The organism is Rothia sp. HMSC078H08 (assembly GCF_001808955.1).
GTDB lineage: Bacteria > Actinomycetota > Actinomycetes > Actinomycetales > Micrococcaceae > Rothia.
Genome location: NZ_KV795243.1, coordinates 1 through 57,671 on the forward strand (window position 1 = coordinate 1; position 57,671 = coordinate 57,671).

The 57,671-nt window shown below is 59.5% G+C and carries 40 protein-coding genes (1 of these 40 running past the window's edge); 24 read left to right on the plus strand and 16 right to left on the minus strand.

Annotated elements, in window-relative coordinates; genetic code table 11:
• The first annotated feature begins 134 nt into the window (after positions 1-134).
• Together HMPREF2528_RS01140 and HMPREF2528_RS01145 are read left to right on the plus strand one after the other, a co-directional pair.
• Positions 135-1,136, plus strand: coding sequence for an aldo/keto reductase (locus tag HMPREF2528_RS01140; protein WP_049338317.1), 1,002 nt, complete (start codon positions 135-137; stop codon positions 1,134-1,136).
• Positions 1,137-1,291: 155 nt separating this feature from the next.
• Positions 1,292-2,803 (plus strand): sugar porter family MFS transporter, encoded by a 1,512-nt coding sequence (locus HMPREF2528_RS01145; protein WP_256387653.1) that lies wholly within the window; start codon positions 1,292-1,294, stop codon positions 2,801-2,803.
• A gap of 84 nt (positions 2,804-2,887) precedes the next feature.
• Here the strand turns inward: HMPREF2528_RS01145 and HMPREF2528_RS01150 are convergent, their stop codons facing one another.
• Positions 2,888-3,181 (minus strand): type II toxin-antitoxin system prevent-host-death family antitoxin, encoded by a 294-nt coding sequence (locus HMPREF2528_RS01150; protein WP_049346494.1) that lies wholly within the window; start codon positions 3,179-3,181, stop codon positions 2,888-2,890.
• 48 nt (positions 3,182-3,229) lie between these two features.
• On the opposite strand from HMPREF2528_RS01150, the gene HMPREF2528_RS09215 reads away from it, so the two are divergent.
• Both HMPREF2528_RS09215 and HMPREF2528_RS01155 read left to right on the plus strand, forming a co-directional pair.
• Positions 3,230-3,379, plus strand: coding sequence for a type II toxin-antitoxin system RelE family toxin (locus HMPREF2528_RS09215; protein ID WP_239664826.1), 150 nt, complete (start codon positions 3,230-3,232; stop codon positions 3,377-3,379).
• Between the two features lie 219 nt (positions 3,380-3,598).
• Positions 3,599-4,810, plus strand: coding sequence for a cytochrome P450 (locus tag HMPREF2528_RS01155; protein WP_049327433.1), 1,212 nt, complete (start codon positions 3,599-3,601; stop codon positions 4,808-4,810).
• Positions 4,811-4,998: 188 nt separating this feature from the next.
• On the opposite strand, the gene HMPREF2528_RS09300 is transcribed toward HMPREF2528_RS01155, so the two are convergent.
• Positions 4,999-5,895, minus strand: coding sequence for a lytic transglycosylase domain-containing protein (locus HMPREF2528_RS09300; protein ID WP_070505730.1), 897 nt, complete (start codon positions 5,893-5,895; stop codon positions 4,999-5,001).
• 328 nt (positions 5,896-6,223) lie between these two features.
• A complete protein-coding gene (locus HMPREF2528_RS01165) occupies positions 6,224-9,124 on the minus strand; it encodes a multicopper oxidase domain-containing protein (RefSeq protein ID WP_070505732.1) in 2,901 nt (966 codons plus the stop codon).
• Positions 9,125-9,440: 316 nt separating this feature from the next.
• Here HMPREF2528_RS01165 and HMPREF2528_RS01170 point away from each other — a divergent pair, with 316 nt between their 5' ends.
• A complete protein-coding gene (locus HMPREF2528_RS01170) occupies positions 9,441-10,829 on the plus strand; it encodes a glycosyltransferase 87 family protein (protein WP_070505734.1) in 1,389 nt (462 codons plus the stop codon).
• Complete coding sequence (locus HMPREF2528_RS01175) at positions 10,826-12,418, plus strand: glycosyltransferase 87 family protein (protein WP_246823839.1); 1,593 nt, start codon at positions 10,826-10,828, stop codon at positions 12,416-12,418. The genes HMPREF2528_RS01170 and HMPREF2528_RS01175 overlap by 4 nt, the downstream gene beginning before the upstream one ends.
• Before the next feature lie 206 nt (positions 12,419-12,624).
• Here the strand turns inward: HMPREF2528_RS01175 and HMPREF2528_RS01180 are convergent, their stop codons facing one another.
• Positions 12,625-14,793, minus strand: coding sequence for a hypothetical protein (locus HMPREF2528_RS01180; RefSeq protein WP_070541680.1), 2,169 nt, complete (start codon positions 14,791-14,793; stop codon positions 12,625-12,627).
• A gap of 242 nt (positions 14,794-15,035) precedes the next feature.
• On the opposite strand from HMPREF2528_RS01180, the gene HMPREF2528_RS01185 reads away from it, so the two are divergent.
• The 4 genes from HMPREF2528_RS01185 to HMPREF2528_RS01195 all read left to right on the plus strand — a co-directional run bounded on the left by HMPREF2528_RS01185 (position 15,036) and on the right by HMPREF2528_RS01195 (position 19,664).
• Entirely contained in the window at positions 15,036-16,016 is a 981-nt protein-coding gene (locus HMPREF2528_RS01185; protein ID WP_070541683.1) for a CPBP family intramembrane glutamic endopeptidase, read from the plus strand.
• Positions 16,017-16,160: 144 nt separating this feature from the next.
• Complete coding sequence (locus tag HMPREF2528_RS01190) at positions 16,161-17,468, plus strand: M18 family aminopeptidase (RefSeq protein ID WP_049341167.1); 1,308 nt, start codon at positions 16,161-16,163, stop codon at positions 17,466-17,468.
• A gap of 218 nt (positions 17,469-17,686) precedes the next feature.
• Positions 17,687-18,973, plus strand: coding sequence for an AlbA family DNA-binding domain-containing protein (locus HMPREF2528_RS08990; protein ID WP_083297858.1), 1,287 nt, complete (start codon positions 17,687-17,689; stop codon positions 18,971-18,973).
• A gap of 343 nt (positions 18,974-19,316) precedes the next feature.
• Positions 19,317-19,664 (plus strand): hypothetical protein, encoded by a 348-nt coding sequence (locus HMPREF2528_RS01195; RefSeq protein ID WP_070541686.1) that lies wholly within the window; start codon positions 19,317-19,319, stop codon positions 19,662-19,664.
• An 88-nt stretch (positions 19,665-19,752) separates the two neighbouring features.
• Here HMPREF2528_RS01195 and HMPREF2528_RS01200 read toward each other — a convergent pair whose 3' ends face one another.
• Positions 19,753-20,499 carry a hypothetical protein gene (locus HMPREF2528_RS01200; protein ID WP_070541689.1) on the minus strand — a complete coding sequence of 249 codons (747 nt, stop codon included), beginning with the start codon at positions 20,497-20,499 and terminating at the stop codon, positions 19,753-19,755.
• A 1,207-nt stretch (positions 20,500-21,706) separates the two neighbouring features.
• On the opposite strand from HMPREF2528_RS01200, the gene HMPREF2528_RS01210 reads away from it, so the two are divergent.
• A complete protein-coding gene (locus HMPREF2528_RS01210) occupies positions 21,707-22,372 on the plus strand; it encodes a hypothetical protein (protein WP_070541695.1) in 666 nt (221 codons plus the stop codon).
• Positions 22,373-22,482: 110 nt separating this feature from the next.
• On the opposite strand, the gene pdxT is transcribed toward HMPREF2528_RS01210, so the two are convergent.
• Positions 22,483-23,121: a pyridoxal 5'-phosphate synthase glutaminase subunit PdxT gene (pdxT, locus tag HMPREF2528_RS01215; RefSeq protein WP_049350439.1), complete on the minus strand. Its 639-nt coding sequence runs from the start codon at positions 23,119-23,121 to the stop codon at positions 22,483-22,485.
• A gap of 115 nt (positions 23,122-23,236) precedes the next feature.
• Positions 23,237-24,142, minus strand: a complete 906-nt coding sequence (gene pdxS, locus HMPREF2528_RS01220; protein ID WP_005507298.1) for a pyridoxal 5'-phosphate synthase lyase subunit PdxS — start codon at positions 24,140-24,142, stop codon at positions 23,237-23,239.
• A gap of 435 nt (positions 24,143-24,577) precedes the next feature.
• On the opposite strand from pdxS, the gene HMPREF2528_RS01225 reads away from it, so the two are divergent.
• The 3 genes from HMPREF2528_RS01225 to HMPREF2528_RS01235 all read left to right on the plus strand — a co-directional run bounded on the left by HMPREF2528_RS01225 (position 24,578) and on the right by HMPREF2528_RS01235 (position 29,801).
• A complete protein-coding gene (locus HMPREF2528_RS01225) occupies positions 24,578-26,218 on the plus strand; it encodes a Na+/H+ antiporter (protein WP_070541698.1) in 1,641 nt (546 codons plus the stop codon).
• Between the two features lie 367 nt (positions 26,219-26,585).
• Positions 26,586-28,073, plus strand: coding sequence for an AIPR family protein (locus HMPREF2528_RS01230; RefSeq protein ID WP_070505750.1), 1,488 nt, complete (start codon positions 26,586-26,588; stop codon positions 28,071-28,073).
• A gap of 228 nt (positions 28,074-28,301) precedes the next feature.
• On the plus strand, positions 28,302-29,801 hold the full coding sequence (locus HMPREF2528_RS01235; RefSeq protein ID WP_070505752.1) for an MATE family efflux transporter: 1,500 nt from the start codon (positions 28,302-28,304) through the stop codon (positions 29,799-29,801).
• Between the two features lie 114 nt (positions 29,802-29,915).
• On the opposite strand, the gene nadE is transcribed toward HMPREF2528_RS01235, so the two are convergent.
• From nadE to HMPREF2528_RS01260, 6 genes are all read right to left on the minus strand, one after another.
• Complete coding sequence (gene nadE / locus HMPREF2528_RS01240) at positions 29,916-30,749, minus strand: ammonia-dependent NAD(+) synthetase (protein ID WP_049361893.1); 834 nt, start codon at positions 30,747-30,749, stop codon at positions 29,916-29,918.
• 238 nt (positions 30,750-30,987) lie between these two features.
• On the minus strand, positions 30,988-31,293 hold the full coding sequence (locus HMPREF2528_RS01245) for a hypothetical protein (RefSeq protein ID WP_005507293.1): 306 nt from the start codon (positions 31,291-31,293) through the stop codon (positions 30,988-30,990).
• 364 nt (positions 31,294-31,657) lie between these two features.
• Complete coding sequence (locus HMPREF2528_RS09170) at positions 31,658-31,798, minus strand: hypothetical protein (RefSeq protein WP_161800493.1); 141 nt, start codon at positions 31,796-31,798, stop codon at positions 31,658-31,660.
• 95 nt (positions 31,799-31,893) lie between these two features.
• The gene (locus HMPREF2528_RS01250) at positions 31,894-35,931 is read right to left on the minus strand and encodes a S8 family serine peptidase (RefSeq protein ID WP_070541701.1); all 4,038 of its coding nucleotides are present in this window, start codon (positions 35,929-35,931) and stop codon (positions 31,894-31,896) included.
• Positions 35,932-36,263: 332 nt separating this feature from the next.
• Positions 36,264-40,250, minus strand: a complete 3,987-nt coding sequence (locus tag HMPREF2528_RS01255) for a S8 family serine peptidase (RefSeq protein ID WP_070541704.1) — start codon at positions 40,248-40,250, stop codon at positions 36,264-36,266.
• Between the two features lie 234 nt (positions 40,251-40,484).
• On the minus strand, positions 40,485-44,432 hold the full coding sequence (locus tag HMPREF2528_RS01260) for a S8 family serine peptidase (RefSeq protein WP_141744678.1): 3,948 nt from the start codon (positions 44,430-44,432) through the stop codon (positions 40,485-40,487).
• A gap of 363 nt (positions 44,433-44,795) precedes the next feature.
• On the opposite strand from HMPREF2528_RS01260, the gene HMPREF2528_RS01265 reads away from it, so the two are divergent.
• The 8 genes from HMPREF2528_RS01265 to HMPREF2528_RS01300 all read left to right on the plus strand — a co-directional run bounded on the left by HMPREF2528_RS01265 (position 44,796) and on the right by HMPREF2528_RS01300 (position 52,786).
• Positions 44,796-45,410 (plus strand): hypothetical protein, encoded by a 615-nt coding sequence (locus HMPREF2528_RS01265; RefSeq protein ID WP_070541710.1) that lies wholly within the window; start codon positions 44,796-44,798, stop codon positions 45,408-45,410.
• The gene (locus tag HMPREF2528_RS01270) at positions 45,407-46,240 is read left to right on the plus strand and encodes a type VI secretion protein (protein ID WP_070541714.1); all 834 of its coding nucleotides are present in this window, start codon (positions 45,407-45,409) and stop codon (positions 46,238-46,240) included. The genes HMPREF2528_RS01265 and HMPREF2528_RS01270 overlap by 4 nt, the downstream gene beginning before the upstream one ends.
• A 116-nt stretch (positions 46,241-46,356) precedes the next feature.
• On the plus strand, positions 46,357-47,301 hold the full coding sequence (locus HMPREF2528_RS01275; protein WP_070541717.1) for an SLC41A family transporter: 945 nt from the start codon (positions 46,357-46,359) through the stop codon (positions 47,299-47,301).
• Positions 47,298-47,960: a hypothetical protein gene (locus tag HMPREF2528_RS01280; RefSeq protein ID WP_070505767.1), complete on the plus strand. Its 663-nt coding sequence runs from the start codon at positions 47,298-47,300 to the stop codon at positions 47,958-47,960. The genes HMPREF2528_RS01275 and HMPREF2528_RS01280 overlap by 4 nt, the downstream gene beginning before the upstream one ends.
• A gap of 185 nt (positions 47,961-48,145) precedes the next feature.
• A complete protein-coding gene (locus tag HMPREF2528_RS01285; RefSeq protein WP_070541720.1) occupies positions 48,146-49,315 on the plus strand; it encodes a pyruvate ferredoxin oxidoreductase in 1,170 nt (389 codons plus the stop codon).
• Positions 49,316-49,591: 276 nt separating this feature from the next.
• Positions 49,592-50,062, plus strand: coding sequence for a DUF4870 domain-containing protein (locus HMPREF2528_RS01290; RefSeq protein ID WP_012904287.1), 471 nt, complete (start codon positions 49,592-49,594; stop codon positions 50,060-50,062).
• A 236-nt stretch (positions 50,063-50,298) separates the two neighbouring features.
• A complete protein-coding gene (locus tag HMPREF2528_RS01295) occupies positions 50,299-51,591 on the plus strand; it encodes an adenylosuccinate synthase (protein WP_012904286.1) in 1,293 nt (430 codons plus the stop codon).
• 169 nt (positions 51,592-51,760) lie between these two features.
• On the plus strand, positions 51,761-52,786 hold the full coding sequence (locus HMPREF2528_RS01300; protein WP_049357905.1) for a magnesium and cobalt transport protein CorA: 1,026 nt from the start codon (positions 51,761-51,763) through the stop codon (positions 52,784-52,786).
• Between the two features lie 66 nt (positions 52,787-52,852).
• Here HMPREF2528_RS01300 and HMPREF2528_RS01305 read toward each other — a convergent pair whose 3' ends face one another.
• The 3 genes from HMPREF2528_RS01305 to HMPREF2528_RS01315 form a co-directional block, all read right to left on the minus strand.
• Complete coding sequence (locus HMPREF2528_RS01305; protein ID WP_070541724.1) at positions 52,853-53,536, minus strand: integrase; 684 nt, start codon at positions 53,534-53,536, stop codon at positions 52,853-52,855.
• 286 nt (positions 53,537-53,822) lie between these two features.
• On the minus strand, positions 53,823-54,875 hold the full coding sequence (locus HMPREF2528_RS01310) for a FecCD family ABC transporter permease (protein WP_049357901.1): 1,053 nt from the start codon (positions 54,873-54,875) through the stop codon (positions 53,823-53,825).
• Between the two features lie 25 nt (positions 54,876-54,900).
• A complete protein-coding gene (locus HMPREF2528_RS01315) occupies positions 54,901-56,172 on the minus strand; it encodes a FecCD family ABC transporter permease (RefSeq protein ID WP_012904282.1) in 1,272 nt (423 codons plus the stop codon).
• A 123-nt stretch (positions 56,173-56,295) separates the two neighbouring features.
• Between HMPREF2528_RS01315 and HMPREF2528_RS01320 the strand changes: the two genes are divergently transcribed.
• On the plus strand, positions 56,296-57,315 hold the full coding sequence (locus HMPREF2528_RS01320; RefSeq protein WP_070541902.1) for an ABC transporter substrate-binding protein: 1,020 nt from the start codon (positions 56,296-56,298) through the stop codon (positions 57,313-57,315).
• Between the two features lie 266 nt (positions 57,316-57,581).
• On the plus strand, positions 57,582-57,671 hold the 5' end (the start) of the coding sequence (locus tag HMPREF2528_RS01325) for a YwqG family protein (protein WP_070541727.1). It continues 810 nt past the right edge of the window; 90 of the gene's 900 nt are visible here — the first part of the coding sequence; it begins with the start codon at positions 57,582-57,584; its stop codon lies beyond the right edge, outside the window.

Consider the following 57,671-nt stretch of genomic DNA (forward strand, 5'->3'; position numbering starts at 1 on the left):
GTGGGTGTGTGGTGGAGCAAGGAACCTACCGGGACCTAACGACCGACCCTACATCACGCTTCAGGAAGCTCTTCGCCTCCCAACTGGAGGGGAAATAACCCCGCAACATACCCACACAACGTAGAGTTAAAAGCATGGAACGTATTGAATCTCCCGTCTACCGCAGGCTCGGCAACTCCGGCCTCGTCGTACCCAGCGTCGGCATCGGCTGCAACAACCTCGGCCGCCCCGGCACCCCCACCCGCACCCAAGAAGGCACCAACGAAGTCATCGCCGCCGCAGTCGACGCCGGCATCAGCTTCTTCGACATCGCCGACCTCTACGGCGCCGAACCCGGCCTCTCAGAAACCATGTTCGGCACCGCCCTCACCCAGCTCGGCCTCGACCGCGACGAACTGACCATCGTCACCAAATTCGGTCTGCCCGTCGGCGACCTCAACGGCAACGACCGCAACGCTCGCGGATCCCGCCGCTACATCATGCGCGCCGTCGAAGGTTCCCTCCGCCGCCTCGGCACCGACTACATCGACCTGTACTTCTACCACAGCCCCGACCCCAACACCCCCATTGAAGAAACCCTCAGCGCCCTCGACCAGCTCGTACGCGACGGCAAAGTCCGCTACCTGGGCCACTCCAACTTCTCCGGCTGGCAGCTCGCCCACGCCGAACACTGCGCCCACGAACTCGGCACCGAACGGTTCATCGTCGCTGAAAACCACTACAACCTGCTCGACCGCCGCGCAGAACTCGAAATCCTGCCCGCCGCACGGCACTTCGGCATGGGTGTGCTGCCGTACTTCCCACTCGCTAACGGCCTGCTGACCGGCAAGTACCGCCGCGACAACATTCCCGCCGGTTCGCGCCTGTCCCACTCCAAGAAGAACGTGCTCGACGCCGCCAACTGGGACCAGCTCGAAGCCTTCCACAGCTTCTGCACCGAACGCGGCATCACCGAGGTGCAGGCGGCGTTCTCCTGGCTCGCGCAGCAGTCGCCGGTCACCTCCGTCATTGCCGGTGCAACCAGCGCCGAACAGGTGCGCGCCAACGCACAGGCGGCATGCCTGCGCTTCGACGCTGAGGACCTCGCCGCCCTGGACGCCATCTTCCCCGCACCCGAGAAGATCGCGCTGTTCTAAACGGTGCTCCTTCTTAAAGGGGCACTCATGCGGTCGCATATGTTGGCCGTAATATACGCTGAAAAATGTCCGTGGTGAGAAATAAATATCACCCGCCGAACGTTTTCGCTAGGATTAGGTGAGGTGCGTCTAACCTGACGCACCTCACCTTACCTATGTACCCACCCCTGCCGCCTGGAACCAACCCGGCGCAACCACCCGCCACCGGCACATCAAAGGACACCATGAGCGCACAGAGCACCGCCTCCACCCTGCCCCCTCTGGGCACCGGGAAGCACAGTCGATACCTCGGCATTATTGCACTCATCGCCACCTTCGGCGGTCTGCTCTTCGGCTACGACACCGGAGTGATCAACGGCGCGCTCGAACCCATGAGCCGCGAACTCGGCATGGACTCCACCGCCCAAGGCTGGGTCACCGGATCGCTCGCCTTCGCCGCCGCTATCGGCGCACTCGGATGCGGCCGCATCTCTGACCGGTTCGGCCGCCGAACCACCATCATTGGGCTCTCCACCATCTTCTTCATTGGTGCCCTGACCTGCGTGTTTGCACCCAATGTCGCCGTACTCATCACCGGACGCACCCTGCTCGGCCTGGCGGTCGGCGGCGCCTCCGCCGTAGTGCCCGTATTCCTCGCAGAGCTCGCACCCTACGAAATTCGAGGCTCCCTCTCCGGCCGCAACGAGCTCATGGTCGTGGGCGGTCAGCTTGCCGCGTTCATCGTGAACGCCCTCATCGGCAACGTATGGGGCGAACACGACGGCGTGTGGCGCTGGATGTTCGCCATCTGCACCCTGCCCGCCATCGGCCTGTTCATCGGTATGCTGCGAGTGCCCGAGTCGCCGCGCTGGCTGCTGCGCGTCGGCAAGCGTGAACAGGCTCTTGAGGTTATGAAGCGCATCCGCTCCGCCGAGCGTGCTGAGGCTGAGATTGCCGATATTGAGCGCACCCTTCAGGCGGAAACCAGCTCCCAGAACGATGCGGCAGCTAAGGAAAGCGTGGGCGTGCGCGGCTGGTTCGTGCGCATCCTGCTCGTCGGTATTCTGGTCGGCGCGGGCCAGCAGCTGACCGGCATCAACTCGATTATGTACTACGGCATTAAGGTGCTCAAGGAAGCTGGTTTCAGCGAATCTGCGGCGCTCATTGCGAATATTGCGCCGGGTACGATTGCGGTGCTCGGCTCCATCCTGTCGCTACGCCTGATGGAGCGTGTACCGCGCCGCGTCATGGTCATTACCGGCTATAGCTCGACCGCGTTTTTCCACGTGCTGATTGCGGGCGCATCCATGCTGCTACCCGCCGATAATGCGGCGCGCCCCTGGATTCTGCTGGTGCTCATCGTCTGCTTTGTGGGCGCGATGCAGACCTGCCTGAACGTGTCCACGTGGGTGATTATGAGTGAGCTGTTCCCTCTGCGTGTGCGTGCGGCGGGTATGGGCATTTCGGCGTTTAGCGGCTGGATGATGAACGGTGTGCTGTCGCTGGCGTTCCCCGTGATTCTGGGTGCGGTCGGTCTGACCGGCTCCTTCATCGGCTTTGCCGTGGTGAACGTGATCATTGCGCTGCTGATGTTCCGCAACCTGCCGGAGACTCGCGGCGTGAGCCTGGAGCAGGTGGAGCGCGGCGTGATGGACGGTAGCATCTACCCCTCCGCGCGCAAGCGCTAGACCCGGCGGGTTTTTAGGCAAGAATGAGGCGGGCGGCCCCCCCCCGGTGGAGGTGCCGCCCGCCTTGCAATATGCGTTGAATGACTAGTCTGCAGGGTTCTCTGCAGGGTTCTCTTCAAGGAACTCGTCGAGGCCGATGCGGTAGCCGTCATCTTCGGTGCGTGCCTTACGAAGAGCCTCAATGTCGAGGAGCTCTTCGTACTCTTCCAGCAGCTTCAAATCTTCGTAGGAGATGAGCGCGGCAACAGTCTTACCATTGCGGCTGATGAGGGGACGTTCGCCGGAGAACACGGCTTCGTTGACTTTGGTTCCGAGGTTGTCGCGGAGTTCTTTAAGAGTCGTGACATTGGAACGAGTCCGGTGAGTGGTAACAGTCATGACTGGTTCCTTTCTGGGGTTTGTCCGTTAGCTCCGAGGATAGTTCCTGTGCAGGTTCTATTCAAGGGGCCGCAGTGCGAAGAAGGGTACAGGGCACGAGTAGGGAATTACCGCATTCTGTACACCATTGATAACGGGGCGGTTGTTGTTGAAGTTTTCCGAGTCGGGCATCGGCGAGAAGTCTACCGCGGCCTATAGAGTGAGTCAGCGTGATGGGTTGTAGTGCTGCCCCGACCGCGCTGTTCGTTGAATGAGAAGCAAGGAACCCCTACCCTGCGCCACCACCCCTTAAGTGATACGGTCGAAGAACAAGTAATGGATTCACGTGCTGAAATGCACGCCCGACCCTGCCCCACGCGCATCGCCCGGACGCCCGCATCCAGCACGCCACAACTCTATAACGAACACGGGTGAACAATGACTGAGAACGTACACAACGACTGGGACCTCCGAAGCGAAGAGGTCCAGAAGGACCAGGTAGCTGCCTACGACGCAATGCGCCGCCGTTGCCCTGTCGCCCACGACGAATTCATGGGCTACTCCGTCTTCAAAAACGCCGACGTACAGCACGTACTCGACCACCCCGAAATCTACTCCAACGTCGTCTCCACCCGCCACATCGCCGTCCCCAACGGCATGGACGCACCCGAACACACCACCTTCCGCGCCGTCAACGACAAGTACTTCACCCCCGAACGCCTCGAAAAGTTCGCACCCGTCATCCGCGACGCCGTGAAGGCCCTCATCGCAGAACTGCCCCGCGGCGAAGAGGTAGACGTCATGCAGGGCTTCGGTCAGGCATACGCAATGCGTGTGCAGAACGCCTTCATGGGCTGGCCCGCATGCCTCGAACAGCCCCTCACCGAATGGATCGAAAAGAACCGCGTCGCCACCCTGCGCCGCGACCGCGAAGAAATCGCTAAGGTCGCCCTCGAATTCGACGGCTACATCCGCCAGCTCCTCGACGAACGCCGCGAGGACGCTGCCGCCGGCAACCCTAAGGACGTCACCGCCGAACTGCTCACCGACACCGTGCAGCTGCCCGGCGAAGAACCCCGTACCATGACCGACGAAGAAATCGTCAGCCTCATCCGCAACTGGACCGTGGGTGAGCTGTCCACCGTCTCCGCAACCGTGGGTGTATTCGTCAACTTCCTGGCACGCAACCGCGCCGAGCAGGACCGCCTGCGTGCATCCCTCGCCGACGGCAACGCACTCGATGACCGCAGCGAAATCGCCCTCGCCGTCGAAGAAATCATGCGACTCGAAGACACCCTCGTCACCAACCGCCGCATCACCACTCAGGACACCGAACTCGGCGGCCGCACCCTGCCCGCTGGCTCCCGCGTGACCATCAACTGGGCAAGCGCCAACCGCGACGAGGACGCCTTCGAAGACGCCCTCACCTACAACCCGCACCGCGACCAGTCCCGCAACCTCGTGTACGGCGACGGCATCCACGTCTGCCCCGGTGCGCCCCTGGCACGCCTGGAACTGCGCATCCTGCTCGAGGAGTTGCTGCGCGGCACCGAGTCCATTGAGATCGCGGACGAGAGCGAGAAGCCCGCAACCGTGAACGCTGTGTACCCGGTCTCCGGCTACTCGGTCGTGCGCGCCATCTTCAACTAGGCACGCTCCAGCTCTAAAAAGTGCGAGGCGCCGAACCCCGAGAATGGGGGTCGGCGCCTCGCGCTGTTAAGAGTAAATATAAGAGTGAATAGTAGGGGAGCGGTGGCCGGTATCAGCCGCTCACTATAGATAAAACGGAATATTCCCTGACGGCTATATAGCCTAGTGGACTATCCAAAAAGCTGAATTTAGCGGCCGGAACTCGTTGCCGAAGGCTTCACCGAAGAACCCGCAGAACCGCTCGCAGACGGACGAGCCGAAGCGCTTGCAGATGCCGAGGCGGAAACCTCCGCCGCCGCGCTCGCCGACTCCTCGGTGGACAGCGGCGTACCGTCCGCATGCACACCAGCCATCGCCGGAGTCACACCATTCACGAAGCTCAACTTCGCCTGCTTGAACTGGTACTCGGGAGAGCAGGTCAGCTTGTACTTGGTATCCGCCAGCTCGCGAATCGACTTCACATAATTCTGAGTCTCCTCATACGGGGGAACACCGCCGTACTTCTCCACAGAACCCGGACCCGCGTTATAACCGGCGAGAACCACATCCTGCAGCTCATCCTCATTGGAGGCGTACTTCACCAAACGAGTACGCAACTCACCCAGGTAGCGTGCCTGCGCCGCAATCGCATCGTGCGGGTTCAGAACATTACCGCCATTGCCGAAGCTGTAGTGCCCGCCGCTCCACGCATCATCAGTGAACTGTGCAATACCCTTAGCGCCCTGGTGGGACACAACGCCCACACGCCAGTGGCTCTCAGTCTCAATCTGCGCCGCCAGCACGCCGGGGCGGAAACCCGCCACCTTAGAGCCCTCCTCAAAATCGGATCGGAGAGCCGCCGGAGCATACGAAAGCTCCGTCATACCGCAATAGTCGTCATAGGTGGCCGCCAGGCCGGCAACACCGCCACCCAAAAGAACCGCAGAGGCAATAATCTGCCAATGCGCAAGTGCCCCGGCGAGAAAGCGAAGCGGGAAAGCTTTACGCTGCCGAGGGGAAGTCTGTGCGTCCGCCGAAGCGGAGGTGTGGTTGTTGGCGCCCGTAGCGCTGCGCTCGGAAGAGGCGCTCGAAGTGCTATCTGCCATTCCTATAGACTAGCGCACCATGCCCGCTCCTGGCTAAGAAAAGTTCGCCCATGAGGCTAAAAGCATAGTTCGCCGATGTGCGTGAAGGCTCCTGCTGGGGCGTGTGCAGGCGTGTGCAGGGGCTCTGGGCTGGCTCTGTATCGGCTCTGTAGGGGCTTGTGCGGGGCAGAAAGACGGCGCCGAAAGGCGGCACAGCAAGACAGCGCAGAAAGACCCCGCCCGGCGCATCCATTCGCAGGATGCACCGGGCGGGGTCGACCTCTCACGGGGCGCTAGAAGCGCCAGCGTGAGGGTTTAGCGGGCAGCCACTACTAGCGGTCAGTGACTATTAGCGGTCAGTGACCACGATCTTGCCGGCGGCACCGCGCTCCATCTCCGAGAAGGAGTGGTTCACGAACGTGTACGTGCCAGACTCTAGGAACTGCATCTCCACGAAGCCGCCCTGAGCGGGCGCCAAATCGAGTGCCTGGCTGTGGCCGTCACGGCTACCGAATGCGTCCGCGCCGCGGCGCATCAGGTAGCCGCCCTCCTTGTAGACCGTGTCGAATTGCGAACCGACCACGTGGAAGCTCGTGCCGTGGTTCGGGCCCGCAGCCATTACCCAAACACGGATACGCTCGCCCTTCTTCACCTGCAGCGGCTTCGCCTTGTACTGGGTTGCGTGGCCGTTGAACATGGTCAGCGTGGGGGTGCCCGCCGCAATCAGCTCCGGCGAGTTCTCCGCCAGCTTGTTACCGTCGGAGGCGGTCTTGCCGGTGTCGTGCAGGTACGCCTCGCCCTGAACCATCACGTACTCATGATCGACCGGGTCAAGGTCCGCCGGGTCAATGATGACCGCGCCGTACATGCCCTGGGTCATGTGCAGGCTCAGCGGGGCGGTGCCGCAGTGGTACAGCCAGATACCGGCACCCTTCGCCTCAAAACGGTAGACGAGACGCTCACCGGGGGCGATGGTCTTCATCGTGTTATCGGGGGACACCATGCCCGCGTGGAAGTCCAGCGAGTGGCCCATCGTGCCGTTATTGATGAGTGTAATTTCAAAAATGTCGCCGACCTTGCCGCGCAGAATCGGTGCCATGTTCTGCCCGTTGAACGTCCACATGTGAACGGTCACGCCGGGCGCCACCTCGCGGTCGACTTCCTCAACTTCCAGGGTGACCTTGCGGACGGTCTTGCCGTTCACCTGCGTGGCGGTGTTCGGTGCCGGGATGTTCGGGTCGCGGTACTTGTAGCCGCTGCCGGGCGCTGCGGACATGTCAATCCTGCTGTTCGCAACGGTCATGAGGGTCGGGGTGCTACCCGACGCCGCGTGGTTGTGGGTGCCCGCAGAACCGTGGTTGTGGCCGCCCTGCGCCACCTGGTTTGCGGAGGCGCCGGTCGCCTTCACCTTAAACACCATGCCCAGGGAGCGGTGGCCCGCTACGGAGCAGTAGGCTTCCTGGTCGGCGCTGATGATGCCGGCGTCGACGGTTTTCGTTTCGCCGGGGTTGATGGTGCCGGTGGTTGCGCCGTTGTCGAAGGTCAGGTCGTGGGTCATGCTCTGGTCGTCGTTGGTGACCTCGACGACCAGGCGGTTACCTGCGGGGACCTCCACCTCGGCGGGGGTGAAACGGTAGTTGCTGGTCGCCTTCACCTGCACGGTGGTGGTCTGACCGGTTGCAGCCACGGAACCTGCCGAGGAGAACGACGGCAGGTTCAGCGCGGACGGGTTCACGGCGAAGCCCAGCAGGAACGCCATGGCAACCGCCAACGCCGCCTGGAAGCTCTGCTTGGCATGCGGGACGGGCTCCGGGGTGAGCGCCTCCTGGTTGAAGACGGGCTTCTCGCCGCGGGCGCGTGCTGCCATCATTTCCTTGCGGGTATTCACGGACGCCTTCACGCCGCGCACCATCAGCGGAATGAACGCCATGAGCGCCAACGCACCCACGATAGCGACGGCAATCTTAATGGACTGGCCCACCATGGAGCTGGGCATCATGAAGATGAGCAGCGCCAGGTTCACGGCGGTCACGCGGGCAGCAGCAAAACGGCTGAACTCCTTGTTGGAGGCGCGAACCACCGCAGGGCCACCGCCCATACGCTGGGGGAGCAGGTAGCTCATCGCGCCGAGCAGCAGCTGCAGCAGGAAGCCGACCACAAAGATGGGGGTCACGGCGCGCATGTCCAGCTGCGCGAAGGGGACGGTCGCCACCAGGTAGGCGGTCGCTGCTACACCAACAATCAGCCAGAGGAAGCCCATACCGACGCTCATGGGCGGGTACTCGTTCGGGCGCTTGGTGCGCAGGGTACGCACCATCACCCAGGCGACAATCAGCAGGGCAACCAGGTAGACGACCAGGCCGGCAGCAGCAAGCGGACGCATCCCAAAAATCGCGCCGATCAGCGACAATACCAGGCCGCCGCACATCAGGTACAGGGCACGCAGACTGTGGGTGAGCGCCTTATCAACCATCTTCGTGCGCAGCATGGTCGGCCAGAACGTCACCAGCGTACCCACCGCGGTAATACCGACGAAGCCGAGCACGTTCACTGCCTCGTGCGCGAGCAGGAACTGCGAATGCAGGGTGCCGGACAGGTTCGGGTAGGCAATCATGCCGCCAAACGCCGCACCGAGAGGCAGCAGCAGCGCCGCAACAATGTAGAAGCGAATGGTCACACCGAACCGCGACGGCAGAGCCTGACGCACCTGCTTCAGCAGGTAGATGCCGTGCCAGGCGACCATCGAACCGACAATGAGGGCGCCCACCACCGTGGCGGCGTAGAGGCCAGGCACGCTCAGCTGACCGACCATGCCGATCATGAGCACGAGAATACCGGCGTTCAGAATGAAGATGCGGCGCACCTGGGTTCCGCGGTGCTCGTCAGGAATCTTGATTTTCATGAGCGCCTCAGTGAAATGCTGAGACCAAATCAGAATCGAGTTCGTAATCAGACCGAGGGTGACAATGTGCACCAGCAGCCAGCCGCTATTCGGGATGAACTTATGCAACAGAAGCACGGCGACAAGGGTAAACATCCAGTGAGAGACCGGCTTGGAGGCGCGACGGTGCCACGTACCGCGACCGGATGCGCGGCGTGCAATCTCTTCGGGGGTGAGGTTCGCGCCGGGCACATCAGCCGGGCGCGCGCCAATGCTCAGGCCGGAGGAGCCGCCTCCGGAGACGTTTGCGCCTGCGGGCTTGCCGCTCGTGTTCTCACCTTCGGGTGGGGTGCCGAGATGTTCACTCACGTGATCACTGCTTTCACTGCTGGTTGTTCGTGGACGTCGGTGTGCGGGTCGGCACCCGGTACCCCTGCGGTGGGGTGGGTGCCAATAAGCCCATTATATTGCCCGGATAGTACCAATTTTGAAGACATGACGTGCATATGAAGGCGGCTCATATCGTGATAGTTGTGCCTGCGCGCTCGAGCGGTTCTCCCCCTGTGAATCTTCTCTCCAATGCACCCTTCACAGGTGCGCGCGATAAACTATTAGGATTCCAAAATCAGATGCCCGCCCACCCTACGCGCGCATCCGCCGGCACCAAGGTAAGGACAAACACCTCGTGACAAGGACTGACTCCACCACCCCCATCTGGGGAAAAATCGCTATTGTGGCACTCATCCTCATTGTTGGCGGTGGATACGTCGTCAAAATGCTCACCAACCCCTTCAGCGGTATGGACTTCTCCATTTACCGTCTGGGTGCGATGACCATTTTCGATAACGAGGGCTTTACCCAGGACCTATACTCCCCGACCCTGAACGATCACGGCGTGATTAAGCCGCCGTTCACGTACCCGCCGTTCGCGGCGATGCTGTTCTTGCCGTTCGCTTTTATTCCGCTGGAAGTTGGCAAGGTCATTATGGTGGTCGGTTCGGCTGTGGTGGCGTGGTGGATTTCCACGATCATTTACAACTATGTGAATGCGCGCGGTCGCGAACTGCCCCTGCAGCAGTACTTTGGTCGTGCGGGCACGATTGCGGTGCTGACTATTCTGGTGGTTTCGGCGGGGCCGTGGCAGCGCACCCTGGACCTGATTCAGATTAACCCGTTCATTACGGCGCTGATTCTTGCCGATTTTGTGCGCCCGGCGACCCGCGTGCCGCGTGGCGTGCTCATTGGTATTGCGGGCGGCGTGAAGCTGACCCCGCTCGTGTTTGGCCTGATTCTGCTGGTCCGCCGCGACTGGAAGGGCATTGCGACCCTGGGTGCGACGTTCTTTGGCACCATCGCGTTGGGCTTCATTCTGATGCCTAAGGACGCGCCGGAGTTCTGGTTCTCTGCGCTGACGAACCCCTCCCGTGTGGGTGGACTGAACTTTGTGGATAACGTCTCGATTCAGGGTTGGCTGCTGCACTTTGGTCTCTCTGAGAGCGCCGCGAAGCCCGTCTACTACGCCCTGGCGCTGGTCACGATTGGGCTGACTGCCGCGCTGCTGTACCAGCTGGAACGCCGCGGTGCCGCGCTGGCGCAGGTGGCGGTGACCGCCTCCCTGATGGTGGCGCTGTCGCCGATTAGCTGGTCGCACCACAACGTGCTGCTGCCCCTGCTGGCTGCCGTGTTCATCATGGATGCGTTCCCCACCTATTTTGCGGTTCAGCCGGCGTGGCTGCGGGTGACAGCGACCGTGTTCGCGGTGGTTGCCGTGCTGGGCCTGTACCTGTCGCCGATTAGGATTGCGTCCTGGTTCCACGGTAGCGCTGATGGTTTGGAACAGCTGGCCCCGGGCGCGTTGGCGGTTTCGGCTATTCCCGCGTTCTGCCTATGGGTGACGATGACGCTCTGGTCTGTTGCCGCTCTGAGCGCGCCGGTGCGTGGTGCGAAGGTTGAGCCCGTGCAGTACGGTTCCGTGCGTAGCGATGCGCCTCTGGGCTGGTGGGGCGCTCGCGCCCTGGTGTCCGAGAGCGCCCAGTCTGTGCGTGCCGCTGCTTCTCGTGAGGCAACCGCGTGAGCCGCGACAAGGAGCTAGAAAAGACCCCTGTGAATACTGATAAGAACACCGCGAAGAGCGTAGTGAAGACCGCGGAGAATACCGAGGCGGTAGCACCTATAATCCCGTGGGCTTCGGCTTCTGTTGCTGAATCCGCGCCGGCTGTTGAGAGCGCTGAGCCCGTTGAGGAGCCCGCCGCAGAGGCAGCCGCAGCTCCGGCAACCACCGCGGAAAAAGCGGCAAAGGAAGAAGTCGCCGAAGAAACCGCGAAACAGCCCACAAAACCTGCGCGTCCAGGTTTCTTTGACCGCATCCCCGGCATGCGTAGCGGCGCTCTCTGGGCGCACCTGCTGTTCATCCTGGTTGCCCTCTACGCCTTCGACTACGTGACGCACGCGGCGGCTGACGATATTTACGTGTACCGCCTGGGTGCGGTCTCCCTCGCGGACGGCCCGGACGGCTACCAGCTGTACACCTTCCGCACGCGCGGCCTGCCGTTCACCTACCCACCGTTTGCGGCGTTGCTCTTCTACCCGCTCGCGTTCCTCACCGAGCCGCAGAGCATGCTGCTGATTACCGCCATTATTTGCGCGCTCTGCTACTGGTGCGCGTACCTGTTGTACTCCTACGCGCGTAGCCGCTCGTGGCGTCTGCCGTTGCAGAAGCACCTGGGTCATTGGGGTATGGTGTCGCTGATTGCGGCGCTGATTTGGATGTGCGGCCCGTGGCGTTTGACCACGCATTTTGGGCAGATTAACGCCATCATTCTGATGCTGATTCTCGCCGATTTTATGCGCCCGGCAACCCGCGTTCCGCGCGGTGTGCTGCTGGGTATTGCGGCGGGTATTAAGCTGACCCCGCTCGCGTTCGGTCTGCTGCTGCTCATGCGTAAGGACTGGAAGGGCATCGCGACCCTGGGTGCCAGCTTCGCTGCGACCGTGGGTATCGGCTTCCTGGTGATCCGTGAGGAGTCGCTGACGTTCTGGTTCCACGCGGTGCGTGACACTTCGCGTGTGGGCTGGTTCAGCTACTTCGATAACGTGTCGATTATGGGTACGCTGACCCATGCGGGCCTGCAGCATCACCTGACGGCTACCGCCCTGTCGGTGGTGCAGGTGGCGTTGACTCTGCTGATTGTGCTGGTCACGGCGGTTCTGCTGATTCCGCTGATTCGTGCCCGCGCGCTCATGGCGCAGCTGGCGCTGACCGCGTTCATGATGTTGCAGATTTCGCCGATTAGCTGGTCGCACCACAACACCTGGTACCCGCTGATGCTCGCCGCCGTGGTCATGGAAATCTTCCCGCTCATGTACCAGTGGGTCAGCTCCTTCGTCTTCACGCTGGCTGTTATCTTGGCGACTGCGGCGCTGGTGGGCATGTACATTTCGCCGTTCTGGATCGTGCTGGCGCTCTCCCCGCACTTCAACGCGGATCAGATTCTGATGGTGCCCGAAGGCTCCCTGGGTCTGATGGCTGGCACCATGCCGTACCAGCTGATGTACCTGTTTATTCTGGTGACGTTCTTTGTGTACCTGGCGAATCGTCAGCTGGTGGAGCGTGCGGCACGTGCCGCGGGCGCCGAGCTGGCGGAGGCGAAGTACTCCCGCTAAAGAAACCGCCCGCTCACGGCGGCTGCCCGCTCGAGGCGGTCGCTCGCCCGCGGCGGCGGGCGCATCCAGCAGGGCGTAAGCCCACCGGACAGAACCTCAGAGCATAGCCTCCCGGTATAAAAACCGGCATAAAAATATCCCCCGCACCTATCACGGGTGCGGGGGATACTTTTATACCCAGCCTGCTGACCTAGTCAGTCACGCTGTTAGTTAGTGCCGATGCTCCAAGTAATGTTGGAGTCGGTACGAACCTGCATGTAGCTCTTGTTGCTCTGAACCCACTGCATGCTGCTCTTCACGGTCGGAATGGTCGAGGAGAAGAACGGGTCGTTCTTGGTCGCGTTCAGAACGGTGAAGCCGCGGGTGGTCGGGCCGCTGGTCTGGAACTCCATGGTTGCCTCGGTGCCTTCGTAGGTGAAAGCGTAGTAGTTCATGGTGCTCTGGAACTTCTCACCCTTCTTGTAGTGGGGTGCGGAGTCTGCGTCGTAGACGCGGATGGTCCACTCGCCCTTACCGGTCAGCTCCAGCTTGCGGGTGGGGGTGGAGTGGCCGCTCGCGTCAATCCATGCGGTGCCCTTGAGCTCCTTGCCGTCGCGGGTGGAGTCGAGAACGCTCAGACCTGCGGTGATGTTGCCCTTGTCGTCACGGCTGGTGATGAAGGCGTTAACCACACCGTCTGCGGGCTTGAACTCGTAGTAGAGCAGGCCTGCGGACACATCGCCCTTGATCTTCTCAATGTCGATGGTGTCCTTATTATCGGCGACGGTCTTCTTGTATTCCTTGAACTCACCCTCGGGCATCTTCGCTTCAGCAGCAGCAACCGGCGCTGCCGAAGAAGCCGAAGCCGCGCTCTCAGATGCGGGCGCTGCGGAAGAAGCCTCAGAGGATGCCGCCGCGGAGGACGCCTCAGCGGAAGTAGCCGCCGCGCTCGCCGACTCGGAAGAAGCGGAGGCGGGGTTCGAGCCGCCACGCGGAATCAGCATGACAATCGCCAGGATGAGAACAATCAGCAGAGCCAGCGCACCACCGATAACACCCCAAATCTTAGTGCCGGAGAACAGACCCTTCTTCTCGGAGTCGTCCTCGCCCTGACCTGCAGGCTCGGTGACGTAGGGGTTGCTCAGTGCCACGGTTGCCTGGTCCTGATCGGACACCTGACCTGCGTAGGGCTGCTGAGCGTTGTACGGTTGACCCTGGTAGGGGTTGCCCTGGTACTGACCGCCCTGGACGTTCTGGCCGTCCTGGAAGCCCTGACCCTGGAAACCCTGGCCCTGGTACTGGCCACCCTGGAAGTTCTGGCCCTGGAAGCCCTCACCCTGGAAACCATCAGCCTGGTTCGGCTGGAAGCCGTTCGGCGCCTGACCCGCCGGGATGAACTGTGCGTTCTGGCCGGGCTGCATGTTCTGACCGGGCTGTTCCGAGAGGTTCACGGTACGCTCGGACAGGTTGACGGTGCGCTCGGTTTCGGGGGTGTGGAACTCAACGAGCGGGGAGCTCTCAATAGTGTGGGGCGCCTCAGCAGCGGGTGCCTCAGCCGCGGGAGCCTCAACGATGGGCTCAGATACCGGTTCAGCTGCCGCCGGTGCCTCGGGGGCAACCTCGGCGACGGGCTCAACAACAACGGGCTCTGCAACAGGTTCGGAAACGACCGGCTCAGAAGCGGCGGGCTCGGAAACAGCAGGCTCGGACAGTGCCGGCTCAGCAACCGGAGCCTCAACAACGTGCGCCTCAACGGGCTGCTCGGAAGCAGCCTGCTCAGCAACAACAGGCTCGACAACCGGCGCTACGGGAGCCTCAGCAGCGGGCTCTGCATCTGCAGGCTCTTCAACTGCGGAAGACTGGGATGCGAGAACCTGCTCGGGCAGAGCGGTGCCGGTCAGCGGAACCTGAGTCAGGTGACGCATCGGCTTGGGCTCGGAGGACTCCTCAGCGGACTCAGCCTGGGACGCCTCAACGTGGGGCGCCTCTACCTGCTGTGCCTCAACGTGGGATGCCTCAGCCTGGGGTGCTGCCGCCTCCGGAACCTCGACGACCTGCTCACCTTCGAGCTCAGCGGCGAGCTGCTCCAGGTCAACGTCCTCAACGGTCAGCGGTGCTGCAGCTTCGGCGGGCTGCTCAGCCTCAACAGCGGGCTCAGCAACTACAGGCTCAGTAACCTGCTCAGCGGGAGCCGCCTCGGCAGCGGGCTCCTCGGGAATCAGCGGCTCAATAGTAGCCTCTTCAACCTGAATGGGTTCGGGCTCGGGCTCTTCGACCCACAGCTGCCAGCCTTCAGGAACGGGACCCCACGCGGGGTCGGGGCGCCACGTAGGAGTGGGGGCCCATCCAGCAGGAGGAGCGGGCCAGTTGGGCGGCGGATTGAAGACGAGTGCCATAAGAAAGCAGCCTTTCTGGTGCTGAAAAAACACCCCGGAAGAGCGGTCATCAGCGACTATGTATATGAGCGTATTATCGCTACAAATTATGGCATAGGTTCAGAAAATGAACCCCGTGAATGGTAGGTTTTTAGCCTTATTCACGGCTTTTTCAATGGTTTTGGAACATTCCGTATCAATCGGCACTTGAAGGTTTCCGTATGCCCGGTCACCATCGACCCCGCGGAGGCTAGGATTAAAGAATGAACACTACACCGCCTCCCGCACCCCCGCAGGTAGCCGCCGGAACCCCCGCTGCTCCTGCGCCTGTTGCAGGTCTTGCCTACCACCGTCTCTCCCACGCCGACCCGAAATCCCGCTGGTTCTCACCCCTGCTGGAAGGTCTGCTCGGTGTCGCCGTATTTATTGGCCTCAACCTGATCATTTCAGTTGCCCTGGCTGCGACGATTATGGGTTCGGGACTTTCCCTCCAGGATGTAGCTACGAACCGCGCCGTCATTATGGAACACCCGGCGCTGTTCGCGCTGACGTTCCTCTCCCTTATCGCGATTGTGCCTTCGCTCTTTCTGGCGCGCCTGGTCGTGGGTCCGAAGCCCTGGGGTCTGATCCATTCGGTGGCGGGTCGTCTGCGCCGCTCGCTACTGCTTCCGTACCTGGGTTTGAGCTTCGCTGTCTACGGCATCTACTACGCCGTGATGCTGGCGTTGAGCGGTGAGAGCCTGCCCGAATACCGCTATTTTCAACCTCCACAGGTTGAATTTTGGGTTTATGTGGCGATGATGCTGCTCCTAGTGCCCGTGCAGTGCTACGCCGAAGAGCTCGCCTACCGCGGCTTCATGATGCAGATGCTGGGCCGCTGGCTCCGCACCCCCTGGCTGCCGATTGTGCTGCCCGCCGTGCTGTTCATGCTCTCCCACGCCTACGACCCCTGGGGTCAGAGCACGATTCTCGCGATGGGTATTTACGCGGGTTTCCTCTGCTGGTACACCGGCGGTCTGGAGGCCTCCATCAGCCTGCACGTGGCAAATAACGTGATCCTGATGCTGCTGTCCATGGTGGCTGGTCTGGATCCGTTCGCCTCCGAGGGTGTGACCCCCGTGGATGCACTGCAGGGCATCGCGCTGGAAGGCGTGTACGTGGTGCTCGCCTGCCTGATCTTCAACGCGCGCGCTCGCCGCGGCGAGGTTTCACGTGAAACACAACCGCTCAAGATTGATAAATAGGCTATTTGGTGGGTTGCTTTAGCCCAGCTGCCCCAGCCCGCCCACCCCGCTCCATGCGAGCCTCACCAGGGCTCATACTCCACACCGCGTGGATTATCGGCCCCGGTCACCCCGTCAACACCCAAGAAAAGGTAGGGTTAAACCATGACTGTTGATGCTGTAAAAAATATTGAAGACCTCGCCGCATTCGTGGCGGAGTCGCCGGTCTCTTACCTCGCCGCGCGCACGGTAGCGCGCCGCCTGCAAGCAGCGGGCTTCACCGAGCTTGTAGAGACCGAAGCATGGGACCCGCAGATTGCAACCGGCCGTCACTTCGTCGTCCGTGACGGCGCGATTATCGCCTGGGCTGGCGGCGCGAAGGCGCAGAAGGCAAGCGGCTACCGTGTGCTGGGTGCGCACACTGACTCGCCCTCCCTGAAGGTCAAGCCTTCCTCCTCCATCACCACGAAGGGCTGGCACCAGATTGCCGTGGAGAACTACGGTGGTGCACTGCTGAACTCCTTCCTGGACCGCGAGCTGTGCGTGGCGGGCCGCCTCACCGTCCTTGAGGGCGGGGAGCTGAAGGACCGCCTGGTGCGCACCGGCGCGATTGCGCGCATCCCGCAGCTGGCGCCGCACCTGGACCACAAGCGTAACGAACTGGTGCTGGACAAGCAGTTCAACATGTACCCCGTGTGGGGCGTGGATCCGGCGGAGAACGACGTGCTCGGCTACATGGCGAAGCACGTGATTGACGGCGAGCCGGTCGACCCGGAAAGCATTGTGGGTTACGACCTGCTGTTCGCTGATTCGCAGCCGCCGCGCCGCTTTGGTGCCGATCAGGAGCTGTTCGCTTCCGGTCGCCTGGATAACCTGTCTTCGGTGCACGCGGGTTTGACCGCCCTGGAACGTTACGTTGCCGATAACGCGGATGAGCACGCCACCGAGACTGTGATGCTTGCGGCGTTTGACCATGAGGAGCTTGGTTCGGAGTCGCGTAGTGGTGCGGCTGGCCCGTTCCTGGAGGATATTCTGGTGCGCCTGTCCGCTGCGCGCGGTGAGAGTACGGAGGAGTACCGCCGTTCGGTGGCGGCGTCGTTCTGCCTGTCCGCTGATGCCGGTCACCTGGTGCACCCGAACTATCAGGGTCACCACGACCCGACCGTGCAGCCGCTGCCCGGTGGTGGCCCGCTGCTGAAGATTAACGCGAACCAGCGTTATGCGACGGATTCGGTGGGTGCTGGAGTGTTTGCGGCGGCGTGCGCGAAGGCTGGTGTGCCGTATCAGGAGTTCGTGTCGAATAACAATATGCCGTGTGGTTCGACGATTGGCCCGATTACGGCGACTCGCCTGGGTATGCGCACCGTGGATGTGGGTATTGGTTTGCTGTCGATGCATTCGATGCGCGAGATGTGCCATGTGGACGATATGGCGTACATGACGCGCGCGGTGGAAGGCTTCTTCCGCCTCTAAATTGAACCCCGCTGAGGTGTGAACAGCTAGGGTGTAGGCGCCGGGAACGTATGGTTCCCGGCGCCCATATTTTTTAAAAATTTTTTTCGGGGAGGGGCCCACAAAGAGTGACGAAGCAAGACGCGATATCTGGGTTTTCCCCGTACAATAAAGAGTAAGTAAGAGTAAATGCTAGATTGCATTTCTAAATATTTTTTAATTCTTAGGAGAGAAACTTTATGGGGAACCTCGATACTAATATTGACCCAAATATTCCAGAATCACGGGATAAGATTGCTGCGTGGGTTAAAGCAGTGGGGGATAGTGCAGAATCACAGGGGCTAGAAGTTAAAAGTAGCCTTGAATTTTCTAGAAGTGAGCGTAAGAAATCGTTTGCGAAAATAACTAAGTTTATTTTGGCATCCGCAAACCGTGACCAAAATCAGGCAATGAGAGACTATCAGGGGTATGGAGTGATGCTCATTGGTGTTACTAAGGATGAGGTATGCGGTCTTGAAAATGTACCAGAGCAGCATGAGTTTGAAGGAGCTGTAAAGAACTATTTTGGATCCACAGTTCCAAATTATCACTTTGTGCCTCATTCCTTCGAGGGCAAAGATCTTTTGTTTGTAATTGTTGATCCTCCAGTGAATGGGCAAGAGATTTACATATGCTCAGGGAGTTACGATGCTGATAAGCGTGTTAATCAGCTTAGGGACGGTGCGATTTATTGTCGTGAATCAACGCAAACTATCGAGGCAAACTCGGTTCAACTTCGCGACATGATTAATCGATTGCTTGGTGGATATGTAGATATTAACTTGGGTGTATCTGAGGTTTTTGCAGGACCTCGTGTTGATACTGATTTTCTTAAAAACATGTATTCTTATCCCAAGGAAAAATATAAGGAATTCCTGCGGAAAAAAACTATTGAAAATAAAGGATCTAATTCATTATGGGGAAGTAGCTGGATAATAAAAGATCCTCTACATCATATATCTGTTGAGGATATGCTTGATGCGTATAGAAATGATGAAAAACGACATAAAGAATGTTTTAATAGGCTATTAGAGATAAAGCTCAAACCAGCTATTTTTTCGATTGCCAACACTGGAACTAAGGTGTTAGAAAATCCTTCCATTGAATACAGGTTCTCAGGGGATGTTTATATGGTGAACTTGAAAGATAAAGAATATGAGTGTAGAAAATTTGAGATATTTCCATTCATGGCGATACCACCATACTATTCCATGAATCCCTATGCGTTAAGGAATGTTATGCCATTGAACTTTACTCGGGCTAGCAACCCGGGGGTTGTAGTCTGGCGACCTGATTCTATTAGTCCCGGGCAAACTGTAACTTCAGAAGAAGACAATATTGGAATATTTGTAAATGGAGATAATGTGAATACGAGTGTTTTTTATCGTGTGACTGACCCGAATCTCCAGCGCCCTATTGAGGGGGAGATTAATGTAAGCATGATTGATGTTGATCTCTCTAACATCTTTAAAAATGTTGAGTTTTAGAAAATAGAATTAATCACTTTCCTAATGGTTTAAATAATTATTTATTTCCTTGGGTGATTTTTAAATAATTTCCACTATACATCTCGCTCGTCTCTTGAATAGGAAGCACGAAGGGTGCCGGGAACCTAAGGTTCCCGGCGCCCATATTTTTAAAAATTTTTCAAAATTTTTCGGGGGGGGGTGTTTACCTCTTGAATAGGGTTCATGTTTGCCGTAAAGTAACCCACAATACGATATGCACGTGTTGCACGCTACTTGTTTTTGAGAAGTTTTCACCAATGATGGTGCGCCATCAGCTCGTCACCGGCGTAGCGAGCGAACCCCAACATGAAAGGCGGTTCCCATGTTCTTCGATATTTCTCTGATCCCGCTGGCGGTTTTGATCCTTGTGGGTCAACTGAAAAAAGCACCACCAAGGTTGCTAAACAACCCTAGCTATCAAAAGGAGAGGGAGCAGGTGCTAAAGCATCGGCGCATCCTGGATACGCTCGGCGTGGGTTTTGCTCTTGCCCTGATGATTATTCAGTGGGGTAACCCCGCGTTATCGCTTGCCTTTCAGGCGTTCGTTATTTGGTTGATTCCCAGCCAGCTGTATGATCTCTGGCAGAAGTTCAATGTGTCGCGTGGGGTACTCTTCGCGTGTGCTATCGCGCTGATTGTTATTGAGTTTGGGTTGGCGCTCCTACCCTAACCTGAGCCGTATAACAGTTGTGGCGGTGACCGAATAACGGTCACCGCCACAACTATTTTTAAACAGACTCAGATTAGACGGGGTTCGATTAGACAGGGTTGTCGGGGCTGGGCAGGGTTACCACCTCAGACCAGCGAGTATCCTTAGCGGCCGCACGGTTCGCGTCGCTCTTCTGCTTCACATCGGCGGGTGCCTGCTGCGCCCACGCCTCAAAAGCAACAATGTAGTTCTCGGGGTAGTTTGCCGCGAGCAGCTCCTGTCGGGTCGGGAAGTACTCCTTGCCCTCTCGAATATCGACATAGTTGCTTGCCTTGTAGGGGTCGGCGCTCTGGATGTCAGTGCGCGGGCCGGAGGCTACCTTTCCGCTTGCCACGTTATTGTCATCGATAGCGCGTACCCATGCCGCAGCGTAGGTGTGATCGGCCTTGTTCTTCTCGTACAGTGCCAGGCACTCGGATCCTGCTGATTCAGCTTCGGCGCGGGTGGGGAAGTTCGCCTGGTTGCGCACAACATGCCGTGCAGATACATAGGAAGGGAGCGCAGTACCGCGGTCGGCGCTGATGGCTTCCTGCTGCTTGAGGGTTTGAGCTTTCGCGGTTTCGTCAGGTTCAAGACAGGGGGTGGAGCTCTTCTTCGCCGCGGAAGAGGAGGCGGACCCGGTGGAGCTTGCTGCTGACGGGGAGGAAGCCACGGTCGTATTCGAGGGTGCCGGAGTGCTGGATGCCGTGCTGGTGGAGCTACCGCAGGAAGCAAGAAGCATGGGAAGAATCGCCAACGCGGCACCGCGTCGTAGACCGCTGGAACGGAGCGAAAGAAAAACAGGGGTGTGGGTCATGAGACCACCTCACAAGAGGGATGGAACGATATATTGCGTCTAAACATACCCAAATATTTGATACATGGTCAATGGAAAATACCATCTTAGTTTAAAACCAACACTCTAGACGCAAGATGTGCAACCCAGTAGTCTTAAAGTTCTGACCTGCTTAAACATGAGGTAGACGGGGTAAGAGTGCGGAGGGTTTGCAGGTCGCCTACTTGTCTTAGCATTGGCTTCGGGGCTTAGTGGATAAGAAAAACAATATTGAGGCTATGCGTTCGGTGTTCCGCTACTAGCTTTTTATGCTACTGAAAGGAAATGGCATCATGAATTCTACTTATAAAATGTTCGCCGTAAATGAGAAAATAATTTTGTATATCTTATTTCTCATTGTATTGCAATTTTTCTATATTTTCCCAACTGCCCTGTATGCAGATTTCTATAGATTTGTATCGCCATGTGATAGGTGGCAAAGTGCATATTTCGACTATATACCCTTCTTTGTGGTGGGAGTTGTATCAGCTAGCTTATGGCAGACTTTTAGTATGTGGCTGGGTGTAAAGCTTCGTATAGGAATTTTTTGGATCGCGTCGCTATATTTAGTTTTTAAAATGTATGGGACTTATGAAATTTTAAAAGGCAATATCTTAAGTTCATGTAAAGTCCCTACAGAATATATGCATGGAATATTGTGGCCATATGATTTACAGGCATTCATTCTCTGGGGTCCCGATATTATCTCATGCGTTATTTTTATAGCAGTTTTTATTGCATGTTCTAAGCGTAGCTACTGGATACCAACCCTCGCAGCTATAGCCGCATTTGTTGCGCAGTGCGTCATCTTGGTACTGCTCTGGGAATACGTTAGGGGACTTATCTATTTCCTCCTGCAGTAGCGATGGGCTATTGAGGTGCAGGTTTTTACGGAGTTCGAGGTTGTATAAAGGGCGCCCTGACCGTGACTCTCCTGGTATGTTGGCTTCTGCTGATTATCGGGCAAATAACAATATCTGATGCTGGTGCTTTGGTGTCGTGTTTGCCTCAAGAACCCGGTGGCTTGCATGTTTGTGCAAGTCAAGGCGCTGAAAAAACTTGTTTATTGATTTTCTTCCGAGGTGTTGGATTTTAAAAAATAAACATAATTTTCTCTTGACCATGTATCAAAACTGCCTGTATATTGAGGGGCAACTCAGTATGCTCCAGCCCACAATGAGGTGACATTATGGCCCTGAAATCCAGGACCCCCAACCCCCGCTATAACGCACTGCGATACGGCGCCGCTCTCTTAACCCTGCCCCTGTTCCTTGCCGCCTGCGGCGGTGCGAACACCGCGGCAAGTAGCACCTCCTCACCCTCCACGGCGAGCGCCTCAGCAACGGCAAGCACCACGCCGCCCATCAGCTGCTCCTCATACTCCGCCGAAGCTCTCGCATCAGCAGAAGCCACCAAGCCCGTCCCGCGCACCGATGAACAATACCCCGCGTACATCCAGTACCGGAACATCCTCGCAGACGGCGCCCACATCATTGAGCCCAGTGAAATCGACAGCAAGTGCCACGCCGCACTCAAAGCAGGGCGGAGCACCTTCCCCGAATACGTTCAAAACATCGATGCCTATAACGCCCACCCCAGCGTCGGACTCTCCGACCCCTTCGCCGGTAGCGAGTACCGAGACATCAAGAACCGCAACGAATTCATTCCCCACCGCGCAGACCTGGAAGAAGCCGCCTACCCCGAGATGATTATTCGTCTCTACGAAAAGTGGTACGAGGCAGCCCCCGCAGACATCAAGACGCTCAGCGACGGCAACCGTGCACGATTCCTCGCCACAAGCGCCTACCAGCAGTGGAAGGCCCAGCCCCAAACCCCCAGCAGCTCCCGCCCATAAGTCCACTCACGCATAAACCCGCGCAAAAACAGTTGTGGCGGTGACCGAACAACGGTCATCGCCACAACTCTTTAAACGGTCATTACCGGGCTTATTTTTTGGGGGAGGGGCTACTTGCCCTTCACCTCGCGTGCCAGAGCCAGTAGCTCCTCATGCACCGTCGTATCGCCCGTAACCTCCGGGTGGAAAGAAATACCAATCAGGTTGCCCGAACGCACACCCACAATCTTCCCCTCATGACGAGCCGTCACCTGCACACCCTCACCAGTGCCAGTCACAATCGGCGCACGAATAAACGCCGTATCAATAACCACCTCATCACCGGCAGGGGTCAGCCACGGCAGGCGCACCTCCGCAGAATCAACCTGCGAACCAAACGCGTTACGACCCACCGAAACATCCAAAACACCCAGCGACTGCTGACCCGGCGCCGGATCATCAATACGCTCCGACAACATAATCAGGCCAGCACAGGTACCCAGAGTCGGCAGACCCGAAGAAATCGCCTCAATCAGCGGCTCACGCACACCAAAAATACGGGTCAAACGGTCAATCGTCGACGACTCACCACCCGGCAAAACCAGCGCATCCAGACCCTCAAGCTGCTCACCAGTACGCACCCAACGCACCTGCGCACCCAGAGACTCCAGCATCTCCGCATGCTCACTCACGCCGCCCTGCAACGCCAAAACACCAACCGTAAAACCCTCACCCGGCAAAACACCGGTAGGCTGAACCTTCTCAACCATCACCGCTCCCTTCACAAAACAACAAACACAACAAACACAAGGAGGGTGGGACCCGCCTCAGCGAACCCCACCCCCTCATCAAACACTCACCCCGAATACGGGGTGCGCGCACGAATTACCAGCCGCGCTCCGCCAGGCGGTGCGGTGCCGGGATGTCAGCAACGTTAATGCCGACCATAGCCTCACCCAGGCCGCGAGAAGCCTCAGCAACCTTCTCCGGGTCGTTGTAGAAAGCAGTAGCCTTCACGATAGCCTTCGCGCGAGCAACCGGGTCGCCCGACTTGAAAATACCGGAACCAACGAACACGCCGTCAGCACCCAGCTGCATCATCATTGCAGCGTCAGCGGGGGTAGCCACGCCACCAGCGGTGAACATCACCACGGGCAGCTTACCGGTCTGAGCAACCTCACGAACCAGCTCGTACGGTGCAGCCAGTTCCTTAGCCTTCACGTACAGCTCGTCGGGCATGGTGTTGTACAGGCCCTGCAGCTCAGCAATCTGACGCTTAATGGTGCGGATGTGCTTAGTCGCCTCAGAGACGTCACCGGTGCCAGCCTCGCCCTTCGAACGGATCATAGCGGCACCCTCGGTGATGCGGCGCAGAGCCTCACCCAGGTTGGTAGCACCGCACACGAAAGGCACCTTGAACTGGTGCTTATCAATGTGGTTCACGTAGTCAGCGGGAGAAAGAACCTCAGACTCGTCAATGTAGTCGACCTTCAGGGTCTCCAGAATCTGAGCCTCAACGAAGTGGCCGATGCGTGCCTTCGCCATGACCGGAATCGAAACAGCATCAATGATGCCCTCAATCATGTCCGGGTCAGACATACGAGCCACGCCGCCCTGCGCACGAATATCCGCGGGAACGCGCTCGAGAGCCATGACGGCAACAGCGCCAGCATCTTCAGCGATCTTAGCCTGTTCGGGGGTGACGACGTCCATGATGACGCCGCCCTTGAGCATGTCGGCCAGGCCGCGCTTAACAAGCGGGCTGCCGGTTACGGTGTTGTTATCAGTCATGACCTTATCTTCTCACGTTCTGAGTGTTCGCGCGCACTCACAGGGGCGGATTTTCTGTTCTCTGACACAGTACGACCCCAAGTTCACGTCAGAACGACACAAAACGTCATGAAAAGCGGTCAGGGTAGGGCGGTTCATGGGCTGAGCAGGCCCGGCTGAGCAGACCCGCCGGATGCACGCAGGTCGCCTCCCATAAACTCACATCCCGAGCGGCCATAAGGCAAGGTTTTGCTCAGGGTAAACATCCACCCACCCGCACTGAACAACGGTAAAATACAGAAGCTACGCCCGCACTCGTCCCCACGCGGAAGCCTCACGGCCCAGGGAACGAGCAAAACATTTTGGGCACCCTGGCACCCGCACACTCGCGGACATCAGCCGTCTATCAGACGCACACCATGAACCAGCCGCCACATCCAAAAGGAACACACCAAATTGCTTGAAGTCATCATTGCCCTATCGCTGGCAATTCTTCTGGGTAATATCCTCGCCCATAAAATACGGATAACCCCCGCCATTGTGCTGATATTCATTGGCCTGGCTATCGGCATTATGCCCGCCCACGAACTGCACGAAGTTCAGAGTATCGGCCTGCCGCCGCACGTCATCCTCGAAATCTTCCTGCCCATCATGCTCTTCTGGGAAGCCCGCAACACCTCATGGCGTGAAGCGCGCGCCCGTCTGCGCGGCATCCTGCTCTCGGGCACGGTGCTCGTAATTCTCACGGCGTTCGTTATCGCTTGGGTGATTCACACATTTATGGGCGTCTTCATCTGGCCTGTGGCGCTGATTATCGGTGTGGCGCTCGCCCCCACCGATGCTGTGGCCGTGGCAACGCTTAACGGCAAACTCCCCAAATCTTCCATCACCACCCTCAAAGCGGAAGCACTCATTAACGACGGCACCACCCTAGTTCTTTTCGCACTCGCCCTGCAGCTTGCGGGCGGTCATGAACTTACCCTGGGGACCGCATCCGGAATGTTCTTCTTCTCGTTCCTGATTGGAACTCTCGTTGGCCTGGCCGTCGGATGGGGTGTAGATAAGCTGCGTGCGCACATCGGCAACCCCATGAACTTCAGCGTGTTCATGTTTACCGTGCCGTTTATTGCTTTCTTCCTGGCTGAAGAGATCGAGCCTTTTGAGGGCATGAAAGGTTCCGGAGTGGTAGCTGTGGTGGTCGCCGCTTTCTACCTGACCTATCGCGGACCGGATACCATCAAACCCCAAAACCGTTTCTACGGACTGCCCATCTGGGCGTTCGTCACCTATGTCATGAACGGTGCGCTCTTCGTGCTCGTGGGTGTTCAGCTGCCCAGCGCCACAGCGCCTGTGGATGATGTTCTTCGTGAATACAACTATGCGTGGGCTTTGACGTTCGCCGTGATTGTGGTGGCATGGCTTGTTTCCATTGCGGCGCGTTTTATTTTCCTGCACGTCTCGATCGGTATTATTCGTGCCCTTGACCGTTCAGAAAAGCAGAAGCAGCTGCGCACAACTTTCCGTGGCCGTGTAGTGAGTACCTTTGCGGGACTGCGCGGCGGTGTTTCCCTCGCGGTGGCTCTCTCCGTGCCGACTGATGTTCCCGCGCGTGACTTTATTATCTTTGTTGTTGCGGGCGTGGTTCTGCTGTCGATGGTGGTTCAGGGGATGCTCCTGCCGCTCGTTATTAGGTGGGCGAAAATTCCGGTTGATACCACCGAAGAAGATGAGATTAATGAAGCAATCCGCACGATCATTGCCGAGTCCTTCGACTCTGTGGCTGAGATCGGCCAGGAAATTGGTGCACCACAGTGGATTATCGACCGCATTGCCGACGAACAGATGTACAACGCGAGTATACACCGCAACCTGCACGCCGTTCGTAAAGACGGTGCGAATGCGCCGGAAGAAGCCCGCCGCATTATTGAAGCGGGCGACCTTGAGAAAGAGCTGCGCCTGCGGCATTTGGAGAAGCAACGCAGCGTGCTCAAGCGCCTGCGTAATGAGCGCATAATCGACACGAATGTGCTCCACGCGATTCAGGAAATCCTGGATATTGAGGAGGTTCGCGTGCTTGGTCCGGTTGAGCTCGAATAGCTCACACTCCTACATGCGATACGTATGAGGCGAGGCGCCCCACCCCTAAACGGGGAGGGGCGCCTCGTTACTTTTATGTAATCCCCCTTTTGGACTGTTGTGTGAGGTGCAGGGAGATGACCCGTCCGAAGCTTGACAAAATAAGCCCATTTTAGTGATCTAATGCACAAATTAGATCTAATATGTGACTAAGTATACAATTTAGATAATTGACAGAGGGTGGATGCAACCCGTATAGTTGTGGATACAGGGTTCGGATGAATCCTGGAGCACTTATTTCAAGTGTCCGGATGGCACTTGGTGTATTTATGTGGCGTTTAGGATGCCCGAGTACGATAAGAAGCTAATCATTGAAAGGGCATTACTTATGTCGACTACCCCCTCCAACCCCATTTCTGAAGCAACCGTGAAGATCGAATACCTCGAGGAGCGCACTCTTGACGATCTCCGCCGCTTCTCCGGTTTCATCAAGGTTCGCGGTATGGTTGATGTCATCACGAACCTCAACCTTGAGGCAAACCCCCGTAGCGCAAAGCGTTCTCCCGTCACCGCTGACATTATCGAAACGATTCGCGAAACCCCCGAGCTTTACCCCTTCAAGTCGAAGGGTATCCTCATTGGCGCTGCTGAATACATGAAGCGAGATCGTGACCGTTTCACCCTCACCATTCGCAACCCCCGCCTTGAAGGCATCCTGGACGGTGGTCACAATACCCTCGCCATTGCTCTCTACCTTCTTGAAGAAGCTATTCTCCTGAGCGATGACCCCCGCGAAATTACCAAGCTTCAGAAGGAACTCCGTCGCGTGAAGACTTGGAGCCAGATGAAGGAAATGTGGCACGAGATGGAGCCTAAGCTGAGGACCCTCAAGACCAAGGCAACGGCATCCCACGATGCGCTGGTACCGGTTGAGCTCCTCGTGCCTAATACCGAAAGTGACGCAGGTCAGGAGAAGTTCCTGAATAACATCCTCGATATTTGCGCGGCACGTAATAACAATGTGCAGCTCAAGGAGGAGACGATTGCTAACCAGAGCGGTGTGTTCGACTACCTGAAGCGTGTTCTTGAAGAACGTATGCCTGATGTCTACAAGAATGTAGTATGGAAGACCAATGATCCTGGCGAAATCGACCTTCGCTTCTTGATCGCACTGGCATGGATTTCCCTGGGTGCCGTTGACCTGCCCGCTGAGATCCGTGCGCTACCTGGTACCTCTGCATACAGCTCTAAGGGTGAAGCATTCAAGCGCTTCGATGCTCTTATCCGCCACCCCGAAGTTGCTGAGGAACGTACCAACGGTAACGAGAAGACCTGGGAGATCACTAACGCTCAGGTTAAGTCTGCTCTCCAGATGGTTCCGCAGATCCTCGAGGCATACGACCTGATCTACGCCAACTACCAGGATGCATACAATGCAAATGACGGTAAGTTCGGACGTATCGGTGCAGTGAAGACCGAGACCAAGCAGAAGAAGAACCACTTCGCACCCTTCTCTCGTGAGCAGCTAGATGATGACCTCTGCATTGCTCCTGCAGGTTACATGATGCCTGTTGCATACGGTATGCGTGAGCTCATCCAGAAGAACTCCGAGACCGGTCTGCTCGAGTGGGCTATCGATCCGGTCGAGTTCTTCAGCAACAAGGACAACCTCGCACAGGTTATCGGTAGCCTGAAGGGCATCCTGCGAGATGTTGACTTCGACTCTCAGCGCGTTGGTAAGGGTGAAAGTTCCTACACTCAGGTTGCTAACACCATTAAGGCGATGCGACTGGAGCTTGAAAACCAGCGCACCGCTTCTAAAGCCCAGGAAGAGATCGAGCGTCTCAAGGCTCAGCTGGCAGCACTGCAGGGCTAGCATGACTGCATAGAGAATGCTTTGAATGGCGCATTCTCCAAAAGAACGGCGAGGCGCCCCCCCCCTAAACGGGGAGGGGCGCCTCGTTACTTTTTTGTCTAAACCCCTAGCCCAACCACTACGTGGAAACGGTACAATACACTAGCCCGTTTTTTTGTGCGGACCACGCTTCTTACCGCGTCATTCACCGCGCGCCGGACACGACACAGACCAGAACCACAGGAATCTATGGCACCTCAGCAGACTGAAAACAACGCGCCCAAAAACGGCGCACCCGCAGGACACGGCCCGCACGGCGCAAGCGAAGACCCGCAGAACATCTACCTGCTCAAAGAAGCCCCCATCCTCAAGGCGCTCCTCTCCCTCGGCGTGCCCATGGCACTCGGCCTCGCCATCACCAGCATCTACAACGTGGTGAACTCCTACTTCGTCGGCCACTACGGCGGCACCGAAGACCTCGCCGCCACCAGCTACGGCGTGCCCGTCTTCGGCGTCATCATGGCGATCGCAGGCCTGTTCGGCCTGGGCTCCTCAACCCTCGCCTCCCGCAAGCTCGGTGAAGGCCAGCCCGCCCACGAAATTCACCGAGTCACCTCCTTCGCCCTCTACTCGGCGCTCGGTGCCGGTATCGTCGCGGCGGCTATCGGCTTCATTCTCGCCGACCCGATCACCAGCATCATGGGTGCATCCGGCGGCTCCTACGAACCGACCCGTATCTACGTGCACCTCATGTTCCTCGGCGCGCCCCTCGCTATCGGCATGTTCACCCTCGAACAGCTCGTCCGATCCGAAGGCTACGCCAAGCAGTCCATGTACGGCATCATCGTCGGCACCGTCGTCACCTGCATCTTCGACGTGCTGTTCATTGCCATCATGGGCATGGGCGTCGCCGGTGCCGGTTGGGCAATGCTGCTGGCGAACGGCGCATCCATGCTGTACTACCTGCTGTTCCTGATGCGCAAGAGCGAGAACTTCTCCGCGAACATCCGCGACTTCTCCCTCGACCCCGCTATCATCAAGCCCGTGGTCGCGGTCGGTGCCGCTGAGCTCATTCAGAGCCTCAACCTGATCTTCGCCGCCCTGCTGCTGAACAACCTCGCCGCCTCCTACGGTGACGACACCGTCGCGGCGTTCGGCCTGGCAATGCGCCTGAACATGGTGCCCGAAATGCTGTGTATGGGCCTGTGCATGGGCGGTATTCCGCTGTATGCCTACGCGTACGGTGCCCGCAACGGTGCCCGCGTGAAGGAGGCGCTGCGCACCGCAACGATTCTGTCTGTGGCAACTTCCGTGGCGCTCACTATCCCGGTGCTGATTTTCCGCCGCGAACTGCTTGCCGTGGTTGGTGATGAGCGCCTGGTCTCCACCGGCGAAGAGGTCTTGGTCGCGCTGATGCTTGCCGCCGTGTTCAACGCGGTCAGCATCGTGTTCGTTTCCTGGTTCCAGGCGGCCGGTAAGGGCGGCCCGGCAATGCTGATGACCCTCGGCATTGCGCTGCTGTTCTTCCCCGCCGTGTACTTCGGCAACATGTGGTTCGGCTTTAAGGGCCTGACCTGGGCGTTCCCCTTCACTCAGGTGCTTGCCTGCGTGCTGGGTCTGGTGCTGTTCCTCACCACCGGGGGCGCGAAGGTACCCCCGGCTGAGGCTGAGGTTGAGACTGAAGGTTCTGAGGATTCGGATGCTCAGGCTGCCCAGGTTCCCGCCGCACAGCCCGAGCAGAAGGCGTAGTCCTCGGTCTGCGAAAGCATAGTAAAAGCCCCGGACTCCCACCAAGGGAGCCGGGGCATTTACGTTAGTTCTATGGCGGTTAAAGCGCTAGTGTTTCGGCGCTAGTTCTTCCACCTAGTTCTTCCACCAGGAATCAAAAATCGTCACCGGAGTAGTGCGCTTATGGCGGCTACGCAGGTAAATCTGCTCCAGCTTCGCAGCTGCCGCCTCGTCGATTTCCTTACCCTCCAGGTAGTCGTCAATCTGCGGGTAGGTCAGACCCAGCTCATCCTCATCGGTACGGCCGGGCACGCCGTCCAGCAGGTCAGCAGTCGGCGGCTTAGCCCACAGACGCTCAGACGCACCCAAAACACGCAGCAACAGCTGGTTCTGGCGCTTATTCAGACCAGCCAGCGGCAGCAGATCCGCGCCGCCGTCACCGAACTTCGTGAAGAAGCCGGTAATGGACTCCGCCGCGTGGTCGGTGCCGACCACCAGGTAGCCGGGGCCGCCAGCAATCGCGTACTGGGCGATCATGCGGGCGCGCGCCTTCACATTACCCTTGTTGAAGTCGCTGATCTGCTCGCCGGTCGCCTCAGTGTAGGCGCTGTCGAAACCGTCCACGGCTTCGGCAATGTTGAAGGTCAGGGAGCGGGTGGGCTGGATGAAACGCAGCGCCTCCTGCGCGTCCTCTTCGTCGTGCTGCACACGGTAGGGCAGGCGCACCGCCACAAACTCGGTGGTGCGGCCGCGCTCGTTGAGGCGGTCCACCGCCAGCTGGCAGAGGCGGCCCGCCAGGGTGGAGTCGATGCCGCCGCTGATGCCCAGTACCAGGCCGCGGCTTCCGGTGGCTTCCAGGTAGTCGCAGATGAACTGGATGCGGCGCTCCACTTCTTCGCGTGCCTGCTCTTCGGTCATGTTGGGCTTGACGCCCATTTCACGGATGATCTGTGCCTGTAATTCACGCATGACTTAAGTGTACGCTCCACCTTATAGCCTGTGCGGTGAACCGCCGAGGGAAGCAAGGTAGTGTTCCACACGGTGCGTTCAGACCCGCCCGCGCTAACTAGCCCGCCTCGGGCAGAGGTGAGGCAAGCAAATACCCCCGGCAGATGCGTACGGCATCCACCGGGGGTATTTAGCTAGAATGAGAATGGCGTCAAAAAATAAATTACATCCCTAATAGTATTAAATCATTTTAGGTGTATTAATTTTTTCGACGATCTTCCTTGCGGGAGATTTTTTCGATTGACGCCTCTATATTATTTTTTTTATAGTTAAGCCACCAAAGGCTAAACATCCCGCTAATAGTATTTTTGCCAATATCGACAATACTTGGAAGTCCTTGGTCTTTGAGGGATTTTTCAATCTCTTCATGTGAATAACCCTGTTCTTTCATGATTTCAACAAGGCTACTAGCTTCGGCGTGAGGCCCAGAAATCATTGGGTGGTGATCAATCTTGTTCTGTATGTCAACAAGCTCGTCGTAGAGGGCTTCTTTATTTTTTGCCATGAGTATCAACGCCCCATAATGCATCGAAGGCCTGCGTAGCCAACACCTGCCAGAATTGCCTCGGGAGATCCAGTAACCAAGGGCAAGATGCCCCAGTGAAGATTGGAAAAAATATTAGACATAATTTCCTCCTAATAATAAGTTGAAAAATTAACCATGTGTTGTGGTTCATAGAGTAGCAGATTTTGGGTGAGTTAAACCAGGAAAACACTGTTGAAAATATCACATATTTGCACTGTATTGAAATATGTTTGATTTTGTGCTTTTCTATGGTTTTCATAAAATATTTTTATAAAAATTTCTTGGGTTTATGTGGGTTTAAGGGCTTGTGGTGTTTACCGGGGGTATTTCTTTCGAAGGAATATCAGCGGCTTAGATGTTCAAAGACGCTCTCATAGCGGTCAACGAAGTCCGCCGCCGCGTTCAGAAGCTCCTCCTGATTGGGGGCATCCTGGATAGCTGACAGCGTCTCATCCTCGCCGTTCTGAACCTGTAACTCACGCATAAGTTAAGTCTACGCCGCAGACATAACAGCCCACAGAAAGGGCCGTGCCGGGGCAGAAAACTCCACCCCGACACGGCCCTCACATCCGCATCCGACTAGCGGTTATTCAGCACACGCACGTTATAGCGGTGCAAGAACGCCGCCATCGCGCCACGCTCAATCGGCTGAACCGGACGGAACGAACCATCAGCCCAACCCGTCGTAATACGCTGCTCAGCCAACCATGAAATCTCACGGTAGAACTGGCTACCGGACGACACGTCACTAAACGGCGACACCACCGGAGCAGAATACGCCGGCGAACCCGCAAAACGGTAGAAGAACGCCGCCATAGCGTCACGGTTCACCGCAGCATTCGGACGGAACGTACCATCCGACCAACCGGTCGTAATACCGCGGGCACGCATCCACTCAATCTCCTTGTAGAACGGGTGGTCACGCGGCACATCCTTGAAGCTCGGGGTGCTCGGCGCGGTGAACTGCGGCGAACCCGCCATGCGGTAGAAGAACGCCGCCATCGCGCCGCGCTCCACCGAACCGTTCGGGCGGAACGTGCCATCCGGGTAGCCGGTCGTAATACGACGCTGAGCCAGCCAGTTAATGTCGTTCACGAACGGGTAATCCGCCGGAACATCCTTGAAATGCGCACTCTCGGCGGGAGCCTCGGAAGACGACGACACGCGCAGAACCTGCGCACGCTCACCGGCCGCACCGTTCACGCCCGACAGGTCGCCGGTCGCGTTGTGCATGTGCAGGAACAGTGCAGAGCCCTTCGCCTCACCGCTGCGGTGCGCCACCAGGTTCGTGCCCGGTGCGTCCACGAACAGGTTCGGAACGCCCGCCGAATCGCCGCTGAACCACAGCGCCGGGGTGGCGTAGTTGAACGACACCGACTCGGTCGTATCCACCACGGTCGTGGCGGAGAACGCGCTCGCGGTGGTCACCGAGTACGAAATCTCGGTCGACTCAGCCTCGGGGTCCAGGCCCAGAACGCTCAGCGGAACAGTCATCACCAGGGTGTTCGAATCCATGATGTTGGTGTCCGTATCACCCCAGGCGCCGTTCAGCGGGTACAGGGCGTTGGCGATTGCGTGCCACTTACCGTCCAAGCCGCGCTGCGAAACCTTCACGAGCGGGTAGTCCAGGCCCTTCTCGCGCACCGTCTGCAGGCGGTAATCGGTCGTGCCATCCTTATCGGTGTCGATGAAGACGTAGTAGGTGCCGCGCGGGGTCACCTCCGACCAGTTACCCCAGGTCGAAATACCGAAGGACAGCTGCGCCTGCGAGGTGTCCTGACCGGCAGCCTTCAGCGCCGCCACGTTCGAGGTGGCACCCACGTACTGCAGGTCCATGCGGGAATCCGAACCCACACCCAGCTTCGCGGTCGGGATGCGCGGGCTCGAAGCGCCCAGCTCGAAGGCACCCAGCAGGGAGCGGTAACCGCCCTGATTCACGGCGGTGCCCTCAACGGACAGGCGCTGCTCCAACGCACCGGCGCCGTTCGAATCGAAGTGGATATCCGCACCGGCCACGCGCAGCGCGCTCACCGGCTTCGGGGCCACGTGCAGGGGCATACGCAGGGTCTTCACCGCGGCCGAGGAATCAGCATCGGTCAGGATCAGGCGGCCCGAGGCGCTCGCAATGTACTGGCGGGCACCCGAAATGGTCACCATGCCGGTCGAGTAGTTCAGCGAATCCTGGGTCGGGTACATCGAGGGGTCGATGGTCTTCTCAAGCTTCGACGGGTCGATGCGCACCGTCACGGTGAACGTGGCGGTCTGGCCGGCACCCACAGACACCGACTGCGGGTAGGAGAACTCCACACCCGGGATGCTCGTGCTGCCGTCGTAAGATACGGCGTAGGTGTGCGCCACCGAATCGGTGTTCTCAACGCTCACACGGTGCTGCAGGGTCTGCACGCCGGCGTTCGGGGTGTACTCAACCACGCCGAAGGTATCCGAAACCTGCTCGGGGCGGGCGGCGTTGAACAGCATCACGCGGTCGGCCACCGCCGCACGCGTGTTGATGCGGCCGGTACCCACACGGTCCACCGCGTAGGGGTTGCCCCAGGCATCCTGCATGCGGTGGTCGGCGGTGTTCATGATGGCGGTCTTAATCATGCGCGGGCCGTACTCCGGGTGCGCCTGCATAATCAGCGCCGCAACACCCGCCACGAACGGCGTGGACATGGACGTACCGGTCTTTACGGTTGCCTCGGTACCGCCGCCAACCAGGATCGAGGAAATGTTCGTGCCCGGTGCCGCAACGTCCGGCTTCGTGATGCCGTGCGAGCCGTGCATACCGCGCGCGGTCGAGGTGTTCGCCTGATCCAGCTTGCCGTTCTGCACGCGAATCGACTCGCGCAGGTTCTCGCCGAGCTGCAGGGTCAGGTTGCCCGAATCAATCTGGGAGGAGAGGCGCTCCACCTGGCTCTTGGCCAGACGCACGCCCGGAATAGCGGAGTTGCCGCCGATGGCGGTGTCGCCCACCTCCGTGTCGGAGGCGATGACCACGCCGGTCGCGCCGGCAGCCTGCAGGTTATCGAAGCGCACGCGCGAACCGCAGGGGGCGGTGCCGTCGGCCTCAGCCCAGTCGATGAGGGCCCACTTGCCCTTCAGCGCCGCGGCCTCCTCCTCGGTGAAGGCCTCGCACGCGTAGCGGTTGCGGGTTGCGGCACGCACCACGGTGCCGCGCAGCTGCTCCTCGGTCGCCTTCGAGTAGTCGAAGCTCACCGAGTAGTCGCCGTAGGTGTCCGCCTCGTTCGCGGGGGAGAGAATCTTCACGCGATCCGCCATCTGGGTCGAACCAATCGAGTTCGCCACGGTCAGGCTGTAGGCGCTGGTGCCGGGGCCGCCCGAGTTGGAGTAGGTGTCACCCACGGCGTTGTAGTTGTTGGCGTTACCCGCCGCAACCACGGAGAGGATGCCCTCGCGGTAGAGGGAACCGACCGCGTAGTTCACGGTCTCGTCGAACACGCCGAACTCGTTGCCCAGCGACAGGTTCGCGATGTCGGCGCGGTCGGAGAAGTCGCCGTCATCGTTGGGATCGAGCACGCGGTCAAGGCCCAGGGGGACAAACGCGGTGGTGCCCTTACAACCGAAGATGCGCAGGCCAATCAGCTGAGCCTCCGGTGCGGAGCCCGGGCCGATCTTCATGTCCTTGAGCTGCTCCTCGGTGAGCTTGGAGTAGTCGCCGCGGAAGGTCGAGCCATCCGCGTTCACGCCGTAGCCCGCCGCGGTACCGGCCACATGGCTACCGTGGCCGCCGCAGTCCAGCGGGTTCGCGTCCGGGTGGGGAGTGGAAGTCTCCTTCTTAGCGGAGTTGTAGTCGTCACCGACCAGGTCGTAGCCGCCCAGGAACTTCTTCGGGTCGTAGGTGCCCTCGGGAATCGTGTCGGAGGCTTTTGCCTTCTCGTAGGCCTCCTTAGTGCCGGGGCCGCCCAAATCGGCGTGAGTGTAGTCGATGCCGGTATCGAGCACCACAATCTTCACGCCCTTACCGGTGTAGCCGGTGGAGGCGGTGTTCTGCGCGTGCTGCTGAGCCCACACGGAGAGCGTGTCGGTATCGAGCACGGAACCGGTGTTCTGCGGCGCCATGTCCTCAATGATGCTGATGCGCTCAACATCGGAACGGTTCGCCAACGCACGAATCTGCTCGACGTTACCGTAGAGCGCCACGCCGCGCATCGTGTTGTGGGTGGTGTACAGGACCTGCGCGCCGGACTCCTTCGCGGCGGAGGCGCCCTGCTGCTGCACGCTGGCACGAATCGCCTGCACCTGCGCCTGCGCGTTCACGGGTGCCTGCGCGCGGGAGCGGACCGCATCCGGCTGGGTCTGCGCGTATGCGCCCTGACCCTTGAAGCGCACGAACACGGCGCGTTCGCCGGTTGCGCCGTCCAGGCTGGGGGAGAGCACCTCGGCCGGGTTCGGCGTCTCGGCGGATGCGCTACGCGGCGCATCCACGTCGCCGCGCACCACGCCGGGTGCGGCGTACGCCTGGGTTCCGTAGGGTAGGGAAGTCAGCCCGAGGGTCAGGCCCAGCACTAGGGCGCCGCAGCCGCGGGCTACGCGCCGAAGTCCTCGCGGTGGCCGCGAACCCTTCGGAGCGGGGGTAGCTTCAGGGAGAATAGCCACTGAATGCTCCTTGATTCTCTTGTAATGGTGTGTTTCTAGGGGTCTTCAGCCCGTACTTCAACGACGGGGTTCAAGCGGGCGCTGAAAGAACCCTCACCATTGTCTCAAGGAGAGGGGTGTTTAACCTAGTCAGACTCGTGAAACACCGCGGTGCGGAACGTAACAACGGCGAGGGGGCCGTACCGGGCAGCATTGCTGCGCGCGGTACGACCCCCCCTCGCCCATGACCAGAATTAGCCGCTGACCGGGACCAGCCGTGACTCACCGGCACCTCAGCCGGGGCGGCACCCCTGCCTACGCGGTGGGCCGGTCAGCAGGTCAGCCGGGCCTCACTACTGGTCGGCGCTGTACCCCAGCACGCTCGTGCTGTAACGGAACACGAACGCCGCCATAGCGTCGCGGTGCACCGGCTCCACGGGGCGGAACGAACCATCGGGCCAGCCGGTGGTCACGCCCTGCGAGGCCAGCCAGCTGATCTCGCGGTAGAACAGGTTATCCGTCGAAACGTCCGTGAAACGGGCCTGGGCGGGAGCCTCGTACGCGGGCGAACCTGCGTAACGGTAGAAGAACGCGGCCATCGAGTCACGGTTCACCGAGGAATCGGGGCGGAACGTGCCGTCCGACCAGCCGGTCGTGATGCCCTGGGCCTTCATCCACTCAATCTCCTTGTAGTAGGGGTGGTTGAGCGGAACGTCCTTGAAGCTGGGCGTACTCGGGGCGGTGAACTGCGGCGAGCCGCTCATGCGGTAGAAGTACGCGGCCATGGTGGCACGGTCCATGTTGTTCAGCGGACGGAAGGTGCCGTCCGGGTAGCCGCGGTCAATCTGGTGCGAGGCAATCCAGGTGATTTCGCGGTAGAACTGGTTCTCCGGCGGAACATCCCTGAAGCGTGCCTCGTGGATGGTACGCGGAACGTCCACGACCTGTGCACGGTCGCCAGCGGCAACACCGTTAGCGGTCTTACGGCCGCTCAGGTCACCGGTCGCGTTGTGCATGTGCAGGAACAGAGCCTGACGCTCCTTGTTGTTGTTCTTGCGGTGAACGGTCAGCTGACCGCCGTCACGATCCACGAACAGGCCGGGTACGCCCGACTCCTCACCGGTGAACCACACACCGGGGTTGAACGGGGAGAAGGTGATCGCATCCGTCGCATCGACGTAGGAGTTACCCTCGTTGTACCAGGTGTCGGTCTGCACCGTGTACTTGATGCTCTGAGCCTTCTCAGCGGTCAGGCCCAGGTCCTTCAGCGGCACACCCAGAATCATGGTGTTGGTGTCCATGGTGTTGGTGTCGGTGTCACCCCAGGCGCTGTTCAGCGGGTAGCGCGCCACCACGGTGGATGCTTTACCGGAGATGGACCAGACCTTCACCAGCGGGTAGTCCAGACCCTTCTCTCGGGTTACCTCGAGCGTGTAGTCGGCCTTCGAATCACCGGTGGTGTCAATCTGCACCTGTACCTGACGGCCCCAGTGCATGCTGTCCCAGGTGCCCCAGGTCGAAATGCCGAAGAACAGAGAACCATCGTTCGGGTTCTTGCCGGCAGCCTTCAACGCCGGAGCGTCCGAGGCAGCACCCACATACTGCAGGTCAACAGCCTGGTTCGACGGCAGCTTCAGCTGACCGGTCGGAATACGGCCGCTGACCGCACCCAGCTCGAACGCACCCAGCAGCGAACGGTAACCGCCCTGGTTCAGGGTCGTACCGCGCAGAGTCACCGTGGACTCCTTATCGGCGATGCCCTTGTAATCAATACGGGACGCATCAACACGCATCTTCGAGACAGGCTTCGGTGCCACGTGAATCGACTGGCGGATCGCCTCGCGGCCATTCTCAGAGAAAATCAGGCGACCAGAAGCGCTCGCAATGTACTGGCGCTTACCGGCAATCAGAGTCTTACCGGTCGTCCAGTCCTGAGCGACCTGGTCGGCGCTCATCGCCGGGTCCATGGTCTTCTCAAGCTTGGAGGGGTCGATGCGTACGGTCACGGTCACGTTCTTACGCTCACCGGCACCCACGCTCACCTGCCGCGGGTAGGAGTACTCCACACCCGGGATGGTCGTGCTTGCCTCGTAGCTCAGAGTGTAGGTGTGAGCCTGCGAATCGGTGTTGTCCAGAACGATTTCACGCTGAACAGTCTGAATACCCGAATCGGGGGTGTACTCCAGCACACCAAACGCGGTCGAAACACGCTCGGGGGTCTTCGCATCGTACGCAATGACCTTCGCGTCCACGGCAGCGCGAGCATTCACCATGCCCGTACCCACACGATCCACCGCGTACTGCGCACCCTGCTCATTCTTGATCGGGGTGGACGCGCCGTTCATCAGCGCAGCCTTAATCATCTGCGGGTTGTAATCCTGATGCGCCTGCATCACGAGGGCGGCGATACCGGTCACGTGCGGGGTTGCCATGGAGGTACCGGTGAAGGAAACACCCCTATTACCCGTACCCACAGCGGCAGACACAATCTCAGTACCCGGTGCCGCAAGGTCAGGCTTAATGAAGCCATCAGAACCGTGCTGACCGCGAGCGCTCGAGGAATTCAAATCAAAAGCGTGCGAGTGAGGACCGCGGCCCGAAGCCTTGTAGTCCAGGTTCATCTCAACGGTCACCGGACCGGCAGCCAGAGCCTTCTCCAGGTCCTTCGTCGAAGAAGCAGTCAGACGCAGACCCGGAATGGTCGCATTACCGCCAATGCCGATCGTGTAGCGCTCAGCCTTACCGGCCATCACCACGCCAACACCGCCGGCAGCCTGAACGTTATCGAAACGCACCTTCGAACCGCACGGGAACGACAAGTCGTCCTGATCCCACTCGAAGTAAACCCACTTACCCTTCAAAGCCTTCGCCTCATCAGCGGTGAAAGCCTCGCAAGCGTAACGGTTACGCTTCGGTGCGGCAACAACCTCGCCGCGCAACTGATCAGCGGACGCCTTCGAATAATCGAAGTTCACCGAATAATCACCCTGCAACCACTCCAAACCAGTCTTCGTGGTCACGCGGGCACGGTCAATCGGCTGAGTCGAACCGTAAGCGTTCGCCACCGACAGTGCCGCAGCTGCATTCGCCGGGCTACCCGAATCGGAGTAGGTGTCACCCACACCGTTGTAGTTATTGGCGTTACCGGCAGCAGCCACAGTGAACACACCCTGGCGCGCCATCGTATTAATCATGTACGACTCAGGGTCGTCAGCCGGAGCGAACTCGCCACCGAGCGACAGGTTCACAATGTCGGCGCGGTCAGAGAAATCACCGTCACCATTCGGGTCCATCACGGTATCGAGCGCCTTCATCACAACACTCGAATTGCCGTAGCAACCGAACACACGAATCGCCAAAATCTGAGCATCAGGAGCAGTACCGGGGCCAATAGACATGCCCTTCAGCTGCTCCTCCGTCAGGTTCTTGTAATCGCCACGGTAAGTCGTACCGTTCGCCGTCACACCATAACCGGCGGCAGTACCCGCCACGTGCGTGCCGTGACCGCCAGAACCGAAGCCGTCCGGGCGGCAGTCCAGCGGGTTATTATCGGGCTGCGGAGTCGACTTCTCAGCCACCGACGCATTGTAGTCATCACCGACCAGGTCAATGCCGCCAATGAACTTATTACGATCAATCAGGCCCGAATCAGCGGACGGAAGCTCCGTCATGGCCTTGGCCTTCAGATAGGCGTCCACGGTTCCGGGGCCGCCAAAGTCGGCGTGAGTGTAGTCCACACCGGAGTCAACAACCGCAATCTTCACGCCCTTACCCGTGTACCCCGTGTGATCGCGGGTCCAGGTGGCGAGGGTCTTCGTATCAATCTCGCTACCGGAGTTCATGCGCTCCTTCGCGATAATCGGCGAAATACGCTCCACATCAGGGCGCTCCGCCAACGCACGAATCTGCGCAGCATCACCAGTAATCGCCGCACCACGCATCGCATTATGCGTGGTGTACATCAGCTTCGCGCCAGAAGCAGCCGCCACAGACTGAGCCTGCGACTGCACCTGAGCTGCAATAGCCTGCACCTGCGCCTGACGGTTCGCCGGCGCCTCCTTACGTGCCAGAACAGCCGCGGACTGGGTCTGCTCATACGCGCCCTTGCCCTTGAACTGAACATACACGGTGACCTGGCCTTCAGCCTTCTGCAGGCCCGGGCTGATACGCGAGGCAGCGTCACCGGATGCGCTCGCAGTGCTTCCTTCGACCTGCTGGGGGCTCTGAGCGTGAGCTGCAGAGAAAGTGGCGGGAACGCCGAGAGTAAGGGCAAGAGCCGCACTCAAACCGGTCGCACCGACAGCCTTCATTCTGCGGCGTGGCGCATGAGGCGTTGTCATGGAATCCTCCTTCGGATTTTCTATTTTTCGATAGTGCTGTGTGCTCTGTGGTTGTGTATCGGTGATACGCGGAGGCGGCCCCACCGGCAGACGACGAGTGAGTGCATCCGCCGGTGAAACCGCCACCAAAACTTGAGAGGTTCCGGGGTCTTCAGGCCCCGGAGCCTGCCGGTTCCGGGTACCCCTCCCACCCCATGCAGGAGGTGGGAGAGGACCCGAACCATTCGCTACCGTCTAGCGGCCGGCCTGGTTAGCAACCTTCTCGGTGTAGCGGTAGATGAACGCAGCCATTGCGTCGCGGGCAATGGGGGTCACCGGGCGGTAGGTGCCGTCCGGCCAGCCGGTGCTGATGCCCTTCGAAGCCAGCCACGTGATTTCACGGTAGAACTGGTTATCGGTGGAAACATCGCTGAAGTGGCTGGTTGCGGGCAGATCCACGTGCGGGGAACCCGCTGCACGGTAGAAGAACGCAGCCATGGCGTCACGGTTCACCGGTGCGGAGGGGCGGAACGTGCCGTCCGAGTAGCCGGTGGTGATGCCCTGAGCCTTCATCCACTCAATCTCCTTGTAGAAGGGGTGCGTGGTGGGCACATCCTTGAAGCTCGGAGTGGAGGGGGCAGTGAACTGCGGGGAACCCTGCATGCGGTAGAAGAACGCCGCCATTGCGCCACGTTCCACGGACTCCAGCGGGCGGTAGGTGCCGTCCGGGTAGCCGGTGGTGATGCCGCGCTGAGCCAACCAAGAGATCTCGGTGTAGAACTGGTCGGTGTTCTTCACATCGGTGAAGCGGGACGGAGTGATGTACTCGGTCTGCTGCTCCTTGATGTTCAGCACCTCGGCGCGGTTGCCCTTGGCGCCGTTGGTACCGGAGAGGTCGCCGGTGCCGTTGTGCAGGTGCAGCAGCAGCGCCTTGGCGGGGGTACCGGATTCGCCGAGCGCGGGGATTGCGTCAGCGGAGCGGTGCGCCGTCAGGGTGGTGGTGGAGGCATCCGGGTGAAGGCCAGCCACGGCGGAGGAGTCGCCGCTGAACCACAGCTTGGGGCTGAAGGGGCGGTACTTGATCCAGCCGGTTTCGCTGACGTTACCCCACTCGTACTGGGTGGTTGCGCTGACTCGGTACTGGATGTCCGGGTTGTTTGCGCTGGTCAGGCCCAGGTCCTTGAGGGGTGCACTCATGATGAGGGTGTTGGTGTCCATCATGTTGGTGTCCACATCACCCCAGGCGCCGTTGAGCGGGTAGTAGCCGAGCTCGACGAGGTTGCCGTTCTTGTATCCGTAGAGGCGAACCAGCGGGTAGTCCAGGCCCTTAGCGCGGTCGGTGACCAGCTTGTAGTCGGCGCGGTTGTTGCCGTCGGTGTCGATTTCTACGGTGAAGGTGTTCTCGTAGGAGACAACATCCCAGTTCGCCCAGGTGGAGATACCGAAGCGCAGGGTGCCGTCATCAGCGTTGCCGCCGGCTGCCTTCAGTGCGGGCGCATCCGAGGAAGCACCGACGTACTGCAGGTTCGCCTTAACGTTGCTGTTCAGCGACAGGGAGGTGGGAGCTACACGGTCCACGCTCGCACCGTACTCGAACGCGCCGAGCAGGGAGCGGTAGCCGCCCTGGTTGACCTCGGTGCCGCGCAGCGAGATCTGGGACTTGACCCAGCCGGTGTCTGCCTTCTGAGCCTCGTCGCTGGAGGGCTTCTGGGTGAAGGTGACGGTGTCTTCGGCAGCGTGCATGGTGCTCACGGGCTTGGGTGCCACGTGAACGGGCAGGCGCAGTGCCTTGGTGCCGTCTTCGGTGAGGACGAGTCGGCCGGATGCGCTGGCAATGTACTGACGGTACTGTGCGGGAACGGTTTCGGTGCCGGTGTAGTACTCAGTTGCGTTCTGGGTGGTGTCCATTGCTGCGTCGCGGGTCTTCTCCAGCTTGGACGGGTCGATGCGCACGGTGACTTCGAACTTCTTAGTTTCACCGGGTGCGAGGGTGACCGCGGAGGGGAAGGAGTATTCCACTCCGGGAATATTAGTGCTTTCAGCGTAGGACAGGGCGTAGGTGTGCGCCACGGAGTCGGTGTTCTCGACCGTCACCTCGCGGGTGAGGGTCTGAACGCCAGCATCCGGTGCGTACTCGAGCACACCGAAGCTCAGGGACACGGTACCGCTCTTGTCAGCGTTGTAGACGAGGGACTTCGACTGCACGGCAGCGAGGGTGTCGACTCGTCCGGCACCCACACGGTCCACCGCGTATGCGGCACCGGATTCAGTGCGCACATCGTGGGTTGCGGTGTTCATGAGGGCGGACTTGACCTGTGCGGGGGTGTAGGTCGGGTGGCTCTGCATGACCAGGGCGGCGGAGCCGGTCACGTAGGGTGCCGCCATGGAGGTGCCGCTGAAGGTCACGGAGTTGTTACCGGTCGCCACCGCCGCGGAGGTGATGTACGAGCCGGGTGCCGCAATGTCGGGCTTGGTGTAGCCGTAGCTGCCGTGGAAGCCGCGGGCACTCATGGGGTTCAGCTGATCCAGCTTATCGGTGTCCACGCGCAGGGAGGACTTCAGCTCGTTGCCGAGGCGCACGGTCAGGGGCTTACCTGCTGCTTCTGCTGCGGTGATCTGTGCACGCAGGTCCTTAGCGGCGGATGCTGCCAGGCGGAAACCGGGCAGGGTATCGTTACCGGCAATACCCAGGCCGGGTTCTTCGTCGTTGCCTGCAAGCAGCACACCCTTGGCGCCTGCCGCCTCCAGGTTGTCGAAGCGCACCTTGGAGCCGCAGGCGAGCTCACCGTCATCTTTAGCCCAGTCGATGAGCACCCACTTGCCCTTTACAGCTGCCGCTTCGTCGGCGCTGAGGGCGTTGCAGGCGTAGCGGTTGTTCTCGGAGATTGCGGTGAGTTCACCGGTAAATTCCTTGCTACCTGCCTGTGCCCAGGGGTAGGAGACGCTGTAGTCGCCGCGTACCTTGCGGGTGGTGCCGGTGGCGGGGTCGGTCAGCTCTGCCGCATCGACAGCGCGGGTGGAACCGTAGGCGTTAGCTACGGTGATTGCGCTGGCTGCGGTGGCGGGGTGACCGGAGTTGGAGTAGGTGTCGCCGCGCAGGCTGTAGTCGTTGGCGTTACCCGCGGAGATCACGGAGAGCACGCCGGCGCGGGTGAGCGCGTCAACGGCGTAGGCTTCGGGGTCATCCTGCGGGGAGAATTCGCCACCGAGGGACATGTTGACCACGTTCACGCGGTCGGAGAAGTCGCCGTCACCGTTGGGGTCGAGGGCACGGTCGAGTGCCTCAATGACGACGTTGGTGCTGCCGGAGCAACCGAAGACGCGGAAGGCGTAGATTTCAGCGTCGGGGGCGACGCCGGGACCGATCTTCATGGTCTTGAGCTGCTCTGCGGTGAGCTTGCTGTAGTCGCCGGTGAAGGTGGTGCCGTCGGCGTTCACGCCGTAGCCTGCCGCGGTGCCCGCCACGTGGGTGCCGTGGCCGCCGGTGGTGCAGTCGAGCGGGTTGCCGTCGGGGGTTGCGGTGTTGGTGCCGTCGTAGGCGTCACCAACGAGGTCGTAGCCGCCAGCAACCTTGGTGCGGTTGATGAGTCCGGAGTCTGCGGAGGGCAGCTCGGTGAGCTTGGATGCCTTCTCGTAGTCTTCGAGCTTGCCGCTACCACCGAAGTCGGTGTGGGTGTAGTCGATGCCGGAGTCGATGACGGCGATCTTCACGCCCTTGCCGGTGTATCCGCCCGCGCCGGCGGGGTTGGTGGTGCCGGTCCAGGTGGCGAGAGAGCCTGCGTCAACGGCGGCGCCCGCGTTCTGGCGGTACTTGGGCAGGATGGGCGAGATCTTCTCTACGTCGGAGCGGTTGGCGAGTGCCTTGATGGACTCGGCGTCACCGCGCACTGCCACGCCGCGTACTGCGTTGTGGGTGGTGTAGAGGACCTGCGCGCCGGACTGGCTGCTGACTTGCTGTGCCTGGCTCTGCACCTGGGAGGCGATTGCCTGCACCTGTGAGCTGGTGTTGACGGGTGCCTGCACGCCGGCGCGTACGCCTGCGGGCTGGGTCTGTTCAAAGGCGCCCTTACCCTTGAAGCGGACGAAGGCGGTGACGGTGCCGCTGGCGTTCTTCATGCTTTCGCTGAGTACCTGCTTGACGGCGTCGGGGTCTTCCGCGGCGTGGGCGGTGGTGCCCAGGGCTGCGAGGGGGCTCAGCGCCATGCTGAGGGTGAGTAGCCCGCTGCCGATTCGGCGTCGATGCGACCGGCCGCGGGGGTTTGGGGAGGCGGTGTGTGTCACGGTGCTCCTTTGCTTGGCTCCCGGGGTGTTTCTGGGAGGCTGGTGTGTTTTTCTAGTGGGTTCCAGCTGGGCTTGAACACACTAGATGTGAACTAGGATACACCTCAAAGTGGCTTGTGAAGCGTTTATTACTTCTAAATGCATCAAATTGTGGACATGTTCGACCCTTTTCTTTTTCACGTTTTTCATTTGCATTTGGGTTCAGGTTCTTTTCAGGTTCGGTTGTTACTGTAAAACCATCTATTGAACATCTATCAAAAATGATGGGATAGGGAGGGTCGAACCATGGTCAAGCGACGCGTTTCCACTGAGGATTCTGTTCTGCTGATGTCACCCCAGGTTATGCACGGCCGCCCCGGTCCACGGTTGGAACGCATCCATAGGGGAGAGGTGCAGGGTACCCTCACCGAGTACAGCTCATCCGCCTGGCAGATTGGCGATGTGGTAGGCTACGCCCCCATGGAAAAGCCCCGCGAAACCTTCAATGCGAAGGGCTTCTTCACTGATTGGAGCGGCTTCACCTGGTACGTGCTGGGTCCACTGCTGCGGATGGTGTTCTGGGTAGCTCTCTTGATCGCGCCGGTGAGCCCAATGTTCCTCTCCCAAGGTCCTTGGGGAATAAGTGAGGAAATAGGGACGGTGATCTTGATGGTCATCTTTATCCCCCCGCTACTACTCATTGTGGGTTTCGTCGGCATCCTCGCAGGACTCTGGTGGCTGTTCCTCTGCGTAGGAAAGTTTCTGAATGCTGTTGGGGATGCCATCGAATCGACGCGCCTGCTCGTTAGACAGCACAAGATTCAGCAGGATTTTCAATTCCGGCTGGTGTGCGAGTGTACCCCGACCACTGTTAGTTCACCCGCGGTATCACTGCGTCACACTGCTGAGGAGGAATCATGACTGCCGATAAGAAGCAACCCATCGACAATCAATCTGTTTCCCCTAGTCAGCGTGTTTTGAAGGTGGCGCCCCATGTGTATTACGGTCGCCCCAATACGCAGCTGATGCGCATCCACGCAGATGATGTTCAGGGAACTCTCCCCAATGGAGAATCGCCGGAGGAACACGGCGGCGAGCTGGTTGGTTACTGCCCTCTGCCGGTTCCTAACCGCAAGCCCCACACTGGTAGACGCGTGGTGGAGGTGCTGGTGTACCTAGCGTTGGCTATCGCGGCGAATCCTTTCGTATATTTCTTGTTGCCTTCTTATACCCTGAGCGAAGAAACTCTAGGTTCTCTTTACCTGGCAGGCATAGGATTTTCGGTGCTGAGCATCGGTATTCTTCCGCTAACGCTGTTCTTTTTCTCTCTGTGGGCTCTCATCAATTTCTTAGGTGTGATGGTGCGGCTCATCTGGAGGCGTAAGGCCGGGGAGAAACTTACGTTCCGGCTGGTGTATGACTGCGCCCCGCCCTCTAAAACAAACCAGGAGCGCTACGCTTCGCGGCATCGTAGTGGCATTACTCAGCCGGTGACGAGTTTTGGCGGTTCGTCTGATTCATCTCAGAAGGGGGAGGCGAAGCTTCTGTTCTTTGCCGTTTCCGTACTGAATCCTTATATTGCGGCGGGGATTCTCTCCATTACGGGCCTGTTCGGGGCGGGGCCACTCGTCGCAGCTCTCTTTATGATGGTGAATCAGGTGAGCGCAGGGCTCATGGGGATTCCCGGCATCATCTGGTTTGTGGCGTGGATTCTGAGCATCGTGCGGCTTAACGAAGCGGCCGAGGCTTAAGCAGACTAGCCACTGGCTCAAAGAACAGCTACGGGATTGAGCCCCCGCGCACCGAACACACAATGTAGACAACACAACAGACACTAACAAGCAGACAAGCATTGGAGGAGGTCACCGTGGTGGAGCATAGCGAAGCACCGAAAAACCCTCAGAACCCAACCGAGAAGAGTGATAGCGAGTATCAGCCCCTGTGGGATATGGATCAGCCCGCACCCGAATACTCGGCTTTGCTTCTTCACGGAACGCCGGTTCCCGCACCGACCGGGGGTATTCCCGAGCCGGTGAAGGAGGTCATGGAAATACAGAAGGCTCATTCTGCATCCGCGTCTGCTGGCCCATCGGTTCCTACAACACCTGATTCTGCAGTGCCCGCTCCTGCAGCGTCTATTCTGCCGGTTTCTGCTCCTGCGCCCTCTGTGCAGGCTGCGTACTTTTTCCCTTCGGCGACGGGTCACCCGGTGCTGAACCGGCCGCTGTATGGCCGCCCGGGCCCCACGATGCGCCGCATGTCCCCCATGGGCACGGATGCTGGCGCATCTGCACACCGGCAGGTGCCGACCGCTTTTCCTGCCTGGATGGATGAGAAAGTAGTCGGTACTCCGCGACCTATCGGGTATATCTCAGCAACCCCACTTGCGGGCAAGGTGCGCGGATCAGACCTGTGGAAGAAGGCCTGGCCTGAGCTCATTGCCCTCTTCTTCGTGGGTGTGGTGTTAAATCCCCTGACTTATCTTCTGTTGGCTACCGTTACAGGGGACCCTCAGATCGGTGGGTATGTCTTCTACTACTTCTTGATGCTTTCTCTGCTGACGATGGGTCTTCCCATGTTCTTGTGGGGTGGGGCACTGTTTTTTGCGCTAGTCCGAGTTAGCCGAAAGTACCGGGCACTGAAGTGGGAGGCTATGCCGCTTGGGTCGTTCTGGTTCTATCTGGTGTACGACCGTCTGCCCAAGAACACCGAGGAAATGCAGGGAATCCTGGGCGCAACGTCTTCGATGTCCTCTGCGGCGGTTGCTCCTACCCCTGCGCCGCCGAACTCACATATGGGCGGCGCATCATGACCGGCGGAGCGCAGGCGCAGACCCCGCAATGGCGTATGGATTCCTTCACCGTTGATGCCGCCCTGCCTGTGGCGACGGAACCTGTCTACGGTATTCCCGACCCAAGTCTGCAGCCCATGCAACTACTGAGTGCGCTGTCGAAGGATGCCGGACCCACGCAGGTGGCTTCCGTGCGCTGGCAGAATCAGCCCGGCACCGCGACGGCTCTGTCTGAACCGGCTCTGTCAGCACCGGGGGAAGACACCGGCGAAGCTCGGGTTGTTGGCTACATCCCCGCAAGTACACCGGAGGCCACCGTTGATTGGGCTAAGGCTCGTCTCGGGTACATGTGGTGGCTGGTTTTGTGTGTGGTGTTGCAGGTGATTAACCCGTTCCTTGTGCTACCCCTGCTGTACATGGTGAATGAGCGGGTTGCCGGGGAGGTTCTTGGCGCCTATTTCTTTGTCTGGCTGTATTCGTTTTTTACGGTGCCCTTTATCTGGCTTGGCTTGATGATTTATTCGCTGGTGAAGCTCTCGCAGAAGCGGCGGGAGGCGGTAGCGAGGGCAACGACGTACGGTGCGTTCTGGTACCACCCGGTGTACGACCGCACCCTGCAGGAGGGTGCCCACCCGGACGAAGCGGGGGAGCCCGAGGGAGTGTCAGTGCCGGCGGAGTAGCTTCCCGCAAATGCCCCCAGTAGACCCCTGGTAACGTTGAACCCCCGGCAGTGTTAACACGTGCGTGTTGGCGCTTGTCGGGGGCTTTTTCTCAGCTTTTATCAGGCAGGTTTCAAGGGACTGCCCAGCGCCCGCTGGTACGGTGGTGCCACTAGGAGTATGTCTGGTAAGCGAAGGAGACGACCATGGCAGACCGCCCCACTGAAAAGAAGGAAACTGCAAAGAAGGACGAGGCGTACCAGCCCCTCTGGGACACCGACCAGTCCGTCCCGGAATACATGACGCTACTCATGGGCGAGCAGACGCAGAAAAATGAAGACGCTGAGCTATATGAAGAATCCGACGACGAAGAGCTAGAACACCCCGACCCCGATTATGAATACGTCTACCCGGGTGCCCCCAAGCGCTACGACTCCGCGCGGAAAGACTCAGAAGACGAACCCGAAGACTCTCATGACACCGACAAAATCGACGAGCCGGAAGACACCTCAGAAGATACCTCAGAAGACACCCCGGAAGATACTCACGAATCTCGCAAGGACGACGAGGCGAACCACCCGGTAGCGCTCGCCTCCACTGAACAGGCTCAGCAAGAGCAGACTCAGGCAACGCACGCCTACGGCGAGTACGTTCGGCTGGAACACCTCGGTCTGCAACCGGGCGCTATTCTGCCGGTCATCCCCGACCCGCTCTTCGGCACCCCCGACTCAAAACTCATCGAAATGCGCCTACTGGACCGCTCCCACGACGAGTCCGCACCCATGCAGGCGTGCGCTGCCCACCTGAACCCGGTCAAGAATGAGGAGAACCCCACCTCGCGGGCGGCAATGATCCAGCCGGTAGGCTACGTTCCCATCAATAATCCGTTTGCTGGCTCCAACATTGAAGAGATCGAGAGTCAGCGCACATTCTGGAAGACCGTGCTTATTGTCCTGCTGATACTGAACCCGTTTGTGCTGGTTCCTCTGGTGAGTATGTTCGATAGTAGTGCTGGCATGTCGATGCTGCTCTTCTTCATCACTATCGGCGTGGGATCGTTGTTTGTGGTGCCGATCCTATGGATTGTGGGTATTGTTCAGGCGGTGAAGCGTAAGAATCAGCTGAGGGAACTCCTCCAGAAAATAGAGACGGCACATGCCGAGTTCTGGTACTACCTCGTGTACAACCGCCTGCCGGACGGCTACACGGGCGTCAATGGCTTCACGAAGGAAGAAGAGGATTCTTTCTCGGTGTACGAGTTTCTGAAAAAGCAAGAACACGCAAAGCTACACGAGGCCGCCGCACAGCGCGAGGCTGCCGCACTACATAAGCCCGCCGCGCATCCTGCGCTCGCTGATGAAGAGAAACAGGACTAACCTCGGCCAGCCCACACCGTATAACGACCTGCCCCTCCACGTACGTAACACCGCGTGGAGGGGCAGGGGCGTCTTTTTGTGTCATATTCGGGTTTCTTCGCCTGCTGTCCGGCGAGGGTTAATATTCCATTTACCTTGCCTTGATAGGGTGAAACCATCACGAGCGTTGCGACCAAGTAGAGCGAGGCGGGCACCCTCCGAGAACGGCGAGTTAGCCTGCCGCCGCACCTCAACGATTAGCTGTATCCACTCATCGATAGATTAAGGAAAAGAACGATGTCCCAGAACCCGAACCCTGAACAGTACAACCAGTACTCCCAGCAGGCACCCTCCTACTCGCAGGCGCCGGGTCAGCAGCCCAACGGTTACGTAGTCTCCTCCAAGGACGACCAGAACATGGCGATGCTCGCGCACCTGGCTTCTGCAATTCTGTCTCTGCTGTCCTTCGCATCCGCAAGTATTCTCGCGCCGCTGGTCATGTGGTTCATCTACAAGGACAAGCCCGGTTACTCCTTCACTAAGGAAGCATCCCGCCGCGCGTTCAACTTCAACTTCTCCCTGTGGGTCATCAGCATGGCTTCCTGGCTGCTGATTATTCTGACCTTCGGCATCCTGGGCATCATCCTGTGGGTCGTCCCGATGGTTGTGGCTATCCTGATGGTTATCTTCCACAGCCTGGCTGCTCTGGCCGCAAACCGCGGTGAGCAGTACACCTACCCGATGACCTTCATCGAGATCATCAAGTAGTCTTCATAAGCTCATACCGGTAGCGCCCCCGTCCAAATATCGGATGGGGGCGTTGCCGTGCCCGGTGAGGCTCACCGGCACCGTATCCGGCACGCCTACCGCCCCGTCACACGGGACTTAAAGGGGCGGGCACGGTATCATTAGAAGAGGTGTGCCTACCCGGATCATGAGGCGGTAGGTCGCCGCCGCGCCGTGAAATCCGGTGCGTATCTTCAAGGCTTTCAAGGAGCACAAAAATGTCAGCTGTCGTGATTGTGGGCGCCCAGTGGGGCGATGAGGGTAAGGGTAAGGCAACCGACCTGCTCGGCCCCCGCGTAGACTACGTGGTCAAGCCCAACGGCGGTAACAACGCCGGTCACACCGTGGTGGTGAACGGCCAGAAGTTTGAGCTGAAGCTGCTGCCCGCGGGTATTCTGAGCGATAACGCCGTCCCCGTGATTGGTAACGGCGTGGTTGTTAACCCCGAGGCTCTTTTCGCTGAGATTGACGGCCTTGAGGCCCGCGGCGCTGACACCTCCCGCCTGAAGATTTCCGCTAACGCACACCTGGTCGCACCCTACCACCAGACCATGGACAAGGTGACTGAGCGTTTCCTCGGCAAGCGCGCTATCGGCACCACCGGCCGCGGTATCGGCCCGACCTACATGGATAAGGTTGGCCGCCTCGGCATCCGTGTTCAGGACATCCTGGACGAGTCGATCCTGCGTCAGAAGGTTGAAGGCGCACTGCGCCAGAAGAACGAACTGCTGGTGAAGGTCTACAACCGCCGCCACGTTGAGGTTGACGAGATCGTTGAGTACTTCATGTCTTACGCTGAGCGTCTGAAGCCGATGATTGTGGACACCACCCAGCTGCTGAACAAGGCACTGGACGAGGGTAAGACCCTGCTGATGGAGGGCGGCCAGGCAACCTTCCTGGACGTTGACCACGGCACCTACCCGTTCGTGACCTCCTCCAACCCGACCTCCGGCGGCGCGTGCGTCGGTTCGGGGGTGGGCCCGACCCGCATCTCCCGTGTGATTGGTATTCAGAAGGCGTACACCACTCGCGTGGGTGCTGGCCCCTTCCCGACTGAGCTGTTCGATGAGATGGGCGAGTTCCTGCGCACCACCGGCGGCGAGTTCGGCGTGAACACTGGCCGCCCGCGTCGTTGCGGCTGGTACGACGCCGTGCTGGCGCGTCAGGCTGTGCGCATCAACGGTTTCACCGACCTGTTCATCACCAAGCTGGACGTGCTGACTGGCCTGGATAAGATCCCGGTCTGCGTGGCTTACGACGTTGACGGTGTGCGCCACGACGAGATGCCGATGACTCAGACCGAGTTCCACCACGCTAAGCCGATTTTCGAGTACTACGATGGCTGGACCGAGAACATTTCGGATGCGAAGAGCCTGGATGAGCTGCCCGAGAACGCCCGCAAGTACGTGCTGAAGCTGGAAGAGATTTCTGGCTGCCGTATCTCTGCGATTGGTGTGGGCCCGGACCGCGACCAGACCATCGTGGTCCGCGACCTCATCAACGAAGACTAAGCGCAATAGCTCAATACGTGAAAGCCCCCGGAAGGTGCCTGCACGGTACCGGCCGGGGGCTTTTCCATGCCAGGTGCACACGCGGTGCACATGACCAGGCGGGGCGTGTGCCGTATGCTGGAAAGAGCGCCCACACACGTGGCGCCAAAGCGTTCAGAGGAGAAAAACGATGTCCTATATCACCGGAGCTATCTACCCGAGCTCGGACCGCCCTCAGCTGGGTGCCACCGAGGAAGAAACCCTCCGCGCCTACGCGGACGAGAACACCGCCGTAGCCCTCGGATACGCCAACCCCGACATCCACGAACTACACGCCCTGCAAAAAACCTTCAACCTGCACGAACTCGCCATCGAAGACGCCGGACGAGGCCACCAGCGCGCCAAACTAGAACGATACGGCGACTCCCTCTTCACCGTCATCCGCCCCGCCATCTACCTCGACAAAGAAGAAGAAGTGCGCCTCAGCGAACTGCACCTCTTCACCGGCCCCCGCTACACCCTCGCACTCGTTCGCGACGAACAGCGCATCAACGACAAGTTCAACCTGCTCTACGCCACCCCCGATGCATCCCCCGCCCGACTGCTGCACCGCATCCTCGACAGCACCGTCGACAGGTACGCCCCCGTGCTCGAGGGACTCGAGAACGACAACGACGAGATTGAAGACATCCTGTTCTCCGCGCACGACCGCCAAGACGCCAACTCCCTGGCGCAGCGCATATACGAGCTACTCAACCAGGTGATTGACTTTCAGCGAGCCTGCCGACCCCTCGAACCGATGATGGGTCGCATCATTGAAGGCCTACGCACCGGCGCGCTCGACCCGTCCCCCTACCCGGGCGCGAGCCAGGGCGAGGTTGAAGACGAGGCCGTGGAACTTGCCCGCCAGTTCCGTAATGTGCTCGACCACGTGGTGCACACGAAGGAACGCCTTGAGGATCTTCGTAGCTCCCTCGAAAACGCCCTGCGCGTGCACGACACCCTGCTCGGTCAGCAACAGAACGACGACACCAAGAAAATTTCCGCCTATGCGGCGCTACTCATGGTGCCCACCATTGTTGGCTCGGTGTACGGCATGAACTTTGAGGTCATGCCCGAGCTCAAGTGGGAGTTCGGCTACCCGGCGGCCCTGCTGCTGATGCTGGTCTCCTGTCTGCTCCTCTACTGGTTCTTCAAGAAGAATAAGTGGCTCTAACAGTCCACAAAACGCCACTGGCTAGGCCTTTAAACGCGTATGCCGCGTAGGGCATACACACATGCCTTACGCGGCGCGGTCGTACTGTGCGCGCATTGCGCGGCGGCAATCGCGGCGCTCGCGCTTGAACTTCTTACACACAGCCTCCGAATCGGCAAACATGTAGAAGTCCTCCTGCTCAGCCGACAGACCCAAAGTCGACAGCTCAACCATCGTGAGCATTGCGTAGAACGTCTTGCGGCGCAGCTCAAAATTGCAGGCACCCGGAGCTGACTCCACCGCGAATACCGCATCGGTGCACTCCAGAGAACGCATGGCCCAGTGCTTGACCCACAGGTCACCATTGACCGGGCTCACGCCCATGCCGGTCAGCGCCAGACCGGTACCCTGCACACGCTCAAAGCGCAGGCACATCTCCAAGTCCTTTTCCAGGGGGAACACGAACAGCAGAGCGTTCTGCGCCGCCGCACGCAGCTCAGCCAGGTTCGCCTCGTAACCGGAAGCACCCTGAGTCAGGTGACGCATCACGCGGCCCATCGTCGAAGAGGCCGGCGCGGTGCGGAAGCACGAACCGTCAGCCACCAGCTGCTCCAGAACGCCGCGGAGCTCCTCCACGTTGAAACGCTCCATACGGACGATGGTGCCCGCCTGCATCAGCAGGTTGAACTCTGCATCACGGCACAGCTGCTCATCGGCGGTGCAGGAAATCTCTGCGTTTGCGTACTGGCTCTCGTGAGTGGTGTTGTCCATGACCGTTCCTTCCGTAGATGCTGAATCAACCTAGCGGCAACACCGCAGGAGACGGTGTGCCCGGTTGGAAGGATCGTCCCTTCCAACACCTACACTCTATGAGCGACCCCTGACACGATAAGCAGTTTTTAATCTACCCCGGGGTAAAACTGGGAAAATTCTGAAAAATTCTGAAGCCGCCCGCGAAACCCAGTGAAACCGCTCATGAAACCTAGCGAAACAGAGAAAACCGGGTGCCCCCACAGTCGGGAACACCCGGTCACTCATACGGAGTAAGACGGCGCAACTAGCGCTGACGGTACAGCAACCACAGCATATACACGCCACCCAACGCGCCCGTCACCAGGCCCACCGGAATCTGGAACGGCGCCAACGCACGAGCCGACACAAAATCAGCCAGCACCAAAATTACCGAACCCAGCAACGCCGAATGCCACATCGCCATACCCGGAGTGTTCCACAGGCGGCGCGCAATCTGCGGGGCAACCAGCGCCAAGAAACCAATCGGGCCGGCAACAGAAATCGCCACAGCCACCAGGAGTACGGCGGCCGCCACCAGCATGTTCACGGTCCTCTTCACCGGCAGACCCAAACCCGCTGCCAAATCGTCGCCGAGCTCCAAGACGCGCAGGCGATGCGTCAGCATCAGCACCAGCGGAATAGCCACCAGCAGCAGCACTGCCTGCACCGACATCTGATTCCACGACAGCGCATTCAGCGAACCGTGCTGCCAGGTCTTCGCCGCCTCCGCCTTCTCCAAATCACCGCGCGTAATCAGGTAATCATTCACGGAACTGAGCATCGCACTCACCGCAATACCAATCAGCACCATTTTCTGACCCATCGTTGCACCACCGCGCACACCCGCCAGAAGCATCACCACAGCCGCCGTCGCAAAACCGCCAATAATAGCGCCCAGGCCCATACCCACGCCGGTAGAACTCAACGACCCAATCAGCACCACAGACAGGGCACCGGTCGCCGAACCGACCGTGAAACCGATAATATCCGGCGAACCCAGAGCATTACGGGAAACCGACTGAAAAATAGCGCCCGATAAGCCCAAAGCCGCACCCACCACCACGGCGGCAAGCATACGCGGCAGACGCTGATTCAACACCAGCTGACGCTCAATCTCCGTGCCCTCACCCTGAAAAATCAGGCGAAACACCTGATCAGGGCTCATCTGATAACTACCAAACACCAGGGAGGCGACCGCCGCCACCACAAGCACCGCCACCACCAGCAGGGTACGTGGAATAGGGGTGCGGTAACGCCCCGGGATACGCACAGAATCGGCCACAACAGACCCGGCTACAGAACGAGACACAACGCTCACAATAAAACCTCTCAGAAACCGGGGCCTACAAACCAGATACGCCAGTCGAACCAGACGAACCACGTGCAACAGGGCGCTGAGCACGATGCGGACCGTGCTCCGACACATGAGCCGGACCCGACTCATCGTGCGCCTGCGCCTTCGAACCCATGCGGCCCTTCTTCGCACCGCGCGCACCGGTGCTCAAACGCAGCACCAGAACCATCAGCACCGGGGCACCAATAAAGGCGGTCACAATACCCACCTCAAGCTCACTCGGCATCACCAGAACGCGACCCAGAATATCGGAGGCAAGTACCAACACCGGGCCGTACACCAGCGACAGCGGCAGCACGCGCGCAATGTCGGAACCCACTAGCAGACGCACCACATGCGGCACGACCAGACCCACAAAACCAATCGGGCCCGCAACCGCAGTCGCTGCACCGCACAGCGCCATAATCGCAATAATCGTCGCGCCACGCACCATCGTCACCGGCACGCCCAAGCCGGCTGCCGCATCCTCACCGAGTGCCAGGGCACGCAGAGGACCGATCAGCATGAACGACAGCACCAAACCCAACGCAACAAAGGGCAGCGCAGACAGCACCTGCTCAAAGGTGCGGTTCTCCAGCGAACCCACCACCCAGAAACGGTGCGAATCAAAAGCCTTCGAATTAAACATCGTGATAATGCCGGTAATCGTGCCCAGGCAGGCATTCACCGCCACACCCGTCAGCACCAGACGCGCCGTCGAATCCAGGTTCGGTTTAGAATCCACCAGGCCCATGACGAACACCAGCGCCGCCGCCAGACCCGAACCGGCCAGCGCCAGCCAGAGCTGAACGAACGGGGACGACACCCCAAAAACGCCCACACCGACCACCACGGAGGCGGCAGCACCCGAGTTCACACCCAGCAGACCCGGCTCAGCCAGCGGGTTACGGCTCAACGCCTGCATGAGCACACCCGACACCGCCAACGCGGCACCCACCAGCAACGCCGCGGCGGTACGCGGGGCACGCTTCGCCCAAATCAGCTTCGACTCGATGGTGTTCGCCTCCGGGTGGAGGAAACCGTCAATCGAGCGGTCCAGGGTGAACAGGCGCGAACCCACCGTAAACGACAGGGCGCAAAGCAGCACTAGCAGAACGCCGCCGATAATGAGCGCAACCGCCAGACGCGAGATAGACTTGCCACCCTGACCGCCAGAGGAGGCGCCAGATACGGCGTCCGAAGAAGCGGAGAGGGCACGAATTTTCGCCAGGGAAGCAGCGCTAACGGCGGGTCCGGAAGAGGGGGAGGTCTGTGGTGTCATAGGCTTTGGAGGTGGTGGGGGAGCGGTGTGCTTCCGTGCGGACGGAGGATGCTTAACGTATCAATAGATAAGTATTAAGTATCGCATATGCATATATGAGGTTATCCTAATAATATGGCAAATATGACGAACAAGATCACCCGCCGCTCCTTCGGCGCACTCGCACTCGGCTCCTTCGGCGCCCTCGCCCTGGCGGCATGCGGCTCCTCCAACACTTCCGGCTCTTCCTCCGCGTCTGCTTCTGCGACCGGTAAGAAGGTGGCACCCTCCGCGCTGCCCTCCGGCATGGGCACCACCACCGTTGACGGCGAATTCCCCCGCACCGTCAAGCACTTCCGCGGTGAAACCACCATCAAATCCGCACCCTCCAAGGTCGTGATTCTCTCCACCGGTCAGCTCGACGGCGTGCTCTCCCTGGGCATCGTGCCCGTCGGCGCGGCAACCGCCGGTGATGCCGACCTGGTCCCCACCTACCTGAAGACCAAGTTCTCCGATAAGTCCGCAGAGCTCGACAAGATTGCCAAGGTCGGCAAGCGCACCGACCCGGACGTTGAGGCTATCGCGAACCTCAAGCCCGACCTGATCCTCATCAACAACACCAACAAGAAGGACGAGCTGTACGAGTCCCTCGCCAAGATCGCGCCGACCGTGGTCACCGAGGGCACCGGCATCAACTGGAAGCAGGACTTCCTGCTGATTGCCGCCGCGCTGGGCACCACCGAGAAGGCTGAGAAGCTCATGGAGGAGTACAACACCAAGGCGAAGTCGGTCGGTCAGAAGGCTGGCAGCGAGAAGACCTTCTCCTTCCTGTACACTTCCGCTGACCGCACCCGCATCTTCGCGAAGTCCTCGTTCGTGGGCTCCATCTGCGTGGATGCATCCCTGGCACGCCCCGCGGCTGCGCAGGTTGAGAAGACCTCCGTGGACCTGAGCGCCGAGCAGCTCGACCAGGCTGACGCAGACTACCTGTTCTACGGCGTGCAGGGTGGCGACGAGTCCAAGCTGACCAAGGAAGCCCTGTGGAGCACCCTCAAGGCTGTCACCGAGAAGCACGCACACAGCGTGGATCCCGACATGTTCTTCCTGAACGCTGGCCCGGCTGCTGCGCTCGGTGTTCTGGAGACCATCGAGAAGGCGCTCTAAGCCTTTCTCGTCTCGTGTAGAGATTCGTTTTCGCTGGAAGCCCCGCATCTGTATCTTTCACGTCCTGCGCGTGAGGGTGAGGAGGCGGGGCTTTCTGCACGCTCTGCACCAGCGTTTCTGCCTGCCGGATGCACTCGTGACCGAAACCGGTGCGCGCCTGCCCGAAATAGGGTCTAATGGGGGTAGAAGGCGCCGCGGTACCGTTGCCTCGCGCCTTCACACCGAACCTTTCACACCGATTAATTCACCGACGAAACGAGCACATCATGCCGATGAATAACCCCTCCGAAGAGACCCTGGCGCAGGCACGCCGCGTCATCGACGCGCTCAACGAGCGTGGCGCGCGTAAGCAGGCG

What these genes read in the sequence shown, in the direction of transcription:
- HMPREF2528_RS01300 (WP_049357905.1), top strand. Translation starts at nt 51,761, where the DNA reads ATGTCCTATATCACCGGAGCTATCTACCCGAGCTCGGACCGCCCTCAG.
- HMPREF2528_RS01150 (WP_049346494.1), bottom strand. Translation starts at nt 3,181, where the DNA reads ATGACTGTTACCACTCACCGGACTCGTTCCAATGTCACGACTCTTAAA.
- HMPREF2528_RS01305 (WP_070541724.1), bottom strand. Translation starts at nt 53,536, where the DNA reads ATGGACAACACCACTCACGAGAGCCAGTACGCAAACGCAGAGATTTCC.
- HMPREF2528_RS01190 (WP_049341167.1), top strand. Translation starts at nt 16,161, where the DNA reads ATGACTGTTGATGCTGTAAAAAATATTGAAGACCTCGCCGCATTCGTG.
- pdxT (WP_049350439.1), bottom strand. Translation starts at nt 23,121, where the DNA reads ATGGTTGAGAAGGTTCAGCCTACCGGTGTTTTGCCGGGTGAGGGTTTT.
- HMPREF2528_RS01270 (WP_070541714.1), top strand. Translation starts at nt 45,407, where the DNA reads ATGACTGCCGATAAGAAGCAACCCATCGACAATCAATCTGTTTCCCCT.
- HMPREF2528_RS01230 (WP_070505750.1), top strand. Translation starts at nt 26,586, where the DNA reads ATGTCGACTACCCCCTCCAACCCCATTTCTGAAGCAACCGTGAAGATC.
- HMPREF2528_RS01200 (WP_070541689.1), bottom strand. Translation starts at nt 20,499, where the DNA reads ATGACCCACACCCCTGTTTTTCTTTCGCTCCGTTCCAGCGGTCTACGA.
- HMPREF2528_RS01285 (WP_070541720.1), top strand. Translation starts at nt 48,146, where the DNA reads ATGGCAGACCGCCCCACTGAAAAGAAGGAAACTGCAAAGAAGGACGAG.
- pdxS (WP_005507298.1), bottom strand. Translation starts at nt 24,142, where the DNA reads ATGACTGATAACAACACCGTAACCGGCAGCCCGCTTGTTAAGCGCGGC.
- HMPREF2528_RS01315 (WP_012904282.1), bottom strand. Translation starts at nt 56,172, where the DNA reads ATGACACCACAGACCTCCCCCTCTTCCGGACCCGCCGTTAGCGCTGCT.
- HMPREF2528_RS08990 (WP_083297858.1), top strand. Translation starts at nt 17,687, where the DNA reads ATGGGGAACCTCGATACTAATATTGACCCAAATATTCCAGAATCACGG.
- HMPREF2528_RS01290 (WP_012904287.1), top strand. Translation starts at nt 49,592, where the DNA reads ATGTCCCAGAACCCGAACCCTGAACAGTACAACCAGTACTCCCAGCAG.
- HMPREF2528_RS09300 (WP_070505730.1), bottom strand. Translation starts at nt 5,895, where the DNA reads ATGGCAGATAGCACTTCGAGCGCCTCTTCCGAGCGCAGCGCTACGGGC.
- HMPREF2528_RS09170 (WP_161800493.1), bottom strand. Translation starts at nt 31,798, where the DNA reads ATGCGTGAGTTACAGGTTCAGAACGGCGAGGATGAGACGCTGTCAGCT.
- HMPREF2528_RS01180 (WP_070541680.1), bottom strand. Translation starts at nt 14,793, where the DNA reads ATGGCACTCGTCTTCAATCCGCCGCCCAACTGGCCCGCTCCTCCTGCT.
- HMPREF2528_RS01265 (WP_070541710.1), top strand. Translation starts at nt 44,796, where the DNA reads ATGGTCAAGCGACGCGTTTCCACTGAGGATTCTGTTCTGCTGATGTCA.
- HMPREF2528_RS01155 (WP_049327433.1), top strand. Translation starts at nt 3,599, where the DNA reads ATGACTGAGAACGTACACAACGACTGGGACCTCCGAAGCGAAGAGGTC.
- HMPREF2528_RS01320 (WP_070541902.1), top strand. Translation starts at nt 56,296, where the DNA reads ATGACGAACAAGATCACCCGCCGCTCCTTCGGCGCACTCGCACTCGGC.
- HMPREF2528_RS01140 (WP_049338317.1), top strand. Translation starts at nt 135, where the DNA reads ATGGAACGTATTGAATCTCCCGTCTACCGCAGGCTCGGCAACTCCGGC.
- HMPREF2528_RS01245 (WP_005507293.1), bottom strand. Translation starts at nt 31,293, where the DNA reads ATGGCAAAAAATAAAGAAGCCCTCTACGACGAGCTTGTTGACATACAG.
- nadE (WP_049361893.1), bottom strand. Translation starts at nt 30,749, where the DNA reads ATGCGTGAATTACAGGCACAGATCATCCGTGAAATGGGCGTCAAGCCC.
- HMPREF2528_RS01210 (WP_070541695.1), top strand. Translation starts at nt 21,707, where the DNA reads ATGGCCCTGAAATCCAGGACCCCCAACCCCCGCTATAACGCACTGCGA.
- HMPREF2528_RS01255 (WP_070541704.1), bottom strand. Translation starts at nt 40,250, where the DNA reads ATGACAACGCCTCATGCGCCACGCCGCAGAATGAAGGCTGTCGGTGCG.
- HMPREF2528_RS01185 (WP_070541683.1), top strand. Translation starts at nt 15,036, where the DNA reads ATGAACACTACACCGCCTCCCGCACCCCCGCAGGTAGCCGCCGGAACC.
- HMPREF2528_RS01260 (WP_141744678.1), bottom strand. Translation starts at nt 44,432, where the DNA reads ATGGCGCTGAGCCCCCTCGCAGCCCTGGGCACCACCGCCCACGCCGCG.
- HMPREF2528_RS01295 (WP_012904286.1), top strand. Translation starts at nt 50,299, where the DNA reads ATGTCAGCTGTCGTGATTGTGGGCGCCCAGTGGGGCGATGAGGGTAAG.
- HMPREF2528_RS01145 (WP_256387653.1), top strand. Translation starts at nt 1,292, where the DNA reads ATGTACCCACCCCTGCCGCCTGGAACCAACCCGGCGCAACCACCCGCC.
- HMPREF2528_RS01195 (WP_070541686.1), top strand. Translation starts at nt 19,317, where the DNA reads ATGTTCTTCGATATTTCTCTGATCCCGCTGGCGGTTTTGATCCTTGTG.
- HMPREF2528_RS01280 (WP_070505767.1), top strand. Translation starts at nt 47,298, where the DNA reads ATGACCGGCGGAGCGCAGGCGCAGACCCCGCAATGGCGTATGGATTCC.
- HMPREF2528_RS01235 (WP_070505752.1), top strand. Translation starts at nt 28,302, where the DNA reads ATGGCACCTCAGCAGACTGAAAACAACGCGCCCAAAAACGGCGCACCC.